38 protein-coding genes and 12 pseudogenes are annotated in these 57,671 nt (G+C 58.8%); 28 read left to right on the top strand and 22 right to left on the bottom strand.

Annotation, left to right across the window (positions count from 1 at the left end):
• Positions 1 to 765: 765 nt before the first annotated feature.
• Positions 766 to 1,065, top strand: coding sequence for a transposase (locus ACM42_RS38605; RefSeq protein WP_063710717.1), 300 nt, complete (start codon positions 766 to 768; stop codon positions 1,063 to 1,065).
• Positions 1,066 to 1,185: 120 nt separating this feature from the next.
• Positions 1,186 to 1,344: an IS66 family insertion sequence element accessory protein TnpB gene (gene tnpB, locus ACM42_RS05240; protein WP_202948395.1), complete on the top strand. Its 159-nt coding sequence runs from the start codon at positions 1,186 to 1,188 to the stop codon at positions 1,342 to 1,344.
• Positions 1,345 to 1,578: 234 nt separating this feature from the next.
• Here the strand turns inward: tnpB (ACM42_RS05240) and ACM42_RS05245 are convergent.
• From ACM42_RS05245 to tnpB (ACM42_RS38620), 6 genes and pseudogenes are all read right to left on the bottom strand, one after another.
• Positions 1,579 to 2,858, bottom strand: a pseudogene (locus ACM42_RS05245) (ISNCY family transposase).
• A 1,200-nt stretch (positions 2,859 to 4,058) separates the two neighbouring features.
• Entirely contained in the window at positions 4,059 to 4,658 is a 600-nt protein-coding gene (locus ACM42_RS05250) for an Hsp20/alpha crystallin family protein (RefSeq protein ID WP_225154082.1), read from the bottom strand.
• 670 nt (positions 4,659 to 5,328) lie between these two features.
• Positions 5,329 to 5,544 (bottom strand): cold-shock protein, encoded by a 216-nt coding sequence (locus ACM42_RS05255; protein ID WP_081493998.1) that lies wholly within the window; start codon positions 5,542 to 5,544, stop codon positions 5,329 to 5,331.
• Between the two features lie 741 nt (positions 5,545 to 6,285).
• Positions 6,286 to 6,585 carry a hypothetical protein gene (locus ACM42_RS38610; protein WP_100213408.1) on the bottom strand — a complete coding sequence of 100 codons (300 nt, stop codon included), beginning with the start codon at positions 6,583 to 6,585 and terminating at the stop codon, positions 6,286 to 6,288.
• Positions 6,586 to 6,657: 72 nt separating this feature from the next.
• Positions 6,658 to 7,035: a hypothetical protein gene (locus tag ACM42_RS38615; protein WP_157785325.1), complete on the bottom strand. Its 378-nt coding sequence runs from the start codon at positions 7,033 to 7,035 to the stop codon at positions 6,658 to 6,660.
• Between the two features lie 620 nt (positions 7,036 to 7,655).
• Entirely contained in the window at positions 7,656 to 7,808 is a 153-nt protein-coding gene (gene tnpB / locus ACM42_RS38620; RefSeq protein ID WP_157785328.1) for an IS66 family insertion sequence element accessory protein TnpB, read from the bottom strand.
• 110 nt (positions 7,809 to 7,918) lie between these two features.
• On the opposite strand from tnpB (ACM42_RS38620), the gene ACM42_RS05265 reads away from it, so the two are divergent.
• From ACM42_RS05265 to ACM42_RS05290, 6 genes are all read left to right on the top strand, one after another.
• Positions 7,919 to 8,227, top strand: a complete 309-nt coding sequence (locus ACM42_RS05265) for a hypothetical protein (protein ID WP_036046636.1) — start codon at positions 7,919 to 7,921, stop codon at positions 8,225 to 8,227.
• 296 nt (positions 8,228 to 8,523) lie between these two features.
• Positions 8,524 to 9,360 carry a hypothetical protein gene (locus ACM42_RS05270; RefSeq protein ID WP_271526983.1) on the top strand — a complete coding sequence of 279 codons (837 nt, stop codon included), beginning with the start codon at positions 8,524 to 8,526 and terminating at the stop codon, positions 9,358 to 9,360.
• A gap of 71 nt (positions 9,361 to 9,431) precedes the next feature.
• Positions 9,432 to 9,950 carry a GGDEF domain-containing protein gene (locus tag ACM42_RS05275; RefSeq protein ID WP_202948393.1) on the top strand — a complete coding sequence of 173 codons (519 nt, stop codon included), beginning with the start codon at positions 9,432 to 9,434 and terminating at the stop codon, positions 9,948 to 9,950.
• A gap of 639 nt (positions 9,951 to 10,589) precedes the next feature.
• Positions 10,590 to 11,792 (top strand): putative bifunctional diguanylate cyclase/phosphodiesterase, encoded by a 1,203-nt coding sequence (locus tag ACM42_RS05280; RefSeq protein WP_225154083.1) that lies wholly within the window; start codon positions 10,590 to 10,592, stop codon positions 11,790 to 11,792.
• A 1,732-nt stretch (positions 11,793 to 13,524) separates the two neighbouring features.
• Positions 13,525 to 14,424: an HlyD family secretion protein gene (locus ACM42_RS05285; protein ID WP_157785322.1), complete on the top strand. Its 900-nt coding sequence runs from the start codon at positions 13,525 to 13,527 to the stop codon at positions 14,422 to 14,424.
• A 603-nt stretch (positions 14,425 to 15,027) separates the two neighbouring features.
• On the top strand, positions 15,028 to 15,318 hold the full coding sequence (locus ACM42_RS05290; protein ID WP_157785319.1) for a hypothetical protein: 291 nt from the start codon (positions 15,028 to 15,030) through the stop codon (positions 15,316 to 15,318).
• 1,639 nt (positions 15,319 to 16,957) lie between these two features.
• Here ACM42_RS05290 and ACM42_RS05295 read toward each other — a convergent pair.
• A complete protein-coding gene (locus ACM42_RS05295) occupies positions 16,958 to 17,239 on the bottom strand; it encodes a DUF3892 domain-containing protein (protein WP_370057846.1) in 282 nt (93 codons plus the stop codon).
• Positions 17,240 to 18,007: 768 nt separating this feature from the next.
• On the opposite strand from ACM42_RS05295, the pseudogene ACM42_RS05300 reads away from it, so the two are divergent.
• Positions 18,008 to 18,304 (top strand): annotated as a pseudogene (locus ACM42_RS05300) (integrase core domain-containing protein); the annotation flags it as partial.
• Positions 18,305 to 19,020: 716 nt separating this feature from the next.
• Here the strand turns inward: ACM42_RS05300 and ACM42_RS05305 are convergent.
• A pseudogene (locus ACM42_RS05305) lies at positions 19,021 to 19,155 on the bottom strand (transposase); the annotation flags it as partial.
• A 526-nt stretch (positions 19,156 to 19,681) separates the two neighbouring features.
• Between ACM42_RS05305 and ACM42_RS05310 the strand changes: the two are divergent.
• The 5 genes and pseudogenes from ACM42_RS05310 (at position 19,682) to ACM42_RS05330 (ending at position 26,221) form a co-directional block, all read left to right on the top strand.
• The gene (locus ACM42_RS05310; RefSeq protein ID WP_100213412.1) at positions 19,682 to 19,891 is read left to right on the top strand and encodes a hypothetical protein; all 210 of its coding nucleotides are present in this window, start codon (positions 19,682 to 19,684) and stop codon (positions 19,889 to 19,891) included.
• Positions 19,892 to 19,899: 8 nt separating this feature from the next.
• Positions 19,900 to 20,004, top strand: a pseudogene (locus ACM42_RS38625) (hypothetical protein); the annotation flags it as partial.
• A gap of 217 nt (positions 20,005 to 20,221) precedes the next feature.
• Positions 20,222 to 20,479, top strand: a pseudogene (locus ACM42_RS05320) (transposase); the annotation flags it as partial.
• 3,574 nt (positions 20,480 to 24,053) lie between these two features.
• Entirely contained in the window at positions 24,054 to 24,305 is a 252-nt protein-coding gene (locus ACM42_RS05325; RefSeq protein ID WP_014490241.1) for a DUF7662 domain-containing protein, read from the top strand.
• 1,142 nt (positions 24,306 to 25,447) lie between these two features.
• Positions 25,448 to 26,221, top strand: coding sequence for an outer membrane protein (locus ACM42_RS05330; protein ID WP_225145055.1), 774 nt, complete (start codon positions 25,448 to 25,450; stop codon positions 26,219 to 26,221).
• Positions 26,222 to 27,399: 1,178 nt separating this feature from the next.
• On the opposite strand, the gene ACM42_RS05335 is transcribed toward ACM42_RS05330, so the two are convergent.
• From ACM42_RS05335 to ACM42_RS38630, 5 genes and pseudogenes are all read right to left on the bottom strand, one after another.
• Positions 27,400 to 28,473 (bottom strand): ribonucleotide-diphosphate reductase subunit beta, encoded by a 1,074-nt coding sequence (locus tag ACM42_RS05335; RefSeq protein ID WP_225154084.1) that lies wholly within the window; start codon positions 28,471 to 28,473, stop codon positions 27,400 to 27,402.
• Entirely contained in the window at positions 28,464 to 30,389 is a 1,926-nt protein-coding gene (locus tag ACM42_RS05340; RefSeq protein ID WP_225154085.1) for a ribonucleoside-diphosphate reductase subunit alpha, read from the bottom strand. The genes ACM42_RS05335 and ACM42_RS05340 overlap by 10 nt, the downstream gene beginning before the upstream one ends.
• A gap of 383 nt (positions 30,390 to 30,772) precedes the next feature.
• A pseudogene (locus ACM42_RS05345) lies at positions 30,773 to 30,919 on the bottom strand (IS5/IS1182 family transposase); the annotation flags it as partial.
• 430 nt (positions 30,920 to 31,349) lie between these two features.
• A complete protein-coding gene (locus ACM42_RS05350; RefSeq protein WP_225154091.1) occupies positions 31,350 to 31,991 on the bottom strand; it encodes a GNAT family N-acetyltransferase in 642 nt (213 codons plus the stop codon).
• A 1,195-nt stretch (positions 31,992 to 33,186) separates the two neighbouring features.
• A pseudogene (locus tag ACM42_RS38630) lies at positions 33,187 to 33,869 on the bottom strand (ATP-binding protein).
• A gap of 231 nt (positions 33,870 to 34,100) precedes the next feature.
• On the opposite strand from ACM42_RS38630, the gene ACM42_RS05360 reads away from it, so the two are divergent.
• From ACM42_RS05360 to ACM42_RS38470, 3 genes and pseudogenes are all read left to right on the top strand, one after another.
• Positions 34,101 to 34,274 (top strand): hypothetical protein, encoded by a 174-nt coding sequence (locus ACM42_RS05360; protein WP_157785360.1) that lies wholly within the window; start codon positions 34,101 to 34,103, stop codon positions 34,272 to 34,274.
• 107 nt (positions 34,275 to 34,381) lie between these two features.
• Positions 34,382 to 34,669: a recombinase family protein gene (locus tag ACM42_RS05365; RefSeq protein WP_225129194.1), complete on the top strand. Its 288-nt coding sequence runs from the start codon at positions 34,382 to 34,384 to the stop codon at positions 34,667 to 34,669.
• A 303-nt stretch (positions 34,670 to 34,972) separates the two neighbouring features.
• A pseudogene (locus ACM42_RS38470) lies at positions 34,973 to 35,131 on the top strand (recombinase family protein); the annotation flags it as partial.
• 669 nt (positions 35,132 to 35,800) lie between these two features.
• Here the strand turns inward: ACM42_RS38470 and istA are convergent.
• A pseudogene (istA, locus tag ACM42_RS38635) lies at positions 35,801 to 36,891 on the bottom strand (IS21 family transposase); the annotation flags it as partial.
• 136 nt (positions 36,892 to 37,027) lie between these two features.
• On the opposite strand from istA, the gene ACM42_RS05385 reads away from it, so the two are divergent.
• Positions 37,028 to 38,560, top strand: coding sequence for an integrase catalytic domain-containing protein (locus ACM42_RS05385; RefSeq protein ID WP_050992081.1), 1,533 nt, complete (start codon positions 37,028 to 37,030; stop codon positions 38,558 to 38,560).
• Between the two features lie 1,230 nt (positions 38,561 to 39,790).
• On the opposite strand, the gene ACM42_RS05390 is transcribed toward ACM42_RS05385, so the two are convergent.
• The 3 genes and pseudogenes from ACM42_RS05390 to ACM42_RS05400 all read right to left on the bottom strand — a co-directional run.
• Complete coding sequence (locus tag ACM42_RS05390) at positions 39,791 to 41,023, bottom strand: cytochrome P450 (RefSeq protein ID WP_225129187.1); 1,233 nt, start codon at positions 41,021 to 41,023, stop codon at positions 39,791 to 39,793.
• A gap of 126 nt (positions 41,024 to 41,149) precedes the next feature.
• Positions 41,150 to 43,150, bottom strand: a complete 2,001-nt coding sequence (locus ACM42_RS05395; protein WP_225153779.1) for a c-type cytochrome — start codon at positions 43,148 to 43,150, stop codon at positions 41,150 to 41,152.
• 2,073 nt (positions 43,151 to 45,223) lie between these two features.
• Positions 45,224 to 45,448 (bottom strand): annotated as a pseudogene (locus tag ACM42_RS05400) (ATP-binding protein); the annotation flags it as partial.
• A 318-nt stretch (positions 45,449 to 45,766) separates the two neighbouring features.
• Here ACM42_RS05400 and ACM42_RS05405 point away from each other — a divergent pair.
• Positions 45,767 to 46,108, top strand: a complete 342-nt coding sequence (locus tag ACM42_RS05405) for a hypothetical protein (protein ID WP_271526996.1) — start codon at positions 45,767 to 45,769, stop codon at positions 46,106 to 46,108.
• 83 nt (positions 46,109 to 46,191) lie between these two features.
• Here the strand turns inward: ACM42_RS05405 and ACM42_RS05410 are convergent, their stop codons facing one another.
• Entirely contained in the window at positions 46,192 to 47,952 is a 1,761-nt protein-coding gene (locus ACM42_RS05410) for an oleate hydratase (protein WP_225153782.1), read from the bottom strand.
• Positions 47,953 to 47,997: 45 nt separating this feature from the next.
• Positions 47,998 to 48,756, bottom strand: a complete 759-nt coding sequence (locus ACM42_RS05415; protein ID WP_225153783.1) for a glucose 1-dehydrogenase — start codon at positions 48,754 to 48,756, stop codon at positions 47,998 to 48,000.
• 1,200 nt (positions 48,757 to 49,956) lie between these two features.
• Here ACM42_RS05415 and ACM42_RS05420 point away from each other — a divergent pair.
• From ACM42_RS05420 to ACM42_RS05445, 6 genes and pseudogenes are all read left to right on the top strand, one after another.
• Positions 49,957 to 50,787, top strand: a complete 831-nt coding sequence (locus ACM42_RS05420; RefSeq protein ID WP_225129179.1) for an acetoacetate decarboxylase family protein — start codon at positions 49,957 to 49,959, stop codon at positions 50,785 to 50,787.
• A 9-nt stretch (positions 50,788 to 50,796) separates the two neighbouring features.
• A complete protein-coding gene (locus tag ACM42_RS05425; protein WP_225129178.1) occupies positions 50,797 to 51,120 on the top strand; it encodes a hypothetical protein in 324 nt (107 codons plus the stop codon).
• A 246-nt stretch (positions 51,121 to 51,366) separates the two neighbouring features.
• Positions 51,367 to 51,501: pseudogene (locus ACM42_RS05430) on the top strand (transposase); the annotation flags it as partial.
• Positions 51,502 to 51,743: 242 nt separating this feature from the next.
• Complete coding sequence (locus ACM42_RS05435; protein WP_271527475.1) at positions 51,744 to 52,193, top strand: hypothetical protein; 450 nt, start codon at positions 51,744 to 51,746, stop codon at positions 52,191 to 52,193.
• Positions 52,141 to 52,539: a transposase gene (locus ACM42_RS05440; protein WP_225153789.1), complete on the top strand. Its 399-nt coding sequence runs from the start codon at positions 52,141 to 52,143 to the stop codon at positions 52,537 to 52,539. Before ACM42_RS05435 ends, ACM42_RS05440 begins: the two co-directional genes overlap by 53 nt.
• A gap of 334 nt (positions 52,540 to 52,873) precedes the next feature.
• Positions 52,874 to 53,382: pseudogene (locus ACM42_RS05445) on the top strand (recombinase family protein); the annotation flags it as partial.
• Positions 53,383 to 53,511: 129 nt separating this feature from the next.
• Here ACM42_RS05445 and ACM42_RS05450 read toward each other — a convergent pair.
• Positions 53,512 to 53,736 (bottom strand): hypothetical protein, encoded by a 225-nt coding sequence (locus tag ACM42_RS05450; RefSeq protein WP_157785281.1) that lies wholly within the window; start codon positions 53,734 to 53,736, stop codon positions 53,512 to 53,514.
• An 899-nt stretch (positions 53,737 to 54,635) separates the two neighbouring features.
• Between ACM42_RS05450 and ACM42_RS05455 the strand changes: the two genes are divergently transcribed.
• From ACM42_RS05455 to ACM42_RS05465, 3 genes are all read left to right on the top strand, one after another.
• A complete protein-coding gene (locus tag ACM42_RS05455) occupies positions 54,636 to 54,965 on the top strand; it encodes a hypothetical protein (RefSeq protein WP_050992060.1) in 330 nt (109 codons plus the stop codon).
• Positions 54,966 to 55,119: 154 nt separating this feature from the next.
• Entirely contained in the window at positions 55,120 to 55,320 is a 201-nt protein-coding gene (locus ACM42_RS05460; RefSeq protein ID WP_370091125.1) for a hypothetical protein, read from the top strand.
• Positions 55,321 to 55,770: 450 nt separating this feature from the next.
• Positions 55,771 to 56,370, top strand: a complete 600-nt coding sequence (locus ACM42_RS05465; protein ID WP_050992059.1) for a hypothetical protein — start codon at positions 55,771 to 55,773, stop codon at positions 56,368 to 56,370.
• Positions 56,371 to 57,045: 675 nt separating this feature from the next.
• On the opposite strand, the gene ACM42_RS05470 is transcribed toward ACM42_RS05465, so the two are convergent.
• Positions 57,046 to 57,219, bottom strand: a complete 174-nt coding sequence (locus ACM42_RS05470) for a hypothetical protein (RefSeq protein WP_157785279.1) — start codon at positions 57,217 to 57,219, stop codon at positions 57,046 to 57,048.
• 83 nt (positions 57,220 to 57,302) lie between these two features.
• Positions 57,303 to 57,647 (bottom strand): hypothetical protein, encoded by a 345-nt coding sequence (locus ACM42_RS05475; protein WP_157785278.1) that lies wholly within the window; start codon positions 57,645 to 57,647, stop codon positions 57,303 to 57,305.
• Positions 57,648 to 57,671 lie beyond the last annotated feature (24 nt).

Here is a 57,671-nt window from a genome sequence, read left to right on the forward strand (position 1 = left end):
CGTCGCGCAATGCGCGCCTCGCCCGCGATCTCGACACTCGTGCGCCAGAGCGCGTCGTGAGGTCGATCTGGTCTGCCACATCCTCGAGCTGCTCCTGGAATCTCGCCGTGATGACCAGCAAGTCCTGCGATAGATCCACAAGCGTTTCATAATCCATTGGGTAATTCTCCGTTAGTTACTGACGCAGATTGGTTGGCGAGTGTGGTCTGTTCGGAGTCGCACTCTGGGTTCCCCGGGGGCGAGCTCGTGTCCCCGGTTCAGCTCACCACTGGGTTGGTAAGGTGACAATCGCCTGAGCGCTGGATCCAGGCTGGAAGGTGCCGTGCAAACAGCAATACTTCAACTACCTTATCTCGTAGGCTTATTCGCTCGGTTAGGGATAGATAATTGCGAGGTACTTACGATGGCGCTCTAATCACGGCATGCCCGCCTCCGGCGGCCAGCGCTCGCGATCGAGCCGCGGTTCGTCACCGCGCGCGCACTGAAGCCGATGGCCGGCCGTTCAAGATCACGTTCGGCGAGATGCGCGAGATGGGATTGCGCCGCATTCTAGTCCACTGCCATTGCGGTGATCACATCGCTCTGAGCGCCGATCGCTCGCCAGACGATATTCGCTTGTGTGATGTCAGCCCCTCGGGGCGGCAACAGGGGAGCTGAAGTCAGGCCGGATTTCGAGAGGTACGCATCCGAAGGGGGCCGTCTTGCGTGACGGATGGTAATTCGCGAAGCGTGTGACCTTAAGTCTAGCTTTAAGGTCGTCAGGCGATGCGGGTCGAGGTTTTGGGCGGGCGGAAGCGGCGGCGGCGCTGGTCGCAGGACAACAAGGCGCGGATTGTCGAGACGTTAGCGCCGGGCGCGAAGGTGACTGAGGTTGCGCGTCGCAACGGAGTAGCGGCCAGCCTGGTGTTTACTTGGCATCGACAAGCACGGACGTCGGAACAAGTTGTACCATCTTTTACGCCGGTGCAGATCGCCGCCGTGGCGGATCGGCTGAGGAAACTCCGAAGCTTTTGCCTGCGGTTGAGGGCGGAGTTCGCTCCGTGGCAGCCGCGCGTACTGGATTGATAGAGATCGATCTCGGCAACCGATGGTGCATCTGGGGGGATGCGCACGTCGATCCGAAGGCGCTGGCGCAGGTCCTCGATTGCTTGGATGCCGATGATTGCTATACTGGGGAATGTGCGAATGTGGCTCGCGACAGGCTACACGGATATGCGCAGAAGCTTTCCGTCGCGAACACTCCAAGCGCAGGAGGTGCTGCACAAAGACCCGCTCAGCGGTCATCTGTTCGTCTTCCGCGGTCGCCGCAGCGACCTTGTGAAGGCGATCTGGAACGATGGCTAGGGAGCCTGCTTGTTCACAAAAATACTCGAGAGAGGGAAGCTCATCTAGCCATCGGTTGCCGGTTATAGCGCGACAATCGGGATGAGAACGCGCGTATTGCCTCACATATCGATGCTCCCGGGCGCGATTGGTTGCCTCATTTATTTTGCTCCTGGCCTGAGTTGAGGAGGAGGCCGGGTGCGGAGATGGCGGGGTTTCGGAGCGTCCGGCCTCCCTCCGCAGGCACCTCGCACGTCATTGGGGCGTTGTCACCTCATACCCTGGCGGCATTTTCTCACTTGAAGCGAACAGAGCGCATTCGCTTGCTCGCTGCGCCAGGATTTCCGCCGATGTTGAAGGGTTCGAAGCTTGATCCGGATAGGCTCCAGGATACTCCACCTGCAGGCGCGAGAGCAGTTCGCTGCCACTCCGCCAAGGCTCGGCTTCAAACCATTTTCGCAAATCTGGCGTTGCCCGGATGAGCGGGTCGGGACGACGCCGGCCTCTTCTCGCCTTCACGAGTAGCCGATCCGTTGGTCGCATGGCTCCGTCCTTCCAAGCTGTGCGTAGACTTGCCAGGAAACGATCGATCGAGTGCGATGCCGCAGCAGGGCTGCCGATTGGTTGGGTATCCGCGAGGGCCGCGAGGCGTTCCTGCCCGTCGCGAATGTCGCGCAACAACGCGACCGGATCGAGAACGGCATAGATTTCTTGAGATGATGGCGGACAGCATCAGGCGTGCGGGCGTCTGCTGCCAGGTGTTGGTGAGGCGTTGCTGACGCGCGGTATGTCTTGCGTACACGAGCACCGTCGCAAGACGTTCACGAACAGCCGCGCTGATCGATACAGTTCGGCCAGCAGCTCGGCCGCTTCCAGGCCTTCGAACCTACGATAGCCGACCATCCTGCGCACGACGGCGCCGTTCTTTTGCTCGACGAACGCCTGGTTATTCTTCCGGTAGGGACGACAACGCGGGGAGACAATGTCGGCCGCTTCGCAGTAGGCCTTCAGCGTCTCGTTCACGAACACGGTATCATGGAACACTGCGACGCAGGGAATGTGCTGTGTGCCGCCGGCGCTTGCGACCTAATTTTTCTCGGACCTGCACCAATGCGCGATCGATCGTCGCAGCGCTCATCGCCAAAAGTTTGGCACGCATCTCAGGGGCAAGGTCGAGGTGCCCGTGGCGTTCCATCGCCTCGATCAGCGCAGGCATTAACGCCCTCAGTCGCTTCCCGCAGATCCGGTCTTATGCTCCCAAAGCAGCACAAAGCGCGGTGTGTTCTGCTTCATTGTAGATCCGACGTCGCCCCCGTCGGCCTTGGCGTGCGTCTTCCTTGTTTCGAAGTAGACGCATCGCATGCTTGCGATGGGATCCGGTGATGTCGACGAACTCGTCCAATATCCGTGCCTTCTTCGCGATCCGAACGCCGGTAGCGCACGCCTGCCGCCGCCGTCATGAGGTTGCGGGCGCGGGCCATCAGATCGACCGGTCTTTGCAGACGCACACCTTCAACGTCGTTACCCGACAGCATATCAGTGAGCCGTTCGATGGCCCAATGAGCGGCTGCGCTGAAATCCCGAACGTTGAAAAACGATTCTGTTTCGGGAGCGAACGTCTGGCCCGGTACGAAGAGCCTTCATCATGCCCGTACAATCTGTCCATGGTCGTCGCGCCCCTCTAGGCTAATGTTCGCTGTCGCCGGACCCCACGCTTTGCAGCTCGGCAGGTGTTCTCAGTCATCTGTTATTGAGTTGTTGGAACGACGGAAGCATCAGGACCGGCGAGCATTCGGAAAGCCCTGTCATTAGAGGGGCCTAAATAGCCGGGCGCGTTGTTGTACATCGTGGAGCAAACGACGTGCCAGAGCAGTATATCTTTCTAAACAACGCGCACCTCCGAATCGCCGCGTTCCATGTCCGACTCGTCGAACATCCGACAACGGGTGTAATCTAATGGACGTCTGAGTGTATTCAAATCGCGCGTATATGACGCTTCATCAAATGGCGCGTGCGTGAGCCGCCAGTTTTTGCGCAACGTCTCGGCTTGCGCATCAGGAGTTTCCATTCCGTCATGCGCTTCACGATGAACCGGACCGTCTCCGGTCGACCCGCAGTAGCGGATAAGGCCAAGGAAGACATCTGGCTCTGCTCCTGCGTTGCCCTTGCCGATGCACTCCACCTCCGGAGCCTGGAACGAACAATACTTTAAGCAGATGGCCTAATGGCTGAGCTCCGCTCTAGGCCTGCCTCTTAATATCCCGGAGCCGTCACTGCCGACTTCCGTCTTCTGCACGCCTGCTTTGCGACTTGGTGCGATACACGACGATAAGCGCCATTGCTCTCGAATCTCTGAGACTCAGCGGTTGATCAAGTTGACGATGCCATGCGGCTTACTTGAACCGGTGCGCCAATCTCAAAAGTCACTGTTCGAAACAGTTTCAAAAGTCACTTTTTGAAGCAGTTTCAACGTCGTTGACGAGAGGCCGGCGCGCTGACATGAATCCAGAGCAGGATATTGGCTGCTCTTTGGATTGTGGTGTGTGGCGTCACGAGAGGAGGTCTTTGCTCGCGATAAGATGTGTACGCATGAAAGGCCGCCTCACCGATGCTGGGGACTTGCAGGATGAGCGAGGCTGGGGGCACAGCCTCGCCCCAGCGAAGCCTTAGGCCGCCTTGACGTTGATGGTCTTGGCTGCCTTCTTGCGCCTCTTCGGTCTTCGGTAGAACGACATTCAGTACACCGTACTTAAAAGTGGGCTCGATCTTGTCGGAGTTGACGCCGTCCGGTAGGGCGAAGAGGTTTCATCTCGCTTGTCGCCCCTGATACTAAGACCACCATGAGTAAGCTTGACTGCGATATTCTTCTGGTCGAGGTTAGGTAGTTCGACCGTTATCTCGTACGCATTGTCGCTTTTGGTCACGTCGACCGCCGGGGCCGAAAGCTTCTTGCAAAGATCGCGTTTGAGGCGCGCGAGCGAGCGGACTGGCTGGTTCCAAAAGCGGCCACCGAGATCGTCGAAAATCCGATCGATCTCGCTTCTGAATGCCGAAAATGGTTGCCATATCTCGCCCGCGACGGCGGGATCGTTGGTCGAACTTCGCGACAGGTCTTTGGTTTCAGTTGCCGTGATCAATTCTCCATGGAAGTTTGACGCTTTCGGTCGCAAGAGAATTAGTCGTGGCCGCCGGCCGCCAGTTGATTTCGTCCAATAGGTGACGACGTTGCTGACTTCCTGGGCAGTCCGCGACGTGCAGCGCGCCGATAGTCCGTATAAGAATAATCGGCCTGCCAAAAGCTCTTTCACCTCGGAGGGAATAGCGCGCGATTTCACGTCGGCGAATTGCTCACCTTTGCCGCAGATGACGGGCCCGCTTTACATATTATCTGTCACTTTCGTTAAACGATTTCGACCAGAGCCGCTCCGCGAAATCCAGATGGCACTTCATTACGTCCGAGAGAGTTTTGGAATTGGCAAGATTCTTCAGAAGATTGGCCTGAGCGTGCAGAGAGGAAGCAGCCAGCTTTGACCCGTGTTTCAATGCCGCACCGAACAGGTCTGTTGTCTCCGGCTGATGCCCGGGCGGCCCGTTCGGGCTCTGGATCTGACTTCCGTTCGCGTTTCTCGTACTCGGGACTTCTCGCGGGCATTCAACGTCTCCCCGTCTGAACAGGATCGCAGCGCGCTGCGTGGTCTAGATGCGACCAAGAGGCTTCGGAAAGTACCACAACCGGCAACATGGCGAACCTATCTCATTTGGTAGCGCTTGCTCAATCGGGATCGCTTAAGCGGATATGCGCGGGCGAGCTTGGCTGTCTGCTCGGCATTGACAATGAAGACAATTCCTATCGATTAGCTTAGCGTCGCGCTTCCGAGCGCGAGCGTCGCAAACGTCCATGACTAGGTGTCTGGTTCCCGCAAATGAACTCATGCACGATCCATTGTTGCTTTTGCGCTATGGATGTTATGTAACGCGCACGCCTGCAGCAGGATGCGCGATATTTCAATCGATCAGCCTGACCTCGACGGCTCTGTATTTCGAGCGCTGTTTATTGAAACGAATACCGAAAGTCACGCGCGTGCCGGACACCAGATCAGCTCCTGCGCAGTCGCGAAGGTCCGATATGTGCACGAACAAATCCTTGCCGTCGCCATAGTCAGGCCGAATGAACCCCCAGCCCTTTTCAACGCTGTACGACACTACTGTTCCGGTGCGCATGTTTGTTCCAAGGTCTTTGCGGCTCGATATCGCCGCCTACTACTCCGGAGCTGCGGGTGCACTTTCCGTTCCTAACTCGACGGCGACGAGCGCGAGCGAAGATGAGCGCCGCCACTTGAACATCCTGACTCACCTCGCCTCACAGCAAACCGGCGGGGCGGACCAGGCGCTACAAGCGACGAGCCCGCCGGTAACATTACCGCATCTGGAGACCCGGTGATGCTGCCCAGGACCGAGCAAGGGTCGTGCCGAATCGAGAATTGGAGATTCTGCAGGCGCTTCGTGGCGGGCTACAGGGTCAAGGTGTTCGCTTTGGTCTGAAAACTGATGGCCGACGGGGGCACTGTCCGTCCCAGTTGGTCCCGCCGAACTTCGGACTGCAGGCTCACGCTCGCGTGTCCGATCCCGGGGGCACCGACACGTCCGGACCGGCCCGCAAGATCACTGTCATCCTCCACTGTATCTGGGTCGACGGCACATCATTCGACGGGGGCAACATGCCAGCCCGACTTTTTTTGCAGGTTCCTGGCCCGGTCCGCCGGGCTGGCGATGCCCGCTGGGACGGTGGTCGTAATGACCTCGGTCAATCGGCTGGTAGCGGCTCGTCCGCACCCCGTTGCAAACGAGGAGGCACCCGATCCGGACATCATCATGAGGCGCTTACGACCTCGGAAAGGACCATCGGGCAACTGATCACATTGAAACCAGGTGACAGCAAATCAGCTTATTACTACGAGCTCGCTATAGATCCACCAGCCGCGCTCGCCCCGTCTGCGCAACCCCGACCTGCTCCGTCGGGCCGAGCGCGACTACTTTGCCATATGGCTTCAAAAAAAGTTGACAACAACCCGCAATTAAAGAGCCGTTGGCGATAGCCCTCATACTGGGGCGCTCGGCGGCTGTCAGCAGATTGGGACCAATCGCAGTCGCACCGATGACGACGCGGATCTGACGCATCGATTTGCGGACGGCCTTGAGGAAGGCTCGGCTCGCGTTCTCCATTAGATGCCAGCGATCCGCGACCTGCACCGCCTGCGGCAAGGCTTTGGCCGCCGCCTCACAATATTCTCCACCACGGTCTCGGGCGACGATCGCGATCGTGGGATGAGCACGTCAGGCTTGGGCGGTCGTGGGTTCACGATCCGGCAGTAGGGTGACGATCCGGCGTCGTTCCAGATTGCAGATGATGCTGGCGCATCGGTGATTGCGCCGCCAGGCCCAATCATCAATGCCGATAACCCTGAGCGGGCCAGCCAGGGAACGGCGACGGCGTCGGACCACGCGCAGGAGCGTATCTTTACTTACCGGCAACATCAGCTGTTTTGCGAAGGTTGCCGCCGGACGACCGCCAAGCGCCAGACCAAGGTGATGGACGATAGAGCCCAGCCTCGCCGTGCGTCGCGCCGACGGAGCCAGTATCCCTTGCGAAGCGCTCAGCGAATATATAGCACCGCACAGGACGGCGTCGCAGCGGAAGCGACGGGCGATCACCAGGAGCTCCTACGATCCGCCCCAAGAGCGGCAGATCGGTCACGCGTCGTCGATTCCGGCTATCGACACGTCGGGAAACCGTTCTCTACGACGGACATACGCCAACGCTTCTGGATGCTCGGACCGTAATGACAACTTTGTCACCCTCGTAGCACGCGCTCTCTTCAACGAACCCACGCGGCACCAGACTGGAGCGGTGGAGTGCTTGCTGCATGGCGCTGATTTTCCCCAATCAAAGCGCAAGACATCCTCCAAACTGCATCAAAAGTGAGTGGAACGCGTGCTCAAGCCCGCCCGCACCAACATGCACGATGATGAAATTGCTAATCGCTGCCATATTGACGACCTAGCAACATCGGTCGCCAAATTGCCCCGACAACGTGCTGCCCATCACGGCCCAGCGCATTCTCTTGCACGCCCGGCCTGTACGCGATGGCGGCATTCATCCGACCTGCTAAGCACACAGAAATTTCGCTGGCGTATTGAACAGCAGGCAAGCGGGCCTTTTAATCGATCGCATCCCTTCGGACGCGCACCCGTTCTCCAACACGCCGTGCGCGATGGAGGCTCGAAAACTACGCAATCACGAGCTCGACCATCTCCATCTCAGAATCACAGCCTCACGAGGAGGAGCATTCGCATGGGTAGTCGAGCATGTAGCGAAGCTGGACTGGGGTGATTGTCACCACGTCCGCCGCCGACGGCCACAAAAAGCGGCCGCGCTCCAGCCGCTTGGCATAAAGTGACCTGCCCAGTCCTGGCAGGCTCCAAATGTCGGCCGCCTACAAGATCTGGCAGGGGCTTAGCTTAACCAGTTAATGTATATAGCGGAACCTCTGTCCCGCATTTTGCCGCGGGGACACGGGCACGACGGAGGTCACAGATGGTATACAAGAAACTCATCAATCAAAGCGGGCTGACACTTACGGTGTTGCTCATCACGCTCGTCGGCTCCGAGCCGAACCAGTCCGGACCGACCGTCACAGCGGCGCTACCAGTGGGTGACAAGCAGACGATTGAGTACGGTAATGCGCAGAATCCCTTCCTCAATGGCCTCGTGATTTCCTCCTCCTCCGGCGCGTTTTCGACCGGGTCGCAGATCGTGACGACTCGGGGCAGCAGCTGGGATACTGTACTGAACACGCACGATACCCTTGCGGGTGGGCTGAACGTAGTGGGCTCGAACACATAACCCGCCACGGCACCGACGATCCCGCAGTGGCGAACTTGGCCGCTCCTGGATGGCAAGCCAATCCTGGCGGCGTCGCAGCCCCGTCCGGATGAGTGCAGCCGATGGACGGAAACGTAAATCTTGTGACTTCCGCGCCCGTTCAGCGGGATCACCGTGCCGGGTGTTGGATGAGCTACGGCGGAGACGAGCCATGATGCCTTCACTTTGCTTGTCTAGCACGACAAGATGCTTGAAGAAGGGCCCCACGAGTTCATGAAAGGACCGCGTGCGATCATCATGGAATGACGGTATAGCATATGAGTACCAATCTTATGTTGCAGGAGCCGCCCAGCGCGCTGCGGCTGATCACACAGGCGTATACGAGCCTTCTCATTATCGGCTTCGCCCTGCTACCCACTCAGTTCATCGCTTACCTCTATTTCCAGCAAGCTCCCGCGCTGAAGTTTGAAGACCACCTGTTCCACGAATTCGCCATCGCCGTCGCTACCCTCGAGGGGCTGTTCGTCACATATGTGACGTGGCGTTGCTATCAGTCTTCAGGCGAGCCTCTGTTGCGGTGGTTGACGCTTGGTTTTCTGGCCTTCGTGCTGATCTATACGCTGCACGGCGCCTTCACGGGGATGGCACATCGCAACATTTGGCTGTTTCTGCTCTATGGGCCAGCGTCGCGTCTGGCGATGTCGATTTTGCTCTTCGTCGGGCTACTCAGCTACAACCGGCCGTCAGACGGACTTGAGAAGCGCTCGGACACGCGCGCATGGCTGACGTGGATTGGCCTGTTCCTTACGATGGACCTAGCTGTCGCATACGATGGACCTAGCTGTCGCACTGGTCGCCTATTCACCCTATGCTGGGCACCCGGTGGTCCGCCTGTCCATGGAGGGCGGCGCATTGCTCTTCAGTGCGCTGAACGTCGCGGTCTTGCTCATGCGACGGATTCACTCGCCGCTCATGCTTGTTTTCGGCGTTTCTGTCGCATGGTTTGCGCTATCGTCGCTCGCATTCATTTTGGCCGCGCCGTGGAATCATATGTGGTGGCTGGCTCACGCAATCTTTGCTGGCGGATTTTTTTTGCTCAGCTATGGCGTCGTCCAGGCTTTCCGAACAACGCAATCGTTCGCCACCATCTATAGCCAGGAAGAAATGACCGCCCGCCTGGCCAAATCGATGGCCGACACTCAAAAAGGCACTTCAGCAAGTGAAATTGAGCAATCAACGGCTGGAGCGGCTCGCCGCCACTGATCCACTAACCGGTGCCGGGAACCGGCGCCACTTTATCGAGCATATCGGCGCGGAGATCGCACGAGCCAAGAGGACCGGGGCGCCCTTGTCTCTGCTGTCCCTCGATCTAGACCATTTCAAGGATACAAACGACTCACGTGGTCACAGCGTCGGCGATGAGGTCCTGCGCGTATTCGTGCGAAAGTGTCTGGAGGCAATCCGGCCTTACGAATCTGTCGCGCGCGTGGGCGGTGAAGAATTCATGGTACTGCTACCGGGGGCGACGCTCGACGCGGCTGGCGCGGTCGCCGAGCGCCTTCGATCGGCCATCGAACGCACTGCATTCGACGTCGGAGCCGAACCGTCGGTCGGCGTCACCATCAGCGTTGGAGTGTCGGAGTTCAGGCGTGATGGAGACACGCTCGACGGGTTCGTGAACGTCGCCGACCAGCGACTCTATCGCGCAAAATTTGAGGGCCGCAACCGTGTGGTTGTCGCCTAGGATATCGTTCATCGTTCACTCCGTCTCCGGTGCTCTTGACCCGGACGCCCGTTCTCGCTGTTCTCCGAGCCAAAGCCGCCTCTATTAACAACTATTCGGTCATGGTCCATCCATTGCAGTTTGCAGGCAGGTTCGCACCGCAATAGGCTGCGGTCACTAGCTGCCGGGAGCTGTTATGTCGTTGCTTGCTACGACGGCGTCGCGTGACAGCCGTCGTCAAAGTCTTGAAGCGGCATATTCAGGATATAGCTCGTTGCTTCGGTGCGCGAACTTGCCTGTCGCTCGAACACAACGTTTGCGGGAGGCCGCTATCGCGCCCCGATGGCTCATTGCTGCTTTCGAAGCAGCTACTGAAGTTCGGCATCGGCGCAACATCTGGTTCTCAACAAACATGCTGCGGCCAAGAACCTCACTGGGCCACCCCGCGCTGCGGAGTGTTTGAATGAGATGAGAATGTCAACTCCACGATTGCGCGTATTGCACTTCGATTGGCGCAGTTCTGCCACGAGGGACTTCATTGCTCTCTTCGGCGGCGTCGTTCTCACTTCACTTTTAGCGCGTCTCTATGGGCTCAGCCCTCGTTTAGCGCAGCTGGGACAGCGCTATGTGTAGTCGGTACTCGACGACATTATATTCATCGTGTTCGTTGCATTCTTGCTGAGCATTGGGCTCACAATCTTTGGTGTTCGGCGCTACCGAGAACTCGCCGACGGAACTGAAGCACGAACCATCACAGAAAGAGAAGTCCGCGATTTGGCGCGACACGATCCATTGACTGGCCTGCCAAACCGCCGCCTGTTTGATGACGAACTTGATCTGTGCGTTGGCCTCGCCACCGACACGCATCAAGTCGCTGTTCTGATGCTCGGCCTCGACGGCTTAAAGCGAATCAAGGATACGCACGGCCATGCAGCGGTGGACAAGGCACTCTGCGAACTTGCCACTAGGCTTGCCGACATCTTGTGCAAGGACGGCTTCCTGGCGAGGATCGGAGGCGACGAATTCGGGATCGTCCTGCCCAACATTAGCTCCCTCGAGGATCCCGCCAATCTGGCGCGCCGTATCGTGGCGTCTGCCGCCGACAGTTTCGCGATTGAGGCTGGCGCAGCCGAGCTTAGTCTTGGAATTGGCATCGCCATCGCTCCGCTTGATGGCGTCACTCCCCACGAATTGGTTAGGCGCGCAGAACGCGCACTTTATCGCGCGCAAGGCGACGGCAGGTCGCGTGTTCGCTTTTTTGAACCTGACATGGACGTGCATGTCGAGCGGCGCATCAATATTGAGCGTGAGCTTCGGAGCGCTATCGCAACGGATATTATCGAGCCCCATTACCAGCCGGTGGTTTCACTTGTAAGTAATCGCATCGTCGGGTTCGAGGCGCTGCCCCGTTGGGAGAACAAGACATCGGGGCATATTCCGCCTGACGTGTTTATTCCGATTGCAGAGGAAACAGGCCTCATCAACGCTCTTGGAGATCAGCTGTTTCGCCGGGCGTGTCTTGATGCCACTGCGTGGCCAAAGACGTTTTCGCTTGCCTTCAACATTTCGCCTGTTCAGTTGCGGGATTCCGCGCTTGGAGAGCGCATTATATCGCTCCTTGAGCAAACCGGCTTTAGTCCGCGCCGTCTGGAAATTGAAATTACAGAGAGCGCGTTCGTGGAAAGAAACGGGGCTGCGAAGACCGTGATTGACGAACTTCGTCAAGCCGGCGTCCGCATCGCGCTCGATGATTTCGGAACAGGTTATGCTACGCTTAGCCAGCTGCTTTCGTTTCGTCTGACAAGATCAAGATCGATCGCAGCTTCGTGTCGCATCTCCACGACAGCACTGACAGCCGGGTGATCGTTCGTGCTATAATCGGCCTTGCTGAAGGGTTTGGTTTGACGACCACGGCCGGGAGTCGAAGACGAACGCCAGCTCGTCTATCTGGTGTTCAATGGTTGCACAGAAGGACAAGGCTACCTGTTCAGTGGTCCCGTTCCAGCCGCCGGTATCCCCGCGCTGCTCGATCGCGAAGCCAGCCGCGGACCGGTCACTGAAGATGGAGCAAGAAACCCACATGCGTGAGCCGACGCGCTGAGTTCAAGCGTGCTCGGGAGACGCTTGATCAGAATAAAGCGTCTAGAGTTGCCGCGATACATTCGACACATCACCCTGCATTGTTGCTCAGGGCGGGCGCATTCACTTGGACAGGGCGCAGACTCTAAGAGATCACCTTGGCTCGATTACGCGATTGCGGGCGGCGGCCTGTCGTGCATCACTGTTTTGACCGACTCCAGCGTCAACGCACAGGGGCCGCGAACGGCCCTATGCGCTCAGAGTGCGCGAGCGGCCAAGCGCCTGATCTTCGACTACTCCTCTTCGCTCTGGCGGCGTGCAGATGCACGATGAGCTGAATTAACGGCGATCAGATACCCGAAGTCTGGATATTGTCTCGAAGAGCCGTTATCCAAATCCCCTAATGCCCCTCCGACTGAAGCGCCGGAGCTGTCTCCTAACGACTCCTGATTACTCCAGGGAGGGCCGGACGCACACGATCCGAATCACACTTCCACGGACATCCGCGGCTCCCCGTCAGGTGGGAGCCCTCCTGATCAGGCCGTTTATGATCAGCCAAACCTCCCAGGCCGCATTGCTCAGCACCAAACGATCCCCCAAGGCTTCCAAAACGAGACTTAGTCCGATTTGCGACATTACGTTCGAACATGACCTTGACTGTCCGATTTCTGACATGCAGTCGGTCTGGTACACTTCCTTGAAAAATTTTCCCTTACTGATCAAGCTGTCGCAGTTGGCACAGGGTTTGAACAGAGAGGCGCATCCACCGCAGCCGACCACGAAGCGGCGGCTACGCTAACGCTTCTTCGGCTGTGGCCTTTTGACGCAATGACACGAGCTGCCACATGGAGTCGGTCTCAATAGCACGTCACAAAAACTGCCCTCAATGTGGCTCTGCATTGGTCCACCTCGAGTGGCATGAACGCATCGGTGCGCGGGGGGTCCAAGATCTCTGGCGCTGCTGGAACTGCAGGAATGAATTCATGACCGTTTGCACTTCTGACGATACGGATCCTCCTGCCGCTGAGATCACGAAGCTCTTCTTTACCAGCCTGTTAGTCTGATCATGACGCCTGACCCGCTAACACTTGCATCCGAGCGGACTTGGCAATCCAAAGCAAGGCGGAGGGTCGCTTAGGCGAAAACGATTGGGCCGTAGCTGCTCAGTAATACGCTGCGCGACCCTCCCGTCATAAATGCAGTTGGGAGCTATGAGGCTCGTACGTGCAATCGTCGGCTTGGCCCTGTTGGCAGTGGGATTGTACGTTATTATCGGTGAGCACCACGCTGGAACATCGGCGGATGCTACACTCAATGCGCGGCTCTACATCGTTCGCGCCCCGATCGAAGGAAAGGTAACCCTTGCCGTAAAGAGCATCGGCGCGCGCATTAGTCCCGGCGAGCTCATAGCAGAAATCAACGACCAACGCTTCGATACCGCGAGGCTTCTTGAGCTTGACGCGATCGCACGAACCAGCAGATCGAGATCAACCGTCTCGTTAGCCAGCAAGAGGCCTTGTCCGCATCCAGGTCTCGCTTCGATGTTCAATCAACTGATTACCAGCGCGGAAGGGTTCGGCAGATTGAGGCTCGAATTGCCGAAACGAAAGCAGCTCAGGACGCTGCGGCCACACGCCTTCGTCAAGCGGACGCAGAATTCAAGCGAGCAAACGAACTAAGCACGCGTGGTGTACAGACGGCGGCGAATTTGGATCGCGCTCGTGCAACTTATGACGTCGCGCAGCAAGAGCTGGAGAGTACGCAGCAGCGGGTGAAATATTTGGAGACGGAACTTACGTCCGCTCGCGAGGGCGTCTTCATCGGGGAGTCCTATAACGACGCTCCCTCCTCGGCCCAACGTATCCGAGAGCTCGAGCAGCGGTTGGCCGAGCTGAATGTCGACAAGGAGCAGGTGAAAGCACGTATTGTACAGCTCGACCGGCAAGTCGATGCCGAGCGTCTTCGTGTCAATAATTTGAGCTTCGCTACCCTTAATGCCAGCGTCGTTGGTCTGGTCTGGGACATACTAATAGACGATGGCCAATACGCCCGGCGCGGCCAGGATCTCGTCAAGATCGTTGACTGCCGTACCCTGATCGTCACCGCGGGCGTCAGCGAATCTCTCTACGACGGTCTCTCGGTGGGAACGGCCGCGCAATTTCGGTTGTTTCGAGATGATCGTATTTTCAATGGAACCATAACCCGCCTTGGCGGATCCGGTGCGGCCTCGCTCTACACCAATTTTGCTGTGGGTCCAAGTGCGCAACATCTCCAGCGCTTTGATGTCACAGTGACAGTTCCAGACCTTGCAGGAGAGGCAGATCTCGGCTGCGCGATTGGACGTACTGGACGCGTTATCTTCACAGCCGGCCCGATCGCACAATTCCGTCGCTTTATAACGCGGCACGGGCTCTGATGCTTCTGGTGTCGCCACTCGTTGCTGCCTTCGCAGGCGTCGCCCTCATAATTGGGCTTTGGCTTACCGTCTTTCCGTTTCTCAATCCGATGAAGTGGTATTGGCGCGCTCTTCTCCTGGCGACAGCTGCCCTACTGTCTTGGCGTTATATGGCTTGGCGCTTCACCGAAACGTTGGCGCCGCTCGACTGGACTGCGGACGCGCTGTTCAGTTGGGATTCGCCATCCTCGAAGCTCTGACGATGCTTTCTGTCGTAGCGGGCTTTTGCAGAAGGCCGCCGCGCCAGAAGCTAAATCGGAGAAAAAGCCGTGAAGCAAGCCGCTTGCTCGCTACGGCGCTATGGGGGCGCGCTCCGCGAGCGGCTTGCTCCACATCCGCCAAAACAAACAAGGGGTCACTTCTTCATGTCGCTACGGGGTTAAATCCGGACGTCGCTTGACAACCTAAGTAGCTGGTCGGCTTCCGAAGCCTGATGTCAAGCACGGTATCCGACCAGAAAGCCTGATCGAATGAGCAAGGTGGGATCAAAGGTTCAGAGCGGGCGCGGCGCCCTTCGGCGGCCGACCAATTCTGGTAGTTGCCAGCCGGAACTTAGAGCGTAAAATGGCCCGCCATTTTTCTCAGCCGGAGAGCAGCACAATGGGCGCATTACCCCGCATCCAAGTCCTCCGGGATCTTATCGAAAAACAGATTGAAGTCGTCGCGGCGGCTATCTGCGACGGCAAATGCGCGTTGGAGGCCGAGCTGCGTTTAGAGTGGCTTACTCGCGAGCTGGTGATCGAAGAGAGCGGGGAACGCGTCTTCACGCACCAGAGCATAGCTCAACGGCTTTGGGACCAATATAGATGGGCCTCCCGCACGCGCCGTCGCCCCTACACTCTCAAACAACACTAAGAACCTTCTAGGCCGAACAAATCGGTTGGTCGGGCGGGCGAGTCTATTTGGTCGAAGAGACGTGGGAGCCGCGAGTGCCTGAAATCGTGACGCCAATCAGCCGTAAGCGTGCAATAGATTGGCTGAGCGCCAATCCGACCCGCCGTCGTGATGCGGCTGCCGCTGATCGTAAGCGGGCCGAACGCCTTTTGTCTGCGGCCTGATCGATCTGCAAAAGACCGAAGCTGAATACTGGCAGGCTGAGCGCGTTAAGTCGCTCAGTCTGGCCTATCAATTTAGGTAGGCCACGCACGGCGGCTTTCTCGCTAAACCGCACTTCAGCTCCCAGCGGGTAAAGGTTCACGGGAAAGCAGGGTGTGGGTTAGCCTTTATGATCCGAGGGGCTAACTTCACGGGGCAGTGCGGATGCGGCAGGGATAGCGCCTCTATCTAAGCCCCCCAGCCGATAAAGGCGCCGAGTCGCATCCGCGCGGCTTTTGAGCCGACGAGGAAATCATGGCACCAAAGGCTAAGCCTTTAAGGCATTTGCGCGCGCGGGACATTGCTGAAGCGGTCCATTTCGCGACGCGAGTATCCTACAAAAGGTGGCCGACGGGCGTGTGGTTTGAGCTAAGAGATCGGATGGTCAGAACAGCCGACGGGCAATTCTATCTTATCGAAGATCACCCCATTAAGCTTGACGGCCATGAAGTCGCACGGCCTTACAGTCTAGCGAGCGTCTTTGCGTGGCTGCATGATTGCCCACAACAGATTGAGCTTTGAACGGCCCAAGCGGGCCGCTTTTCGTTTGTAAATTTTCCGCGCGGATCTTTGTCAGCTTTTGGAAAGCTAGCCCGAATACTCAGCCATTGAGCTTAGCGGCGCGTGGCAGGGACAGTGCGTGCCCCGGTGTACGCGAGGGGGCTAGAGCGCCGAGTCACGTCACCGCTAATCTCAATTGCAGCGCGGGCGCGGTAGGGACAACGCCCGATTCTTATCCTGACCTGGCGCCGAGCCGTGCCCGCGTTGCTTCCGGTCGCTGAGACTGATCGCCCAAGCGCCTGGCGGCAACCAGTCCTGGTAGTTGCGCCACGGGCTTTCCCGGACGATACTTTCCGCCGTCAGCTTCAGTCGCTTGACGCTGGCCATGTTGAAGTTGGCGGGGCGTGGTAGGGACAGCGCCTCTAATTCCAGCTCGGGCGCGGAGTCACGTTGCCGCTAACTTCTACCATAGGTCCAAATGGACGGTGATCATCAGCGTGACAGACCTTCGCCCGCAGAGCTGAGACGTTCGGAGCGGATACTACGCGCCGATCAGATCGCACCTCGGGGCCTCACTAAGGCCAACGCAGCCGCCTATTGCGGGTGCTCCAAGGACGCGTTCAACACGTGGATTAAGAAGGGCTTGGTACCGGAGGCTATCCCCGGCACTCAGCGTTGGGATCGCAAGGCGATTGATTGGTATCTGGACCGGGCGTCCGGTCTGCCTACCGGGGAGACCGCATCGAGCGATCCGCTCCCAGACTGGCTGACCTCAGAACGGAAGGCTGGCAGATAGGAGCGTACACGTCCAACCTTTTCAAGTGACTCTCGGGAGGCGCTCTATCAAAATTATACTACTGATCAGCCGGATCGCCAATGAACTTTATCCTTGCGACAATTAGGGGCACTCAGGGAGTGAAAGCAAATTGTCCGGTTGAATGCCGTCGGCCTTCGTCTTGATGTACTTGTGCCCGTTGTGGACGGCCACAATCACATCGGCCGTGCGCTTTTCCTCGACATAGAACTCCCATACACCGTTTTCGATTTCTTTGATCGTGTGATCGACGGATTGCTTCCACCTAGACCCGTCCGGGTTTACTCCGCCAACGTTTTTGATTCGCTCGTGAGGGTTCTGCCTGTCAGTCTTGTTGATGCATTGAATTCGTATGCGGCTGGTCACTCGGGTCTCTCCCATCTGCAAGAAAAAAGAGCCTCAGTGTGGACCTCGGCCGTGGGTTAGTGTGCCGACCAATCCCAGTAGGTTGCCTTGCATCCTTCTCGGCGCCGAGTCGCGCCCCCATTGCCAGGCGACCGTGACTGTGATGCGGCAACCAGTTCTGGTAGTTGTGCCACGGCTTTTTGCGGTGGATGTATCCTACCGACAGCCTTCTTCCCTCCCCGAAGCTGGCGGTGGAGTTAGCGGCGCGCGTGGTAGGGACAGCGCTTCTTCTTCTCTCAGATTGAGCGCCGAGCCACGTGGCCGCTAACTCCCAACCATGGGGCCAAAGGATGCATATATTCGAGCGGCACATCACGGCCCTACGGTCGCAAGCGCTTGAGGTGCTTGCAGCCAATCAGGCCCGGGCGGCCGATCAGTCTTTGAGCCTGGCAGATCGCCAAGTCGCGACATTTGATGCCGAGGAGGCTCGGGCAGTGTTAGGCATCCTCGACAGCGTGAAGCCCAATCTTAGGCCGAACGACGCGCGACGGATCGCTGCACGCATACGCGCGCTTCTAGAGTGGGAGGGTTGAGTGCCGCACGACTCTCTCGGGGACAAAGGCGGTCAGCCCCGGTCTTCGGCGACGGTCTGGTCAACAAGGCCTACTTAAACTCGTGAACATCAGCGGCGAAGGAGTTCGACTAGGCAGCTCTCCGGCAATTCATGTCCTGTAGGGTAGCCAAGGTCATTTCGATGAAACGTCAGCTTTCTTGACCAGCACTTTAACGTACGTATCCATCAAGTACACCGAGCGCCTGGCTGAGGCTGGCGTCGAGCCGTCTGTCAGCAGCGTCGGAGATTCCTATGACAACGCTCTTGCCGAAACCATCAACGGTCTCTACAAGGCCGAGGTGATCCATCGGCGCGGGCCATGGCGCAGCTTCGAGGCCGTCGAGTTCGCCACTCTCGAATGGGTCGACTGGTTCAACAACCGGCGGCTCCTGGAGCCCATCGGAAACATCCCGCCGGCCGAAGCCGAGCAACGCTACTACGCCATGCTGGAACAACCAGCCAAGGCGGCATAACTTAAACCAAATGGCCTCCGGCAAACCCGGGGCCGTTGACTATGATTGCCGGAAAGAGCTTCAGCGAGCCTGCGAACAAACCCCTTCGCCTTTTCCTTGGGGATCGTCGTGACGACGGACATGCGCCCGTGCGACTCTTGCTTGCGGGTGCTCAACTTGGGCGCCGCTCGAGCAGGATAGCGCCGATGAGACGCAACCTTCGCTTGCAGCATCGAGTGCAGGCCGCTTAAACTCTAGCCCCTGAGGAGCCCGACGCTCCTTTCGCCAGCCGCCTAATCAGCCTCAAATCATTTGACAACGGACAACGGTTGCCCCGCTTGTGCGGTGCCATCAACCGGTCGGCCCTCTGCTGAGATGTTTCGTTGTCGTGCAGAACTTCGAGACTACAGACGCGAGCGATCGCCACGACGCGGCGCGAGATTCGCTGATGGTTCATGGATTTTGCTTTTAGCTCTGATGCCGGTAGCGGACTGGCTGCCGGGGTTCAGAAACCGTAATCGTGACCGGCCAATGTGCTTTTGGGGTGCCCTTGGACACGGGCGCACCGTCCCCGCCGAACGGGGCTGTTAGCACGCTGGCCCATTGATGGCCACTGATGCTGTCTTCGGTTTCTGAGACCCAAGCCTATGGTCGCACACAACCTAGACGGTTGCAATGTTAATATTCTACTCTAGGCGCGACGAAACCGCGCGCTTCCGCAAGGCTCGACGCTGAAAGAACTTGGCCTTCCATTTGTAGATGCTGGCGTCGCTGACGCCGTGCTTGCGGCATAGATCGGCGACCGACACGCCGACCTCATGCTCCTTCAAAATCCCGATGATCTGCTCGTCCGAAAAGCGGCTGCGCTTCATGCTCTGGTCCTTGTCATGGGCCAGAGCGAACTTCAAACTGGATTAAGCCCGTGGGGCAAGGTCAACGATACAACCGAGTTCAGCTATCAACGCGAGAAGTCAGAAGCGATCGGCATCACCAAAAGCATAAACAGTGGACGGGATAAGGCAGGTCGCCTCAGATCGCACACGGTTTGCGGCATCCTGATGCATTCGAGCCTCGCGGTTACAATTGAAGGAGTGCCGCTGGGGTTGGCGGCCGTTAAGTTCTGGGCCCGGAAGAAATTCAAGGGGACGGCAGCGCTTAAAAAGAAGATCAATCCGACCTGGATTCCCATCGAGAAAAAGGAAAGCGTCCGGTGGTTGGAAAATCTCAAGCAATCTACACAACTCTTGGGTCATCCGGGACGATGCATCCATATTGGTGATCGCGAAAGTGACATCTACGAGCTTTTCTGCGCAGCACAGGAGATCGGAACTCATTTCCTGATCAGGACCTGCATCGACCAGCTTGGCTGGAGATGGGGATCACACGATCGCCGACGAAATGGACGAGGTCGCCGTCAAAGGCCTCCATCGCATCGAAGTCAGAGACAGCAACGACGATCCCGACCAGGCCATTCTTGAGGTTAGGTATCGCAAGATTCGCGTCCTGCCGCCGATCGGAAAGCAGAAGCGCTATCCCGCTCTGACCTTGACGGTGATCCGTGCCGAAGAGCGCGGGACGCCGAAAAACAGAAAGATCGATGGAAACTGATCACCTACCTGCCTGTTGGTTCCCGCACCGACGCCATTGAGAAGCTGGAATGGTATGGTTTGAGATGGAAGATCGAGGTGTTCCACAAGATCCTCAAATCGGGCTGCAAAGCTGAGGAGTCGAAGCTTAGGACCGCCCAGCGTCTGACCAACCTGATCTCGCTCTTTTGCATCCTGAGTTGGCCGGCCTTCTGGATGACGATGCTCAACCGTTCCGCCCCAGACGCGCCACCAACCCTCGCGTTGACTGTGATCTGCGGCTGGCAAACTGGACCATTTTGGCTAGAGTTCTCGCTGCGTAAATCCCCTCGGCTGGGAGGAGCGACGGACCATGAAGGCCTCAAACGTTTCGGACGCCCAGAAGGCGTTCATCCTGAAACAGGGCAACGACGGGGTTGCGGTGGCGAAGATCTGCCGCAAGGCCGGGATCAGCCAGGCGACCTATTACAACTGGAAGATGAAGTATGACGGTCTGCTGCCAACCGAGATCCGCCGGCTGAAGCAGCTCGAGGAGGAGAACGGCAAGCTGAAGAAGCTGGTCGCGGACCTGTCGCTCGACAAGGAGATGCTGCAGGACGTGATCTGCCGAAATGTATGGTCTGCCCCGCCTGTGCAAGGCTCTTGGGCGATCCGACTTCGACAGTCTGCGTAAATGTATCCGGCCTCTCGCGAGTGGGCTGCGGTTGCAGCCAGGCCATAATGAGATCAGCACGCCGCGTTCCCAGATAGCTAATCGGGCACTGGCCCGTTTTCGGCGAAGGGCTTATAAGAGCGAGGATTGCGCAAACTAAGCGCCTTAGTTCGCGCGGGACGGATAGCTCGCAATCTTGCGAGTGAGCTGCCAAAGCTCGACCCTGTTGGTCTCGGCTGATTGCTGTGCTCGCTGCTTAGCCGCTTCCTCATCCGCGCAAATCAGCCTTACGCAGTGCACTATATTCCCGTCGGGCTCGAACAAGTAGACCATGAACTCCTCGATCGAAGGACTTCCAGTCACGCGCCGGCCGTGACTTCGAAGGTTATTGCTTGGTCTGATGGCGCTGCGTGCATGTCTTTGGGTGTGGTCGTCTTCGCTCATGCTTATTTGATCGCGACACCGGCCGGCGTATTGCCCAGTTGCAACGTTCCCTGCATGGACATCGCTCGGATCTTATTCCCCGCTGGTTGCGCTCGACGATAGCTAGAATCAATTCTTCGGCGGCGATCAGAGCCAGCTCCATTTTTTCCTCAACAATGGTCGACGTATCTCGACCGATACTGTCTAGGTGGTTCAGGGCCATCACTTTGAAACTATGGGCTAGGCGCTCCTCGGTATCGTCGCGTGCATAGTCTATAGTAGTATCCAGGTGAGGGACGATTTCAGCCCGTTGCTCGGTCGGTTTTGGTCCGCCAAGCAACGTTATCGCTCGAATAAAGGACTCCTCAATAGGGATCATATCAGGTTTCCTTTGACTGTGATAGGAAGCAGTGATTCCAGCTCGCACCGTTGGTGAAGATTCAGCGGATTGAAAGGCGCGGAACTTCAAGCGGCTTGCCGCTCCTCTTTAAGAAGTACTAGGCAGAGGGTATCTGTAGATTTCTTCGAATTTTCCGTCGACCACATGCCCCACGGCCGATCGTGAACACCGCGTCATCTAAAGCCACCTTTTCGGCTTTGCCCGTATCGATGTTGAAGTATTCACGGTGACGCCGATCTTGTTGACCTGCGACGAACGCCTTGTTCCCCACGCAGACCAAGGGCACGCCCGCTGCAGAACCTGGCACGGCAGCGCTCGACAGGGCCGGCCTCAGAAGCGCGGTCGGAAAGTGGATAAGTGTTCGGTGTGAGATTCCGCCCTGCTGATGCCACGCGCTTTGGTGTTGCGGGGCGGGCGTGGCGGGAAAGGTCGGCGCCGATCTCATGTGGTCAGCGATTAGCTGGCTGGTGGGGGTATGGGTCGTGGCCATATGTCCACTCGATTCTAAATTGGTGGTTTCCCTTTGAACGAGAACCTGAGCGACATGCCCTGCCGCGGCGTCGACGGCGACGCGGTCGCCTCTTCCTCAGTGGCGTAGGGGCCGGAGTACTCAAAATTGAGCGCAACCTTCCACCGGCCTTTATGGCGCGACACGAAGTATTGAACGCCAGCCATAAAGCTTGCTCCGGCCTCGCCCCTGTGATCGACAGATGGCCTTACTCTGCAAATCTGCCGCGGTCGCCTCAACTACCGAATTTGGTGGGCTCGGAAGGAGCAGCGCCTTGTAGTGATAGGGCTGAACTGTTGCTGTGACCGGGGAGACCAACTGCCGGGCCTTGGTCGCTTCCCTTATTCACGAGCGATCGCGGCTGCAATCGGCGAGATCGAGTGTCGAGAGCGAGATGTCGCCTAGCTGCTAGCCAGTCTTTTCTCTCTCGTTAGAGTCAAAGGCTGGATTGATGACGGATTGGGAGACGATCCACTTTTCCATTATGACCGTGATCCCAAGCTCTTGTTCCGTCTCAGCCCTCGGGAAAACATGCGTTCGATCGTCAAACTCGTCAGGGTCCCTCACGGTAGCAGCACGATTTGAGCCGAACCGCGTTGCCGCGCCCTTTCTATTGCCCCCCTGCACGCCCTGGGGAACGTCATTGGGATCTCCGTTCTTAATTCATAGTCTTTGACTGCAATACTGGGCGATATGATCCGGAAGCGCCGATAGCGGCGCCCGCTTGGCTTCTTCCCGTACTCGCGCTCCCACGTCGAAGTGTCAATCCGCACATCCGTCATGTTCGCTGATCGCCTCAAAGATTACAACCTTGCCCTAGCGACCGTGCTTCAGAGCGTCAATTCCTTCGAGCTGGTCGGGGTTGGGCTCGTCCTTGATGTTCCAACGGATATCGCAAGCCGCCGAATCTTCTCCAATCGAACAAGCGCCTCTTGGAGTAACGAGGCTCGGAATTTGCAAGTCGTCGGCGCGGGGTGGCGCTGCTCAGCCGTCCTTCGGAAATCCCTCCGTTCAATGCAGAAACACCATAGCGGCGGCACGCCTGACAGCTCTTTATTTCCGTCAGCTACAAATTCTTGTAGTTGACCCGCGCGGTGTCCTCCGGGCTGAATCGCGATCAACCCCACAGGAGAGCAAAGCTATGTCTCCACTAGAAGCAATCACGCGTTGGCTGGACTCACAAGATTTGGGCATGCAACTTGAGATCGCCGGTTTCGCGACATTCTTGGTTTTCGGGGATGATGACACTTTCACGCTCGGCGACTCGGAGCAGCTCGAGTCTCTTTACCGATGGTTGAACGAGCCAAGCTTGGCATCGGGCATCGCCGCCGAACGTGCCCTGACCTTTCGAGTGTACTTCGCTTCCTTGGCCGAGGATAGATCGACGGGCGCCGGATGGAAGCGAACCGAAGTGTTGGTGCGGAGAATTCTGAAAGACGCTACGCGAGACGGGAGGTTTGCCGCTGCCCGCAAGGCGCAAAGGATGCTTGAGCTCTTGCCCGCCCGAAAAGAGAGCTGGAATCAGGTCGTGAGATCCTGGAATGAATTGGCCGCGACGTATCTAACACACGAGGCTCTCAGTAGTTGGAGCGCCGCCGAGAAGCTCCGAGGCCTGAGGGCGATTTCAAGCACCAGCGTTCCTGTTGCTGGGCTTGGGTCGCCTCATCGAGGCGCTGCTTAATTCTGGTAAAGCCGCAATTCCCCTGTGCTGCGGGGCGAGCGTCTGCATGCACCTGTCGGATCCATGGCGGCCACGCTAGCCGCTTAAAAGCATGACAGCGCATTGAAACTGACCGTCAGGGCCACCGGAGGATATCTCCACCCGACCGGCGGCCCACTTGCGATGCTGTAGCACAAGAGCCGAAACCGGCATCTCAATGGCAGGCACGGCTTCGCGCTTTTCTTCGAACATATGCCAATGCCAGCGGGCCTAACACATCGAGATGAACGAAAGTCTCCGGATAGGCTATATCGTTTCGGTAGCTTCATTGCTCGAGAGCCGCTCAGGCCGATGTTCAGGGCCGTAAAAGGTGGTACGTCCGCCTGCCTTCGGCGCAGACGTGGCTGCTGCTCGACATGATGTCGCGGCGGCGTCAGTGCCGCTGCGAACGAAAACCGACAAATATCGGACAAAATCCGCAATTGGTGACGAAAAGTCCGGATTGGCTATATAATATGAGATCGTTGGATGGGGGAGCCCGATGTCGATCTATAACCCTTTGAGAGACAAGCTGGTCGCAAACAGCTCTGCCTCGCTCAAGATGACCTTTGCCGACATCGAGATGCTTATCGGTCGCTCCCTCCCGAAATCAGCGTATGAATATGATGCGTGGTGGGCCAACGAAGACCCCGTCAAAACAAATCACAGTCACAGCCTTGCGTGGACAGTTCCGGGGTATCAAGCCGAACCAAATCGATTGCAGCGGACAGTAACATTTCGGCGCAGGGGGTAGCATTTTCCGCAAAAGCGAATGCCTTGAACCTGGTTCGCTAATTCGACAATCGAGGATGCGTCGTGAATGAAAATGATCACGCGACACGACTAAGCCCGTATCGACAAGACATGATATTTCTTATCGCAGTAGCCTCTCCCTCCGTTGGCAGCAAGCAAGGGGCGGCCGGGCGCCGATACGCGTGCCGAGCTCGATCTTGGCGTCCCTCATCTCCGCCAGCAGGGCCACGGGATCGAGCGTGCGATAGCTCTCGAAGGCGCCGTTCGTTTGACGCCTTTGCTCAGCTTCGGATGCGCGAGAGCGCACTCAGGGATCATCGCCGCTTCGAGTTTGGGACGGAGCGGATCGGCGACCTTGCCGAACTGCGCCGTTGCAGCTTCTGCATCGAACTCGGTGACGATGAAGGCGAAGACGACACGGCGCCCGGTCTTCCAGCAACCGGCTCACGTGGCTGTTGGAGATGGGTGCCGTAGTCGGCCGCTCCGAGCGCGGTCGTTCAATCCCGAACTCGGCTGGGAGTTCTGTGAGAGCTCCTGGAATAGCCAGTTCTCGGGATGTCGCTCGGCCCGTTTCGCGGCTCAAATTTTATGTATCGACGAGGGTACAGCCCGTGATCGAGAAGGCCAGCCGCAGCAAGAAATTCTGGACTCTTAACTCGATGCGGCGCCGCCGAGCCTTATCGCTGGCCCCTACACACGCCTCCGTCTTACTGCGGATGCATCGTCCGCCCGGAACGAAGTGGAGGAATGCGGCTCGTCCGTCGAAGCTTCGCCGTAAGCGGGAACACTTGCATCCAATGGCCGACGAACGGTCGATACGGCCGGAACGAGGACACGCGGAGCAGCTGCAATCAGGAAACTGACTCGCTGTCGAGGCTGACTCTTGTCATGCTGATGTGCTCGAAGGGCGCGCAGGAGGGGTAACCGCGATTAGACATTTTCGGGTCATGCCACTTAATCAACAGTCGGCGGACAGCATCCGCGACCGACCCGACATGCACTTTGCCCATCGACCGGCCGCTCAGGCGGCGCTTGCGACCCCGTCAACTACCAACCCTTGCAGTTGATGGAGGTGGCGGAAACGTGCCAATCGTCGTCAATACCCCGCCGGGGGCGTCGAATTCGAAACTGGGGTTCAGAAGAATGAAAAAATTGCTGGCGGGCACGGTAGCCCTCATCGCGCTGGCCGCGCCTGCCGCAGCCGCTGATCTGGCTGCGCGCTCCTACGTCAAAGCGCCTCCGGTGGTCATTCCGATCTATGATTGGAGCGGCTTCTACGTCGGCATCAATGGCGGTGGCGGCTCTGCGCATCAGTGCTGGGACGTGGTCAACGCCGGCGGCGTGGTCGTCGCTCCGCCCGTTGGCATGGGGTGCCATCATGCGACGGGAAGCACGGTCGGCGGTCAAATCGGCTACCGCTGGCAAATAGCGAACTCGGTGTTCGGTCTGGAGGCGCAGGGCAATTGGGCCGATTTCAAGGGCTCCAACGCGAACCTTGCTTTCGCAGGCGTCCGGGATGACTCCACGCTTGATGCATTCGGCCTGTTCACGGGCCAAGTCGGCTATGCCTGGAATAACGTGCTGCTCTATGTAAGAGGTGGGGCTGCAGTCGTCCGTGACAAATACCGGGTCTCCGATTTTGCGACCGGGCTCACTATCGACAACGGCAGCGAAACTCGTTGGGGCGGCACGGTAGGGGCGGGCCTTGAATTTGGCTTTGCTCCGAACTGGTCCATCGGCGTTGAATACGACCACCTGTTCATGGGGCGTCGGGATGTGGATTTCTTTTTTTCACCCGGACTCGTGGGTGTTCCGGTGGGCACTTTTGCAGGGACTGCCCGTATCGGTCAGGACGTCGATATCGGCTTGGTCCGTGTGAACTACCGGTGGGGTGGCGTGATCGCCACGACCTATTGATCGATCTTCGCCAAAATGGCGCGGGTTCGCACCAATATCTGAGCCGCATCGCGGCATAGAAACCTTGGCAACAGGGACTCGCATCAATGGCGCTATCGGCTTCTTGTCGGTACATCGGCTCGAGCTGGTTAGGCGTGGTTCAAAGGAATCTGGCTGATCTGGTTATGACGCAGCGCCACGGCGAAGATCGCGGCGAACTCAAGCGTGCTGCCGTGGTCGAACGCCAGCCGCTTAGTGGCTGGCTGCGCCGATTTCCCGGCCCCGTGCCTCCACCTGCATCACCGTCGGCTTTCCGGCCGTCGGAGAATGATGAGGCAAAAAATAGTTTTGTCGACCGTCGTAGTTAACCCGGCCCTCGCTTAGGGAGACACAGGTCATCGATTACAATCGTTCCGGTCGGCCGCACTGGCCACCTCGGACGAAAGGCCGACGAGCGGTCGAAGCGGCGCTCGTGCGAGGGTGGGACATAACGTCGACGACGTGATGGCTTGCGTCATCGTCGCTGCCGATCTCTGCGCCCGATCAGCCTGCCGAACCCCCGCTGGCGCGGATCAATTGGGAGCGCCTCGGAGAGCGGATGCAAAATCTCCAGAGGTGGATCGGCAGCGCTGAAGCGGAACTCTTGTGCTAGGACAGAAACGCGGCTGTCATCCGAGCCGCATTGCCAGCGTCTGCTCGTAGTAGATCACCTCCGCGAAGCCACGGCCGAGGAAGACCGTCAGTGGGTCGGCGACGAAATCAAGCGCGAAGGGGGATGAAGAACAAATCGGTTTGCCTGATCCGACCGGGCTGCAATGAAGATGCCCCCCTTTGACAGGGTTGCCCTCTTTACAACTTCCGATTGCGTGATAGTAATCCCCTCTAGCCCTACGAGGGGGGCGGCCGTGGCGATCATCGAGAACATTCGTCTGCTCAAGGGCGTAGCCGTGTTGCGCTGATTTACTTCATGAGACCCACCTCACCGACCTGCGGAAATACTGTAAACCCTAGCCGCCATCAGCAATGGAGCGCATGTACCGGCTTAACCCAACAAACCATCTGTGTGTCCGGTTTTGTCGCGCTGCAATCAAGACGCCACGATGAGGAGGTCCGGTTCTATGCCTTTGTCATGCTGGCGGGTGACGGCGACGACTACCGGCGCCTGCCGCTGTCAATGCCGCTAGCATGAATAAAATGGGCTAGATACGGCCGAAAGTCGCCCACACCCCGTCTTCGCCGTCCCAGCTGCCGCGGCTCGCCGCCTTGGAGTACTCCGTGGCGCGCTGCTCGAAGAAATTGGCGTGCTCGACGCCATTGAGAATCTCGACGAGCCACGGCAGCGGATGCGCCTTGAGCTGGGTGAACCCGCCCTCCTTCGCCTCGAAGAAGCCGAAGACCGGGGCAATCCGGAGTTGGGCCAGTCGCCAGTCGGCGACGTAGCGGACGTAGGCGTGGATATGCTCAGGCAGCATGCCCTCGATCTTGCCAAGGCCGAAGGCGAGCTCGACGAAGTTCTCCTCCAGCTTCACCATGGTCTTGGCTACGTCGACAATGTCGTCGCGGACGGGGCGCGTCACCGCGCCGGTTTCGCGGTGCCATTCGTGAAATAGCTTGATGATGCCCTCGCAGTGGAGACTCTCGTCGCGCACTGACCAGCTTACGATCTGTCCCATGCCGTTCATCTTGTTGTGGCGTGGGAAGTTCAGCAGCATGGCGAAGCTGGCGAACAAGGCCATGCCTTCGGTGAAGGCGCCGAACATCGCCAGGGTACGGGCGACATCCGCCACGCTGTCGACGCCGAACTCGTGCATGTAGTCCGCCTTGGCGCGCATCTGCGCATAGCCGCGGAATGCCTCGAACTCGGTCTTAGGCATACCGAGCGTCTTGAGCAGCAGGGCATAGGCGTCGATATGAACCGTCTCCATGTTAGTGAAAGCGGCCATCATCATCTGGACGGTGAGTGGCTGGAAGAGCGGAATGTACCGCTTGAAATAGTTGTCGCCGACCTCGATGTCCGACTGAGTGAAGAAACGGAAGATCTGGGTGAGCAGCGCGCGCTCGCTGTCGGTGACGCGGTCCGAAGCCCAGTCGTTGAGGTCGGCGCCGAGCGGCACCTCCTCGCCCATCCAGTGGGTCTGCTGCTGGCGCTTCCAGAACTCGTAAGCCCAGGCATAGCGATCGACGTCGTAGCTGCCGGTCGAGTCAAGGAGGCCGACGCGTCCCTTGCCGATCAACGTGCGCGGATCGGCGCGCGATAGATCGATCACTGACATGCGAGGCACTCCTCATAGTCGGTGCGCTGCCGCGCCGGCTGCTGCGTCGGCGTTGCATCCCCGGCAATCTTGCCGGCGAACGCCGCGCGCGAGATCGACTTTGATCGACAGTAGTAGAGGCTCTTCACCCCACGCTTCCACGCCGTCCAGTGCAGCATGTGGAGGTCCCACTTATCGACGTCGGCCGGCAGATAGAGGTTGATCGACTGGCTCTGGCAAATCAACGCGGCGCGGTCGGCGGCAAGCTCGACGATCCAGCGCTGGTCGATCTCGAAGGCGGTGCGAAAGATCGCTTTCTCGTGCTCCGACAGGACGTCGAGATGGGCGACCGATCCGTCGTGCGCGATGATCGACTCCCAGGTCGCCGAGGTGTCGGCGCCTTTCGCGGCCAGCACCTTAGCGAGGTGCGGATTGCGCACCGAGATGGCGCCGGATAGCGTCTTGTGGGTGTAGATGTTGGCCGGGATCGGCTCAGTGCAGGCGCTGGTGCCGCCGCAGATGATGCTGATCGAGGCGGTCGGCGCGATTGCGATCTTGTGGCTGAAGCGCGCCATCACGCCGCGTTCCAGGGCATCCGGGCACGGGCCACGCTCGCGAGCGAGCGCCACGGATGCCGCATCGGCTTCGCGACGAAGTTTTCGGAACATGTTCAGATTGAATGACTTGGCCAGGGTACCCTGCATTGGAATGCCCTTGGCCTGGAGAAACGAGTGGAAGCCCATGACGCCGAGGCCAACGGAGCGCTCGCGCAGGGCGGCGTAGCGGGCACGCTTCATTCCGTCCGGCGCCACCGTGATGAAGTGCGTGAGCACGTTGTCTAGGAAGCGCATGACGTCCTCGATGAAGCCGGGCTCCTCATTCCACTGGTCCCAGGTCTCGAGGTTGAGCGACGACAGGCAGCACACCGCGGTGCGCTCCTCGCCGCGATGATCGATGCCGGTCGACAGGGTAATCTCGCTGCACAGGTTGGAGGTCGAGACCTTGAGGCCGAGCTCGCGCTGGTGCTTGGGGAGCGCACGGTTCACGGTGTCGATGAACAAGAGATAAGGCTCGCCGGTCTGCAGCCGGTTCTCAAGGATGCGTTGCCACAGCTGGCGGGCATCGATCTCGCGGACGACCTCGTTAGTCTTCGGGCTGCGCAGAGCGAATGCGGTGCCGGCGCCCACGGCACACATGAACTCGTCGGTGACGTTGATGCCGTGATGTAGGTTGAGGCTCTTGCGGTTGAAGTCACCAGACGCCTTGCGGATCTCGAGGAACTCCTCGATCTCGGGATGGTGGATATCGAGATAGACCGCCGCCGAGCCGCGCCGCAACGAGCCCTGGCTGATCGCCAGCGTGAGGCCGTCCGTGACGTGGATGAACGGGATGATGCCCGAGGTGACGCCGCCCCTCGCCTTCTCGCCGATTGAGCGAACATTACCCCAGTAGGTGCCGATGCCGCCGCCATTGGAAGCAAGCCAGACGTTCTCGTTCCAGGTGCCGACGATGCCTTCGAGCGAGTCCGACACTGAGTTAAGGAAGCACGAGATCGGAAGGCCGCGCGTCGTGCCGCCGTTGGAGAGCACCGGTGTGGCCGGCATGAACCACAGCCGAGACATCGCATCATATAGACGTTGGGCATGCGCAACATTGTCCGCGAAGGCGCAAGACACTCGGGCGAACATGTCCTGGAGGCCTTCGCCGGCGAGCAGATAGCGGTCGGTCAGCGTCAGCCTACCAAACGAGGTCAGCAGGTCGTCGCGCGACCGATCGAGCGAAAGGTCAGACGGAGTTGGCGATCGCGCGGGGGGCCTCGGCAGGGGAGCCGGCAATGCTGGGGGGCTGCACAAGACCTTTGCCTGCGCTGAGGGCTGCCGCACACTCGGCAGCTCAATGAGATGACCATACTGATCGAAATCGTAAGACGCCGACATCGGCAACCCCGTGATATTTGGGGGCTGGGACCGTGCGGACGACTTGCGAGGAGACCCGGCCAATGTCCCCGGCTGCAAGCGACCCACCGGGCACCCCGCCCGAGGACATGGGTTCTGTCGCGGTAGGTTTCCTGGCTCGCGGGTCTTCCCAGCGCTGTCGCGCTAATGCCTCGGAATAGCCGCTGCCGGCACAATGGGTTCCCCTTAACTCCGTGCCACCATATAGGCGAATTGAAAACCACGACGACACCACATATAGAAGCCGTTGCCCAGACTCGTCAAGACGGCACAGTCAAGTTAACCAGTTGGAGCAGCCCCGAGGTCGAGGTTCGAAATTCGCCGAGCGCCTGTCCTGAGAGCCTCACTCAAAAAGCATAGATGTCTCAAGGCCTGGCCAATCGGCGAGTTAGGAGCCTCAGATGGGCGACGAGCGGCCAGGCGAGCTCGGTAGCGGCGGAACCTTCGAAGTCTTTGCAGAGATGCCGACATCTGCCGAGCCACGCAAAGGTGCGCTCGACGACCGAGCGCCTGCGATCGGCCAAGATGTGCTCAAGCCTTTGGAAGTGGCGTCGCAAATTCTCCAACAGGGGAACAGCAACCCTGGACATCCTGAATGTTGGCATCGATCGGTTCGCGGTCCGCGAATTGAGTTGGGCCGGATCGGGTTTCGGTAGCCATACGCGTCTCGCCATTCATCGCTTTCTGTGGCCCTTAGATCAAAAATTGTCTGGAGCCCGACCGCAATCGATGCAGCCGCCCGTGGCAATGTCCCACGCTTAGTGGATTTGACCCCGCCAGCTCTCACATCAGACGTGCCAACTTTGCCGAAGAGGCGATTCGTATGCTTTTCGCAGGCCGGGCGAGCCGCCTCACGTGCTCAGTTGTCTGGCCGCGAACATAAGCCGTCCTGACCGAACGCGGTCATGTCAGGTTATTGGCAATCAATCCTAACGGGATGAGCTATGCTTGAGTCTGGGTGACGAGCCGATCCGGCGGCGCGGCCTTGCTGGGTGGGAATGAAGCCGTTCGCAACATTGGCGTGAGCGGCGGCGAAGAACCGTGTTGTATCTCACCAACGACCTTGAAGCCGTGACGTTGGTAAAAGGGAATGTTTTCAGGGTTCGAGCTTTCGAGGTAGGCAACAATGCCGTCCTCATCGCATCGTTGAAGGGCGTAGTTCATCAGCAACGTGCCAAGCCCTTTTCCGACCCAGTTCGGATCGACGGCAATGAGTGGCAGATACCAATGTGGCTCGTGGGGACGATGTTCGGCCATTCTCCGCCGCAAGTGTGCCATATCCTCGGTAATCTCCGGGCGCAGGGATAGCGCCATGATTGCATCCAATGCCTCCTCATCTTGCTGCACGTTGGGAGGCAGCCACAGGGCCGCGCCACGAATCTCTCCCGCGACGTAGGCTGTGCCATGTGCAAATGCTCGGCCCCCACAGGCGTCAATGAACTGAGGCATGCTCCTAAGGTATTGCCCTGGGTCAGGCCAACTCCAACGCATCAACGGATCCGCGGCAAAGCCGAGCACAATGGTCCAGACAGTGCTTGCACGAATGTTTGCGTTCGCAGATCTGATATCTGATTCCTCTGTCATGATGCCGTTTTCGGGGCTCTGTTTTGGCATTGGCCTTCCAAGGAGGAGCATGGCATCGACGCGTCTGACGGTGAGCGGAATGGATGCACCGACGGGGACCCGCCGGGTGCATTTGGTTTCCCTTCCGAGATCTCCGCCTGTCTCAGACGGCTGACGTTGACGGCCACTTCGGACGAAGGCTCCTTGGTCGGCAATGCTTGGATCTACATATTCCTGGCGAGCTTCTGCGCTTCCACGCCCTATCTGGAACCCGCCCCGCCCTTCCCAAAGGAAGCTCCGACGTTCTCAAGGTCGACACGGTTCGGCAGCCTGCAACCGTCCGCGAAGGGAATGACATGAGGACGCCTTTGAGATTGCAAGTGCGAAGAAGTCAGGGCATGGCGAACATCGGGCGATGGCTGCCTGAACCGGGCTCCGGCACGAGCAAACAGCTAGCCAAGTGTCGCGCGTCGAGGTCCAGACTAGGCAGGGAATCATCACCTCGTCTCGTATTGAGCGGTTCTCGTAAGTTTCTTGGTCAAAACACATGCTAAGTGCGAAACCTCCATTGCCAACGTCGTGTCCGCGGTCACCGGCAGAGAGAGCTTTCGTCTGCGAGACTCATATGCGTAGTACAGCGGCTTTCCAATTATCGCATGCTGTCCGCGCTCCTTGATGTTCTTGTGTCCAACAACTCTCGGCGCATCATCGCCGCGATTCGCGATTGTCGGATCAAGGCAACGCGACTGGATACCACGACGCTGCCGCCGTCGACCTACTAAACAACGCAACTTGGGATCGCGCGAGAGCTTTCGTGCCTTGATTGATCGTCAGGCGTGTCGATCGCTCGCACAACGGCGTTAGCTCTATCGAGCGAAAACGTTGCTGTCGTGCCGTCGTCGAACTTGACGCCCAGGTCAGTTGTATCCGCCGCGATCCTTGCCATAGTGGGAAAGACAGCAGGCTGGCGTAGTTGCGCGAGTAATTCTCGTAAAAGAGGTTTTTGGCCACAAGCGTTGATGGCTTCATAGGTCTTGTTCCAACTCACTCCCTGATCGGAACGGTTTGGAAGATTTCTTGGCGCTGGTATGCTTGCCACACCAGGTCCGAGATCCACGTGGTGAGTCATGTTGTTTCGTTCTGTCTTGGAAAACTGTAGTCGGGGCAGCATATCAGAAGGCAATGTAGCGAAGACCTCCCCAGAATGGGTAGGGATCTATCCGCCCTTGATGCTGAGTTGGCCCGGGTTCAACCTTGAGCATAGTCTGTCGAACGCCATCCGGAACTGCCCCCTTTTCGTCATGAAGAACTGCCCCACCATCGGACGTTTGATGGTCGCTTCCGCCGGTGACGGGACGGAGGGAGGCGGAGCCGACCGGACGGCCGTCACCGGCGGTCGGCGGTTTGATGAGCTCTTGGCGCGGAGTCGGTAGCTGTCGCCGCGGATCGTCAGCACGTGGCTGTGGTGCAGGAGCCGGTCGAGGATCGCGGTGGCTACCACGGGATCGGCAAACACGGTGCCCCATTCGGCAACGCTGCGGTTCGACGTGATCAGCATGGCGCCGGTTTCGTAACGGCGACTGACCAGCCGGAAGAACAGATGCGCAGCGTCGGGTTCAGGGGCAGGTAGTCGAGTTCGTCGACGATTAGTAGCTTTGGCTTCGACAGCGCGAGCACTTTTTCGTCCAGATGCCGCTCGCCGTGCGCCTTGGCGAGGCCCGCGACCAGCGTCTTTGCCGTGGTGAACTGCACCGTGTACCCGGCCAGGATCGCCTCTCGCCCGAGAGCAATCGACAGGTGCGTCTTGCCGACGCCTGGCGGACCAGCGTCATAATGCCGGGTGTCTGGGATCTGAGCTGGAGATCCTTTACCCGTTCCATCCGCGATGCGGAGCGTCAGTCGTCATTGTCTCCTGCAAGCGGCTTGGGGGTGAGACGCATTTTGTTATCAGACAACCTGACGCCACCTTAACGCTGCTGCCGGCATGGATGGCGGCTCCCGCCGCCGCTTCCTTCCATCTCAAAGCTGATCCGCAGCTTCCGGTGGATCGTCTACTGGAGGCGCGTCTTCTTGTCGAGGCGCTCTTAGCCTCCTCTTCCAGGGAATCGTCCAACTCGCGAGGAGGCCGTCATGGCGGACGCATCACGTCGTCAGGGGGATCTGCTTGAGAGCCATCCGACATACAGCAGCATTCCAATCGAAGCCCAACAGCAAATGCTCGAGCTGTTAAAGGAGATTCTGAGCGAAGCGCTCACCGACAGCGCAGTCGAGGCACATGACGTGAAACCGGGAGGACGGCGGTGAGCAATATCACGCCTGAGCACCTTGCTCGCCGGGCCGTCGTCTACGTTCACCAGTCGACGGCAGACCAGGTCATCAACAACCGCGAGAGCGAGCGCCGCTAGTACGGCTTGGCCGACCTTGCCCGGCAGCTGGGCTGGAGCGAGGTGGCCGTAATCGACGACGAACTCGGTCGCTCTGGTGGCGGCACCGCGCGTCCCGGTTTCGAGAAGCTGCTCGCCGCCATTTGCGAAGGGCAAGTTGGCGCTGTGGTCTCGAGTGAGGCCTCTCGGCTGGCGCGCAACGGCAGGGATTGGCATACGCTCCTGGAGTTCTACGGGCTCGTTGGAACACTGATCGTCGATGAGGATGGCGTCGACGATCCTCGCCATCCCAACGATCGCCTTCTGCTGGCATGAAAGGCACGCTGAGCGAGATGGAGCTGTCTATCGTTCGGCAACGCTCGCTTGAAGCCTTGGAGCAGAAGGCACGCAGGGGTGAGCTTTTCCTCAACGTCGCCATCGGCTATCTCAAGGTCTCCAACGATCGGATCGACAAGGACCCTGATCGGCGCATTCAGGAGGCGCTCGCACTCGTGTTCACCAAGTTTGCCGAGATGCAGACACCGCGCCAGGTCCACCTCTGCTTACGGCAGGAGCGAATCACTTTGCCCGGGGGGCGGCCATGGCCCCGAGGGCCGCCACGTCGAATGGAAGTTGCCAGTGTACAATACGATCTACCACATCCTGACCAATCCCGCCTATGCTGGCGCCTATGTCTTCGGGCGCTCGGGCAGTCGGGTGACGATCGAGGCCGGCCGCAAGAGGATCGTGCGGGGCTTCCGGCGCGAGCGCAACGACTGGGAGGTTTTGATCAAGGACCACCATGAGGGCTACATTACGTGGGCGGAGTTCGAGAAGAATCAGGGCCTGATCACCGACAACGCCAACGGAAAAAGCTTCATGAGTCGAGGCTCGGTTCGCAGCGGCGAAGGCCTGCTCGCGGGTTCTTCGTTGCGGCCACTGCGGCCGCAAACTTCACGTTACCTACAGCGGTACGCACAGTACTGTCGGGCGGTATCATTGCCGCGGTAGCCAGATCAACCATGGTGGAGACCCGTGCATCTCATTAGGCGGTCTGCGCGCGGATCGCGCGATCAGCGCGGAGGTCATCGCGCGGCTGCAGCCGCTGGGTATACAGGCGGCGCTGGCGGCCATGGAAGCGCGCGGCCGTGAACACGCCGACAAGCTGCGTCAGCTCGAGTTGACTCTGGAGCAGGCACGCTACGAGGCAACTCGCGCTCGTCGGCGATACGAGGCTGTCGATTCGGACAATCGTCTTGTTGCCGGCGAGCTGGAGCGGCGCTGGAACGAACGCCTGGTCGCTGTCCGCGAGCTTGAGGGCGAGCGCGACACGTTGTTGGCTACGCCGGAGATGACGTTGAGCGACATCGATCGCGATCGGTTACTTGCGCTTGATTCCGAACTCAAGAGAGCTTGGGAAAGTCCGGGTGCAACAGCTGCGACGCGCAACAGGATCGTAGCTTCGTATTCGGCAAGAGGACGTAACAACGAGGCAGTGGTGAAGGCGCCGGCACTGTCGGTGTCGCGCTTGCTGGTTGGCAGACCGCGCCATCGCGACAGGCAACCCCGTCGAGGTGGGCGAACTCGACGATCCGCGGCCGGCGATCCTCCGATTGCTTGTGACTGCAACCTCGCGCATGCCATGGCGGATGCGCACCTCGCCAGCCGCGACCGTCACGGTGTACCTCGTCACACGCAAAGCGAGTGATCGGCGCCACGCCCGTCGTGCCGTGGATACGTACGTTCGCCACCCCGCCCTCCCACTCGGCGAGATGCGTCTCGAATGCCTCGCAGCTCGCGAAGGAATGCCCCGCGATCACGTTCTTCTTCACGTAGCGGACGCCATTCTCCGTCTTGCCCTTTGTGCGCGCCCGATACGGTGCGCAGGCGCGAGGACGGAAGCCCCAATGCTTCGCGAACGTGATGAGCTTGTCGTTAAACTGAACCGACCGGCTCATCTGCCGTGGCGCACCACGAGCGCGCGTGGATTGTCCTTCAGCACTTCCTCCGGCACGCCATCGAAGGTCGTGAATGGCTCTCGAGCCCAGCGAACCAGTGCTCTTGCTTTTCGGCGCGGGTCGCCACGAACACAAATGCTTTGACCTTCGCCCCGCCGATATCGACCAGACGCTCGCCGAAGTCGATCTGTAGCTGCCGCCCCGGGGGCGTCTCGAACCGGGTCGTCGCCAGCGCTTCGGCCTTCAGTGCCTGGCGGTAGGGTTGCACGGCGCGTCGCAGCGTTCGCCGGCTGACCGCCAAGCCGTTTTCGGCCAACAGGTCGTGACGGACCGCATCCGCATTGCCGCGATGTCGAATGAACCTCTCGCGCAGCCAGCCTTCAAGGCCATGACCCGCTTCGCCCGCTCAGGCGACTTGAACGGCTACACCCACCCGCGCCACGTAGTCCTTCACCGTCTGCAGCCCAGCTGGCGCGCAATCCGCTTTAGACCTCACCCACACACCCTCAGATGCAACATCTCCGCCACGTCATCTGGCGTATTCATCACCTGCCCCCGTGGATTACTCCACGACAAGCCTTTGATTCGTTCCTCGTTCATTCGCTCTCTCCTCGGCTATCCAAGGAGGGGGCAATTCCTCGTGACGTCGAGGGCCGCATTGCCTGGCTAAAAATGTTACCGGACAACTTCCCTGTCGTGTCTGGGGCGGAGCTGCCGAATCAGATCGGTGGCGGCTATGGCAGGGAAGATCAGCATGCGCGCAAAGCGCGAGATCACATCAGCGCTGGCCGAGCGTTATCGGGCAAGCGGGCGGCTCGAGAAGGGACGGATCCTAGACGAGCTGTGCGCCGTTGCGGGATGGCATCGCAAGCACGCGATCCGAGCGCTGTCAGCGGACGGGGCATCGGGGTCGGCCGTGCCGCGGCGGCGGGGCCGGACCTACGGAGCTTCCATTCGTATGGCACTGATTGTGCTATGGGACTCGTCTGACCGGCTCTGCAGTAAGCGGCTCGTCGCGATGATCCCGTTCTTGCTTCCGGCTCTTGAACGGCACGGCAGATTGAAGCTTTCTGCTGATGAGCGGTCTAAGGTTTTGAGGGTGAGCGCGGCGACGATCGATCGCCTGCTGAGCGACGTAAGGATCGCAGCAGCCGGAGGACGCCGACGGCGGGCGGGCTTTTCCAGTGCCGTACGGCGGCAAGTCCCGGTGCGTACATTCAATGACTGGGGATCACCTCCGCCGGGGTACTGCGAAGCGGATCTGGTTGCGCACGGCGGCATGTCCGTATCCGGGGCCTTCATTCAGACGCTAACAATGGTGGATGTCGCAACGGGGTGGACCGAATGCTTTCCGCTTGTTGTGCGTGAAGCAGCGCTTGTGGTCGAGGCCCTCGAGCGCGCCCAGAACCTATTTCCCTGGCCCGTTTGCGGGCTCGATTTTGACAACGACAGCGCCTTCATGAACGACACGGTCGTCTCGTGGTGCCGTTCTCACGATGTCGAAGTCACTCGTTCCAGGGCCTACAAGAAGAACGATCAAGCGTTCGTTGAACAGAAGAATGGAGCTATCGTTCGACGTCTGGTGGGCTACGGGCGCTTTGAAGGCATTGATGCCGCTCGCTCATTAGCTCGCCTGTTTGCCGCGGCACGGCTGCACATCAATTTCTTCCAGCCCTCGTTTAAGCTGAAGGAGAAGCACCGCGAAGGTGCCAAGGTGATCAAGCGTTATCTTCCTCCCGCTACACCGTACGAAAGAGCATTGGTCCACCCGCATCTCAACGAGGCATTCAAACGTCGGCTGCGTGAGATTTACCGCACGCTTGATCCGGTGGCATTGCTGGCACAGATGAGGGACGCTCAAAATGAGCTGGGCAAGCGTGTTGATCAGCGGGCCGGAAAGCCAGCCATGACCGTCGCGCCGGTGCAAAGCGACTTGACCGCCTTTGCCCGAGAGCTCGGCGACGGTTGGAAGCAGGGTGAGCAGCGCGGCATTCATCGGCGCCGCTATGTGCGGCGCAAACCTGCGCCACGTCGGCCATCGATGCTCGACCCATACATTCCCATGATCGAGGAATGGCTCGCCGCGGCTCCGCACTTGTCCGCCGTCGATCTCCTCTCCCGGCTGGCAGCGCATGCGCCGGGTCAGTTCAGTGGCCATCAGCGGCGTACGGTGCAGCGGTTGGTGAAGAATTGGCGATCAAAGGTCGCTCGACAGCTCATCAGCAGCACCGAAACCATACTATCGTTCCAAGCTTCCCTCGCTGTCTAAATCCCACGTGTTGCTTTGCCGAATCACCGCAAGCCGCTCTCTCGCTACGGCGCTCTGGAGGGCGCGCTTCGCGAGCGGCTTGCTCGGACCCGCGGGGTCCAATTCGCGCGACAGCTGGGGCGCTCGGTAACATTGTCATCTGAGGCAATATGAGGGGGCAGTTTTCCATGGCGCGCGCGACAGCGAGCCGACTTTGTCTTATCAGTCTGGCTCTGGCCTTTGGCAGAGCCAGAAAGCCAAACAAGCTCGGCCGAAGCTGTCTCGATGGGAGAACTCCAGCCATCTTGGGACGTCAAACACCACGCACCATGTTCGATGCGGAGCGCGTTTTCGTGCGATCGCCGTCGCTACTGTCGATCAGGTTGGCAGCAGCCATGTGCACTCCACGACAACATACTCCGGAATGCTGTCCAGCGAGGACTTGCCGACGGCCCGAATTTGACGCGTTTGAATGCCAACGGGCGATCGAAGCGCTTACCCCTTCTGGGAGTAAAGAGTCGGAATTCGGTGGAGGAACTCGCCCGGACCTGAACAGCGAAAATCAATGGGGCCGCGAGACGATGCAGTCCCGCGGCCTCGCCACCGGAATTTAGTGAAAAGACAGTTTAAGTATAAAATCCCTCAGCCGGTGTTCTTTCAGTAGAACACCGTGTTCCCGTGTTCCCGTGCTCCAACACTTGCCAATCCGGGCGGCTACGGGGAAACGCGTGCAACCGCAGACCAATGCGGCCGCGAGATCGATGAAAGAAGCCGGTAAAATTGACGGTTCGCCTGTCCTATTCGCCTGTCATAACGGGTGCCAAGCGTCGAAAGAGTGTATCAGCGAGCAGAAGCAGCGCTCGATGCTATGCGCTGTTTGTAGTCGTCGGCGTCGCGCGTAATGGTGATCCTGCAGGTGCCGTTTGAGCGCATCATTGCTGTTGCGCTGATTGCGCGATGTTCGTGCATAACTGCCGGTTGCCGAGGCCCGCTTCAGCGTACGGCTTCCGTTCGCTTAAACCATTTCCTCGGTAAGCCAATGTAGTAGCCGCGCATGCGAAGCTCTGCCTCTCATCTCTTGATGTGTTTCGCAAGCGGAACACACCACCGACACGATTGATTATTGCCTCACGCATCTCACGCGCATCGCGTGACGGAGACTTCGCGACGAACGACCTAGTGCTGACGCCAGAGGCCGCCACGCCAGCGGCCGGATCGGTACTCGCGGCTCGTTGCTGGGAAGTCCGGCCTTCAGACGGGCGTGTCGTAGGTGATGGGATAACGCTCTGGAAACGGCCCTCCTGCGTAGTCAATCTCCGCGGCGGGACGGACGCCCCGGATTTGCAGGATGCGGCGAACGATTTCCGGAACTTGGATGCGGCTGATCTGGTCGCCGAGGCAGGTGTGCATCCCGTAGCCCAGATGCATGTAGACCGACTCCGGCCGGTCGATCGCGAAGTTGGACGGCGCCGGCAGTTGCAAGCCATCGCGCATCGCCGACCGGGTCGAGATCAGCACCGTGCTGCCGGCCTTGATTGTCGTCGCGCGCAGCGAGCCCTTGGCTATCCGGTAATCGGTCCGGCAGTGGCGCACCACGAACGGATTGATCGGGTTGAAGCGCAGCGCTTCCCAGCAATAGCGATACATCAGATGGTCGTTGTTGCTGCTGGCGACGTCGATGGCCTCCTTCAGGATCCTCGGGCGCTTGAACAACTCGTCGAGCAGCTGCACGATGGCCGCCGATGTGGTCTCAATCCCGCCGACCAGTGTGCCCATCATATTGGTAATAATGCGTTCGTCGGCGAAGCCGATCGAATCGTCAAAATGGCTATTCAGCAGGCGGCTGAACACGTCCTCGAGCGGCGCCCCATTTTTCAGCTGCTCGCGCCGCTGCGGGAGCAGTTGTGTCAGATAGGCGCGCATCTCCTGCCCAGCGTCAATGTTGTCCTGGTGCACCTTCGGATCTTTGTCCAGGTTGTGAAACATGTCATATTGCGTCGCGCGCGACCAGCGGAACATCGAGGCCAGATCGGGGCCGGGAAAGCCGAAATATTCTCGGGTCAGCTGAATGGGCACCAGGCGCGACAACGTGCTGACCACGTCGATCTGGTTCTGGGTATAGATCTGCTTTTCGACAGACGCATTGGCGAGGCTGCGCACCTTCTGGCGAATTGCCGGCAGATCCTCCATGCGCATGAAGGCGCGCATGATACCCTTGTCGCGCTGGTTTATTTCGGTGCAGTCGCGGCCGAGCATGAAGGGGCCGACCGAAGGGTCCATCATCGGCGCATAGGTGACGTTGAAGATGTCGGGGCGGCTCAGCGCTTCCTGCACGTCGGGGAAGCGGGTGATGAACACCGGCCCCGCGGCGCCCAACGCCAGGTTGGGCCTGACGCGCCGGATGAATGCGAACAATGCATCCGGATGTTTGGCGATCATCCATTTCAGGAACTTCGCCGCCGGCCCCTGTTTCTGTTCCGCCATTGCTGCCGCACCCTAACTCAAGAAAAGCTTCGCCTGGTCGGTCGATCCGGGCTTTCGTCCACCTTTCCCCCTGCGGGAGCGAGATGGTCTTCGCTACTGCTCCAGTTGGAGCTGACCCAATCAATTTCAGATCGACTTGAGGAACTCGATGATTGCGTTGCGCTCCTCCGGAGACAGCGCAGGGCCAATGACGCCCTCATGCTTCTCGTTCGAGAATTCGTGGCCGGTATTGCGATTGGCGGGCCTCGACGTATCGATGATGAAGTAGCCCTTGCTGTCGTAGGTCCTGCCTTCAGGAGCGACCGTCCGTGTCACGATACCGACGCGGACAGGATCGAAGCTGGGCTCACCGAGCAGGAAGACTTGTGGGCGCTCCGCAACCGGGCTGAGCAGATCGTAGATCGTCGGCACCGAGCCGTTGTGCAGGAACGGGGCAGTCGCCCATACGCCGTTCAGCGGACGCGCCTTATAGCCGAAACCTGCCGCGAGACAGTTCGGCCGATCGCCTTCGATCTCCGCTTGGACCGTCCCGGTCGACCGAAGCCATTCGTCGATGCCGGATTGGACCACGGCGCCGAGCGCAAGCGCGTAGAGTTGCATCGCATGGTCCGAGAGGTGGATCGTATCCAGCGTGTTGTCAGCCTTCCGTTGGCAGACATCGATGTCGAGGCCGAGTCCTGGGCTGCTCTGGCCCGCCCTGGCCAGTTCGCTGCCGGCGGTGTCCACGGTGCGATTGCGCAGCACGTCGCCCTGGGCCGGATCGGTGCCGATATGGCTTTGCTTGATGATCTTGACGTTGAGTACGGATTCCCTCGTCTGCTTCTCCTGCCCATCGCGACCGCGCCAGCGGATAGGGCCGAAGTTCTTCCAGAACTCCGCGTCCGGGGCCTTGCCGTGCACGATGTCCGGCGTCAGCGCTGGAAGATGGCAGCCGCTGCAATGTTTGTCGTAGAGTTGGGCTCCCACGGCGGCCTTGGCTTTGTCGATCGCAGGAAAGCTGTCGGGCCAGGCTGGCGCATTCAGTCCGGTGAAGGCTTTCGCCACCAGCGGCTGGTCCTTTCCAGCGAGCTGTTGTTCGATCCAGTGCAGATTATCGAAGGGGATGCTGCTGGCAAAACGTCCCCCCTTGGGCGGGGCGGTGAGGTTGAGCTCCGCCGAAACCCCCATCGCCTCGCCGGCATTGCGCACCAATGGCTGCATAATCGAGCCGTCGTACTGCACCCAATCGAACCATGACGATGTCCAGATGTGCGGGTAGCTGACAGGGGCGTTGAGGTTGACGTAGTTGCCGTAGCGCTTGGGGTCGAGTGCGAACACCTGGTTGCCGATGCGATTGAGCGCATCGAGGCGGGTAAACCCTTCCGTGACGTCGATCCCAGCGGGCTGATCGATCAGAGCACCAAGTATTCCATCGAGCTCCTTGGACAGTTGGACGCGTGTAAGATCGCTGTACTCGGTTCCTAAAACGCGCTTCGCGAACCGCCCGAAGCGACCGTCGAAGAAGGGTAGCTTTGCCGACAAAGCGGTCTGTGCGAGCGCAGCGCGGAGCGCATTTGTCAATTGACCGAGATCGGTCACGGCGGGGCCGCCTTCAATGACATAGCGCTTCTCTTTGAAGATCAGTTGGCCGGTATGGCACGCGGCACAGGTCAATCCAACGGCAGTCTCCTTACGCGAAAGCCCGCGGATCGACTGAAACGGCGAATATGCAAAGCCGATCGGCAAACCGTACTCATTGTTCTCGCTTTCGGCAGACTCTATGAATCCAAACCGCAGTAAATAGCGGTTGTCAGAAAACCGTTCTCGTTTGAAAAAGGGGATAGCGAAAGGCGAGTTCAGCGGCGCTTCCAGGGCGAGAAACCATGACAGCGGGATCGGTAAGGTCTGCGTGCCCTGGGCTTTATGATGGAATCGATCGGCGTCTTCGGCGTTCCAGCCCTGATCGAGCGAAACCTGCTCGCTCGCGGAAACCGGTTCAGGGAGACCAGGCGGCGTCAGAGCTTCGATTGTCGCGCCAAGCTGGGAGCTGGTCATGACTGCGATCAAAGCAATGATCACGATGATCGCCAGAAGAGCAAGAAAGCGTCGCCACCAAAGGCGCCGAATTGCGCTGGCAACTGTCGACATGGCTCCCCCGTGTCAGCGAACGGCCTCCAGCAGAGAGCCGTGCAAACAGTAATACTACAACTACATGATCTTGTAGGCTTACCCCCGCTGTTGACGTCCTTGAGACGCGATCACTATTCTTTCTGACGTCACAATCGGTGGTCTGTGGAATGGGCGAACTTGACCGCATAACAAGAACATCTAGAGCGTTCGGACGAGCTCTTGTTCGAGCCGCCATCCCATCCTCGCGATCGAATTTGCAGTGACGTTGGGTCCGCTGTGGGAGATCGGGGGCTGTAATCCGCGGGAACGCGAGCGAACGGAATCGGCCGGGCGCCTGAGGGCAATAGGCTCGCACTCGGAGATCAGGCCTCCGTAGGGCGCAATGACCATGAGCATACATCCGGCCACGCCGATCACGATGATGCAGACGGCGAATTCGAGCCAAGCAACGCGGCTACCATTTAACGGCTTCGTTTTGCAAGCACGATGACGGCGTGGCTGACCTGAATTAGCAGCATCGGCGTCAGGCTGTAGCCCGCGACAATGCTCCACATCGTGAGCGTCGGTGGCAGACGTGGAAGACCTCTGTCATCGGCGGCCAGTAGAGAGGGACTGCGAGCAGAGGGCCGTACAGGCCGAGCGCAGCCAGACCCATGGATTGCGCGTGAACTCGTTGAAAACGGTACCGGAGCGGCTGCTGCGCATGGCGACGACGCGCCAGAGTTGTGCGAATGCGACGGCGAGGAATGTGGTGGTGACTATGGCCTCGCCCGTCCAGCCGGGCCGAAACCGCCAGTGTCCCCGCGGTTCTCGCGCTTACGAAGGAAGGCCTCATATCCCTCCGGGTCAACCTCCTTCAGGCGGTTCAGCGCGCGCTTAGCTTCCAGATCGGCGGACTTGCTATGACGCTGTTTGATCTTTTTACTTTTGCTTCCATCTCTGCGAGCTGTCCCGTTGCTGTTGGTACACTCTCGGGTATTGTCTCGAGCTTCGCGCTTGGTCGCGTCTCTTCGAGGCCTTCGACGCACCGATTGGGATGACGAGATGCTGCGGCTCGAATTGAACGACCTTCTCGAAGGTGGGTTTGAGCCCCGCTCGACGATCTGCACGAGGCCGTCCAGGCGCTGCTCGACCATCCGCGGCGGCGGCGGCGGCGGCTCCGGCGGCCTGCTGCCCGCAGGGCTGATCCAAGCGACCAAGTTTGCATCGTCGCTGTTGAAATGGTTGAAGTCGAGTCGACGTCAGCATCGTCACCTCCGGAGACGTCGGCGTCGCGGCACCGGAAGCTCTGGCAGTATTCCGAGAACGGCACGATCCCCGGCACCGACGACACCTAGCAAGGGATCGACTGCATGGCCCATCCTTCCGCGCAAACGCTCGGGTACCCACGCTAGTAGCCGTGTGCGAGCAGTAACGCCGTCGTGGTCTAGCTGCTGTTGTTAGTTGGTAAACTCACCGCCGTTTGTCGTGCTGGTGATTGCAACGCCGTTAACGCATGTTGTCAACAGCCGTTAACGTAAGCGGATCAACTTTCCGGACACGATGCAACCGCAGGCATAAATACACGTTCGTCTGCCTATTTTATAAGGCAGGCCGATCGTCGCAGCCAAAAACCTTTCCGAACATCGAATAGCGGCGAACAAGCGTAAACATCGACACGCACTGCTTTTGGCGACAATCAAAACGACCATCGACTCGTGCTCGTGACGATGACGAACGATGGTCAATCAAGCCACATCGGCATGGGATTCTGAGGAGGTGTCGCTTCTGCAATGCATGTGGAGCGCGGGCCACTCGGGGTCTGCGAGGGGTGGCGATGCGTATCTCGCAACGCCATCATCGGCAAGGTCAAGCGCATGAGAGCTCGCCGAGGCCAAGCAACGCAACAGGGACAAACGACGGCAAAGTCAGCAGCAGTCGCTATCGACTTTGATCCGGCGCTCGTGCAGGAGATGCTCGCCAAGATCGATGGCTATCACGCCGATCTCGCATCCGAACGCGGTTCGTCGATGGCGCGGTGTCGCAACATCCGCGATGTCGATCAGCAACGTCTACAAGGAAGTCAAAGCGCGGAGCTCATCGGCAACCCAACCATCGGCCGTCGCCCCGCGCGAGGGCAAGCGCCTCGAACACCCGCGGCAGCCGCTGACAGAGCACGGAGCGGTTGTCGCGGCAGGCCTTGTGGCCCAAGGCGCAAGCAATCCAGCTCTTGCCGACGCCGGTCGGGCCGATGATGAGCAGGTTCTGATGCCGGTCGATCCACTCGCCGGCGACGAGCTTTTGGAACAGCGGCTTGTCGAGCCCGCGCGGCGCCTTCATGTCGATAGTCGATCCAGTCCCAATTGATCTTGCCGGCGTGCTGAACCAGTTCGTGCTCCATGTTGATGACCTGCTTGAGCCTGGCCCGGAACAGATCACCTTCGTCCGTCGCCTTCGGCTTCTTCGGTCGCATCGGCTCCTCCCGATACGAGCGCCGAATCATGCCGTGCGATTCGAGGGAATCTCAAACTGCAAATTGCAGGTTCCGAGCTACCGCACTGTCAAAGCCTGCAATCACAAAATCGCCGCAGCCGAAAAACAACGACTCCAGATCAGCCCCTTACCTGTTCTTCACGGACGACTAAGGAGGCACGGATGAATCGCTCCATGAGTCAAAAACCAGGCGCACGCTTTACCGAGAAGCAGGGCCATTATCTGGCGTTCATCTATACCTATTCGCACATGTCCGGACGGCCACCCGCCGAATCCTGCATCCCCAGAAGCATCGAAGTCCTTGTGCCGCCAGAAAACTTGCCGATCCTAAGCTGGCCGGTATCAAACCATCAAGATCACTGTGACGAGCCACTAGCTAGTTTCGCCCTCACCTCGTGGCAAGAGGTTAATCGGATGCGTGTGGCGAGAATAACATCAAGCCGAAAGAACACCGAATTCAGAGTACGCCTAAAGGTTGCCTGGAAGATCGGCGCGAACGTTTGATCCGCGCCTTGGCGAGTCCGAGCCGTCACGGCGCAGGACAGCGCTTCTCTATCCGAGCGAAGCCGCAGCGTCCGCTGCCTTAATCAACTCAGGTGATATTTATTGAGTAGTTCGCCAAGCTCAGTCGCTTCAATCTTTTTTAGAATGAGCTCGCGCAGGAACGCAGGTCCCGGGATCTCAATTTCATTGCCGTCGCGCAGTCTACCCATTGCTGCAAGCAGCTTGCGAATATCATAGGTCGAGTTGAATACCTCGGGCACGCCACGTTCAATCTTGAGGAGGATATACACGGCTTCCATCGCGGTCCGAACGGAGTATTCCGTCGTGAAGATACAATCCCGTTCACCCGACTCCGCGAACTGGCCGATGAAGGCGAAATTGACCGCATCTTTCGGCACAACATCTGGCCGGTCGCCCGCCTGCCGCGGCATGAAGAAGGAAGTGACGTAGGGCATCATCACCGGGACCGTCTTGGCGGCCCCAGCGGCGAGTTCCGGTATACTCGCAACCGGCACACCGAGGTGATAAAGCCATTCTTGCGTGATTTCCTCGCCCGTACAATCTTGCATCGGTTTCCTCACGTAGTCGCCGGCTTTATCGACGAATAGCGAATAGAGCCAGACGACGACTTGATCGCTGGGCTGGCGCTTGAAATGCGGCTGGCGATTTGTGGTCCAACTGAGCAACCAGCTCGAATCTTTCACCGTAACGATGCCTCCTGTGACAACCCTGCCGCTGAACGGATCGCGTTTGGCGATCTTGCGGATGTATGCTGGAATGCGTTTGTCCAGGGTCGTGATCGTCGCCGATTCCCATTTGCTTGCAGGAATATTGCCGCAAAAGACATTTGGGCGTCCAAAGGCCGCATCTTTGGCCGCAATACGCCGCCACAGATCCCAGGCGGGCGCCGGTCCTTCGTTGAGCCTGGCGGCCGTGTGATGGTCCCCCATGTCCGAGTTTTCGGTCAGCGACCCGATCGTCATGAAAACAAGATCGTCGGCGCCAATAATGAGACTGCCCTCAATGCCATTCTCCAGCCAGCGGATGGCTGTGGCTTGCTTGCGGCCACGCTTTATGTCGAAATCGATATCGGTGACTACGACCCCGTAGCGAAAGTTGACGCCTTGCGCCAACAGCCATTTGGATAACGGCAGAACGAGCGATTCATATTGATTGTATTTGGTAAACTTCAGCGTACTGAAATCCGGCAGGCCGCCGATATGGTGGATGAATCGATGCAGATAAAGTTTCATCTCGAGGGCTGAATGCCATTCTTCAAAGGCGAACATGGTCCGCCAATAGAGCCAGAAATTGCTGTTGAAGAAATCTCTCCCGAACACTTCGTCGATGCGCTTGGTCTCCATCTGCTTACGAGTGGCAAGAAAAAGGGCAATCAGCTCTTTCTGGGCCTGTTCGCTCAGTGTGAAGAGGCCATCGGTATGGGCATCCTGCCCCTGCTTCACCGTCGCCCGCCGTAGTGTGTAGTTCGGATCATCCTTGTTCAGCCAGTAAAACTCATCGAGCACGCTGGCGCCTTCAAGTTCGAGCGATGGGATCGAACGAAACAGATCCCAGAGACACTCGAAATGATCCTCCATCTCTCTACCACCTCGAATCACGAATCCCCTTTCCGGATCCTGACAACCGTCCAACGCGCCCCCCGGAACCGTCTGTCGTTCGAGGATGGTGATACGGTCGCCACGCATCTGCCCGTCGCGGATCAAGAAGGCCGCGCCGGAGAGCGCAGCCAACCCCGAACCAACGAACCATGCTGTCTTGCTATCCACGCCGGCGGGTTTGCGGGGCCGAGCAAAAGCTTCGTAATTTCCACTGGTGTAATACATCGCGACATTCCATCTCGTTTGATGTGACAATCCGTCCGCTGATAGTCAGAAGATGTTTTCGACCGCCTGACACTTCTGCGGGACGCCGATCGTCAGACCGCCATCGACGACGATTTCGGAGCCGGTAAGATAAGAGGACTCGTCGCTAAGCAGGAACAAGACTGCCTGTGACACTTCCTGCGGCTCGGCTGGCCGCCCGAGCGGAATTGGAAAACCGGAAAGATCGATGTTCTCTGTCATCCGAGTGTTGATGAAGCCCGGATGGATAGAGTTTATGCGAACGCCGGACGCGGCGGCCTCCAAGGCAGCGGACTTCGTTATGCCCCGCACGCCGAACTTGGAAGCAACATAGGCGTGAAGCCCAGCACTACCCCTCAGCCCCTCAACCGACGAGATGTTGACGATCGAGCCTCCGCCCGCGCGGCGCATGGCAGGTAGGGCAGTCTGCATTCCCAAGAATACACCGGTGAGATTGACAGCCAGGGTCTTCTCCCACTGCTCGAGCGGGAACCGCTCGATGGGAGCCATACTCGCGATGCCTGCATTGTTGACGAGGCCGTGCAGCGCGCCGAACTTGCCCTCCGCAGCTGCGATCGCCTGGGACCATTCCCCTGGCTGGGCGACGTCTTGACGCACATAGATCGCGGATGGGCCAAGTTCGGCCGCGAAAGTCGCTCCTTCATTGTCAAGAATATCGGTGATCACGACTTTCGCGCCCTCGGCTACCAGCAGGCGCGCATGAGCGGCCCCCATCCCTCGAGCCCCGCCGGTTACCAAAATGACTTTTTCGCTCACACGTCCCATAACTCTTGGTTCCCTCGATCAGTGGCGGTGCAGGGGTTTTCAGCATCAAAAAGGATGACGGGCGTGTTGATCAAAATGGTTGAGAACGAGCATTGAAAGTCGGGCAAGCCAAGAGTTGCGGTCTGCACCACGCCCCGGACTCTTGGCGATCTGCCCTCTGCTACGTATCATCTTTGATTCCTAAAGCCTGTGCGCAGTACCCGTGTAAATTGGCGCTAAAGCACTTCGATAACGATTTCACGTCGCGAACATGCTTCCGCCGCTCAGGCGTTAGCCATCCTTTGGATTGTTGCATTGGCTTTGCCGAACTACCCCACCTTCTAGACGCCGACAATTTGCGACCGAATTTCCTCCGGTTTCGGAGATAGGATCGGTACCCGCGAGCGGAGCGATACCGGTGCCGAACGGTGCTGAGCTCCTTGTGGATCGAAAAGTGGGGCGCAGAACGCATGAGGTTCTCCTAAGTCTTGCGAATTGGAGTATCCATTCCGTGCAATCGCCGCGCCGAGACTCTGATGGGAAGTCAGCCTCACGTGACTCTTGCACAGGCGCTGGAGGTCTTCCGACTCACCACCGAGACGGCGATGTCAGGGCCTGCGTTTTCGACCATGCGAGCGATAATGTTGCGCTGATCTGGTTTAATCGAGACACAATGGCGATAGCCATGCTGTTGCGAAAACTCGTGAGAGAGCCTCATCGACTTTCTGTCCGGATACTTGATCATGTCGGGCTTTCGACATCGCGTCGTCAATCGGACAAGCGAGGAAGGCAACAGAACAATAGTCGAAAGTTGTCGGGTCACTCGTACCCAATTTGATGTCAGCCAATGAGCCGTATAAACCGCACGAGGTGCCTGGCATCGACGTTGCATAACGACTGATAGACAAATAGGAATCACCCACTCGCCTTGACGTCATCATCGGTGAGCACGCTCCGCCGGAATGGATGCACAATCAGGCGCATCCGGCAGCACAGGACAGCTGCCGGCTTCTAGAATGGAGAAGGTCAAGCGTGTCGGATGTTTTCGGATCGTTTAATCCGGCGGATTGAGGTGCAAGGCGCAGAAACGGCACTGCGGCCTCGCGTAGCGAAGATCGCTATCACCGGATCGATGTGCCGTACGGACTACCGAACCCACATCGCTGCCAGCGCAGTACAGTCGCTTCAGGGGCGCTTCAACAACCGGAGAGGCGCGGTGAGATGAATAGCTCAATCTCCAACCGCGCGAATTATTCTGAGATCAAGGAGGATGCGATGCCCGACGTCAAAGGCATTCCGCTTGATGCGCCTCTTTACCATGGGGGCAAAAATCGTGGCACTGCGTTTCTCGGCTGCCAAGCCATAAACCTTATGTTCAGCGTGGGGCACGAGGCGAATTGTTTATTGCCGAAGGAGCTAGCACCTGCAGCAAACCCTGCAATCGCCATTGTGGGGGTCGCGAGCTATCGCTCAAGCACTGTCGGGCCATACTTGGAGTGCTATTCAGGAATTCAAGTTCGTGATCCCGACGGTGAGACTGGCTACTACATCCCTTACATTTACGTGACGGTAAATGATGCAGCTCTCGCCTCGGGACGAGAGGTTCTTGGTGCTCCAAAAAAGCTGGCGCACATTAGACTGATCAGAGAAGGCGGTCTAATTCAGGGTACGCTCGAGCGTCCGAAAGGCAAGCGCCTGCTGACCCTTACCGCTCAACCAGACGAGCGCATGAGCTCGGATTCGCGGCAGATGTATTCTGCGCGGACGAATTTCTACTCGGTTCGGCAGCTGCCGTCCATCATTGAGTCCGGGAAGGGAGAGGTCACGCAACTCGTCAAATGGTGTACGGACCGAACGTTGCGACGCGACGAGCGTGGCGAAGAAGTTCTATTTACTGGACCAACCTCCCTAACTTACGACTCCCCCTCGATTATCGATCCCGTGCACAACTTGACAGTTGGCCAAGCCCTGCTCGGCACATACGAGGAGTATGACGCAAGGCTCGAGGCCATTGATATCCTTTCGGAGGAATCAAACCCGGTAAACAGATGATCGACGAGCTTGAAGAATTCATCCAATCCTAAATTGCTGCCAGGGCTGTCGGTTTGCCAGCTGACGGGCGGTATGTGGGGTTCACCTCCTCCCGGCGACTCATTCTGGAAGATGGTCGACAAGGCCGGCTTCAAGACCCACGTCTACAACAAGAATAGCGGCAATAAGGAGAAGAAGGCCGACGTGGCGATCGCCACAGCCATGATGGATGGGCGTTCAACATCATCGACAAGGACAACGACGATATCCTGCTGGTTGCCTCGTCAGAAGCAGACGAAAGAGCTGCGCCGGACATGTCGGCTACGGGCCGATTTTGTTGCAGAACTACCTTGAGGAGCGGTGCGAACCGTGATTCCGTCGAAGTGAAGCGGCTATCGACGGAGAGAATCGATGATGGGGCGGCGCAAGGGCGAGCAGGGTCATCTGTTCTATGCGTTCGACCTCGAGGCCGTAGTGCCGGACGACCATCAGGTTCGGCAAATTGCGGCAGTTCTCAATCTGTCGTGGGTGCGCGTCGAGCTTGCGCCGCATTACTCCAACACTGGCCGACCATCGGTCGATCCGGAGCTGATGATCCGGATGCTCATCCTTGGCTACGTATTCGCGATCCGCTCGGAGCGCGCACTATGCCGCGAGGTTCAGCTCAATTTCGCCTATCGCTGGTTCTGCGGCCTTGGCATAGAAGACAGGATCCCGGATCACTCGGCATTCACGCGCGCCCGCAACGAGAGATTTCGCGATCATGATGTCTTTCGTCACGTCTTCGAGCGCGTCGTCGCTTCGTGCATCAAGGCTGGCCTTGTCGGCGGCAATGGTTTCGCCGTCGATGCCAGCTTGATCGCGGCGGACGCCAATAAGTGCCGCTCGACGCCGGGCGATAAATGGAGCCACGACATCGACCCGATGGGGGCTAGGCGCGCCGTTCAGGACTATCTCGCCAATCTCGACGATCCAGCATGGGGTGTGCCACCGACGTCGTGCCGAAGTTTGTCGCGCCGTCCGACCCAGCCGCGCAGTGGACTGGCGCACTGCGCAACGCCGCGTTCTTCGCCTACGCCGACAATTACCTCATCGACATCAAGTTCGGTATTATCATGGATGTCGAAGCGTCCCGGGCGATCCGCCAATCCGAGGTTGGCGCATCCCAAACGATGATCGAAAGGACTGAGAAGACGTTCGGCATCAAACCCGACTGGCTCGTCGCGGATACGGCCTACGGCGCGGCCCAAAATCTCCACTTCCTGGTCGATGTGAAGGGGATCGCGCCCCACATCCCGGTGATCGACAAGTCACAGCGCGACGACGGCACGTTCAGCCGCGACGATTTCATCTATGACGAGGCGCGCGATCAATATGTCTGCCGCAGCGGCAAGATCCTGCCGCGCACGCGGACCACGCGGAGATGACGCTATCTCGTATTTCTCGCGCGTCGCCGATTGCCGCGACTGCCCGCTCCAAATCCAAGTGCTGTCCAAACTCGCCGAGCCGGAAGCCGCCACGTGCACGAGGCAGCGCGCGATGTCGCCCGGGCTATCGAAGACACCTGCCTACGATCAGACCCGACGAGATCGCAAGAAGGTTGAGATGCTGTTTGCGCACCTCAAGCGGATCCTGCGGTTCGACCGCCTAAGACTGCGTGGACCGGCCGGCGCGCGGTTCGAATTTACGCTTGCAGCAATAGCTCAGAACCTTCGTCGCTTTGCCAAGCTGGCGCTCCATCCACCCAACACGGCCGCACTATGCGTTGCGTAAGTGCGTCCGTCGCGTTGTTGCGTCAGGCATCAGTGCCCGGCCGTCTCCGCAGCCCATGCCGGGCAGGCGGCCAAGAGATCGCGAGCCCAAATTTTCAGATCTCAGCCCGGCTGAGAGCGTCGATCCTACCGACTTCTGCAACAAAATCGGCCCAAAAGCGCAAACCCGCATTTCTCTGCAGCTCGCTTCGCCCGCCGCAACGTGCTTTCAAGAAAAACGACATAGCAGTTGACTCTTTCTGAATACACTCTCCGATGGCGCGGACTTGATGATGCGCCTAAATGGTTTGCGATGCGCAATACAGCGCGACGCGATATAGCCGCGGGGAGGCAACATGGGGAACACCCTTGTTGTACACGCGAAACGTCTGCCTCAGTCTCAGAAAGCGCGACGGGCGGCGCAGTATGTCCGCATGTCGACGGATTACCAGCAATACTCGATTGAGAATCAGGCAGTGGTCATCGCGACCTACGCCGAACTTCACAAGCTAACCATGGTCCACACCTATCGTGACGAGGGAGAAAGCGGCCTCAGAATCGAAAACCGGGGGGCCTTACCGAACTGGTTGAAGACGTGCAATCGGGACGCGCTGACTTCGCTCATCTGCTTGTCTTCGACGTGAGCCGATGGGGACGCTTTCAGGACGTTGACGAGAGCGCGCACTACGAGTTCATCTGCCGCAAGGCGGGCGTCCAGGTTGCTTATTGCGCGGAGCAATTCGACAATGACGGAAGCCTTCTCGCTAGCATCATGAAGAATATTAAGAGAGTGATGGCAGCTGAGTTCAGTCGGGAACTCTCCGCCAAAGTTTTCGCAGGGGCAGTCCGACTGACGAATCGCGGCGATGATCAGGTCTCGCACGGATTATTACCACCTTTTAGGAGCGTGCCGGGGCCCTCAGATGCCGGCTTTTGCCGGCCGCGTTGCTCAAATGCATAGAGCGCTCCCTACGGGGCGCTCTAAGATCGTCAGTTACGCCTTCGGCAAACTGCCGGCGCGCAAGATGGCTTCGCATCTTGCTCGGACGCTTTGATGCTCGGTGCGCATGTGCATCGAGTAGATTTCCTCAAGCCCAAGGAAGACGTCTTCAACCGCTCCGGAGCCGCGTGCATTTTCGAGATCCTTTTCGACCCGTGCCAAAATCTTCAACTCTTTGGCGCAAGCTCTGTCTGCCTTTTGTTTTGTTACCGTTTTCACTGTCGTTTTCTCCGTCGATCTTTCTGAGATCGAGATAGTCGTCCGGAGCCAGAAATAAGCAACGACAGGCGCTCCCTCGCGCCTTTAGGCTTGCGCCACTGGACATACGCGCGAGGACGCAGGACTCTGAGGAAAACGATTACGCCTGCCGCACGAGGTTTTCTGGACCTCATCGCGACAATAGGAAATGCGATTCGGCCCTGTCAACGTTTAAGTTGTATTGTTTTTTATAACACGTATTGAACCATTAATTATATCGACACGCAAAGGTGCACCGTGTTTGAATCGCGCGATGAAGCGCAGCTCAAACCAAACTCGCAGATGTGGACGGAAAGCGAAGCTTTTCAACTGCTGCGTTGCTCGACGAGCCACGTGAGACATCTGCGGCTCACTCGTCAGCTCGGGTGTTATCCAGGCCGCCCCGGCCTCTCACAAGCCGATCTGGAAGTATACGTCGCGGCAGTGAAGATCATCAGAGTTCGAATGCCCGGAACAGCCAAGGGGTACGCCGTCGTACCGTCGCTTCGGCAAGGTGGCGGACCCACGCGATACGGTCGCCTTCCATTCGATCCGCCTGCCGACAGAGCCAAAGTCAGGCTTCAACATCGGCACCCACCGGAGGGCCGCTGCTTCCGGATCGGCGCTTGGACGTTCTGCGGTATGCTTCATGCGACGGTTAGCCGGGTGGGCACTTTAATCGGCGGCCGTCGCGCGACCGCCAGCTCCTCCCAGGCGGCCTGGACGCGGGCGCGGGCCGCGTCGAATATCTCGGCAGTGCCGCTCCGCGATCCTCCTCTGGCGAGCTGCTAGGCGACGATCGGTCGGGCCGAGGAATAGTGATTGTGGACCGCGGGCAAAGCCTGTAGCACCATGGTAGCGACGCGGCTACGTTGGGACGCATGACGGGCGGGCGCGTACAAGAGGAACTGATTGGCTGCTCCGACTGCGGCGGCAATGTCTCGTTTTCGGCCGTCGCCTGCCCGCACTGCGGCTCGCGTGAGCCAGCCGGTCATTATGTGCAAAGCTCCGAAGAGCAACGCCTACACCCGATCGAAGAGCTGAACGATCAGGCACTGATCGGCATGATTGTCTTGTGTACAGGTATCGGCTTCTTCTACGGCGCGGTGATGATCGGTCCCGGTGGCGCCGCCGGCTATGGCCTAGTCGGCGCTATCATCGGCGCATCGGCCGGTTTCATCATCAATGTCAGCCCCCGGCTGTTTGGATGATCCTGCACCGGTCACGCCGCCGACACAAACACCGGGAAATATCCCGGTGTCACAACCAATGATCGCGGGGAAGCCAATGCCGCCTCTCCTCAATCCAGTTCTCGCCAATCTAGCGCCCTCTGGGTCCGACCTTACCGTGTACGATGAAGAGCACATGACCACGTATTGGCGCCTGCTCGACGCCAATGCCGAGGGCGCTGACTGGCGCGAGGTATCGCGGATCGTCCTTGGTATCGACCCAGACCGCGAGCCCAAGCGGGCCCGGCAGGCATTTGAAACCCATCTTGAGCGCGCGCTCTGGATGGCCAACAGCGGATACCGTCAACTGCGAGGCGGGCCTTCGAAGGCTCCGTAACGGCAGCGAGCGCGGACAGTCTCTCGAGCAAAACGGCCGGCGGAGGTCATCCACCGCCGGCCATCTTACGCTGCCTTGGGCTGGGGGGCTGATTAGGCAGCGATAACCGTGGCTGCAAGCCTGCCGAACGGCGGTTAATAACCCACTAACCGATTCGGGCGGGCTCCGGATCATTCGAAGGCCGCATATGGGCGGACTTGCGTCTTCAGGCGAGCCCCCTTGTAATCGGCATTCAGCGCAGCATGGACCTGGGGCGGCCAAAATGTTCGGATGGGGACGATCAAAGAAGTCGGTTCTGGCCTCTGCCGAAAAGGCTATAGGCGATCTCTTCGAACCTCTGACGCTCCTGTCAGCCCTCGACAGGCTGCTTCCGCTGTACCTCAAGGAAACCGATGAAGGCCGGTTGGTTTACCCTGCCTGCAAGCGTGGACTGGGCGACACCGACGGAATGTGCGTGCCATCTGGGAGCACACGCGGCTCGAAGCCTGCCGCTACGTGATGATGGTGCCGCGGCGCGACGTAGATCTTTTGGTCAGCGCCGTCCGCCAGGCCGAAATGATGGATGCCTTTCTCAGGCAGGCTCCGCACGAAGAAACCGTCGCCGACTTCAAGGGCGTTCCTGTTGTCGATTATCCAGTTGCGATCATGGCGGGCCTGAATTGGCTCGATCATTGCGCCTTCATCGGCGGCGTCGACCCTGACAAGTTCAGCCGAACGAGACGAGACTTTCGACGGCTCGTGGTGCTCGCGCAGCAATGGTGGGCGATCGAAAACGCTGAACCGCGCTGCTATGAGATGCTTGCGAACTGTCAGGTCCCGCCGCTGATGTTCTATCTCATGTGGCAGAGCTTCACGCGCTTGGCCAAGGAGATCGCGATTGCGGCGATATACGGCTCCTCGCTCGATCGCGCCATCGAGCTTGACCGGCAGCATCTTCAAACGACACTCGGTTCGCAGCCCGACAAAATGCAAGCTGCGCTCTCTGCTCTGAGCGAAACCGCAGCCAGATTAAAAGACGCTTCTGATCCAGACGACTTGGGCCGTCGATAATAGCGCCGCGGCTCGCGCGCTTAGATCAAGGGCGAAACGAGCTCGACTGGGCAGTCAAATCTGAGGCGGTGCAGGCGTGATCGGCAAGCCCTTAGTCGCGCTTCAGCTACCAGATATGCCCCATCGCCAGACGAGGATGACGCGCGGCGCAGAAAGCTGGGCCTCAATCTACGTCGCCTTGGGCTTCACGCTTTCAATTGACGGGACGGCGATATCGATGATCCCTCTGTTTCCTTGGAAGCTTGCAGTTGACGTCGTGGTGCGTCGCTCACGGTTCTTCTTTTTCTCAATAGCGGACGGTTTCAGAACAAGCTCTTGGGCTGGAAGGCCAAGTAAGAACAGAAGGCTCGCTAAGTTTGCTCTGGGATTACTTGTGGCTTTGCCGCATATGTGGGCTCGGGCTTGGTGGGTGAGCCACTCCTTCGATCGGCTTCTCGCCTACGGCGGCCTTCGCCGCCGGTAATCTCCAATTTATCGAAACCACGAATTGCTTGGCAGGAGGACGGCTATTTTGAGATCCCGCACTCGTGCTTGGCGACCCAAGTCCTTGGTGTCGGCAGCGAGCTCATCAAGCTGCGCAAATGTTGGCTTAACGCTTGCTGCGGCCTTCTCCCAATGCGACTGGTCATCGGTTGCCAAGGCCGTCCATACATGCATCCGAGTTTCAAATACGCGCTATTCGATGCGCTCGTCTTCGACCACGTGATCTTTTTGGCGGACCACGGTCGCCAACGATCCGCTCGCGCTTCGGGAGGCATGGATCGTGTAGCCGCCAATTGCTGCGGTCATCAGAAGGAGAAATCCGAAACCAACCATCAGCCGACCGGCGATTTTGACATTTGCAAGCACTTGCTATGGCTCTCTGCTAGCGGAAGGTTGCCGTGCTTAGAATGCTCGCGTGCAGCGACCTGATCGCCCGGTGAAAACGTCAGCTATAGACAGGACGATTTCAGTTTGGCGAGTTCGAGGTTGCGCTCAATCAGATCGAGACTGGTTTCAAGGTTGGCCCTAGCTGAAGCGTCGCCAATCTTTTGTATGGCAGCTCGTATCTGACGATGAGTCTGCTCCAGCGTGGCGATGGCATGATCAATCGTGAGCTTGGCGTTCGCTTGAATGGATTTAAGCCGTGGATTTGGATTTGCACATCGACCGGAATCACACGCCATCGGGAACGGCACCACCGGCGTGTCACACTTGCCAAGGACGGTCGTTTCTGCTGCTTCACGAGTGGCCCGCACCGGCGCACTCGGTCGACGAAACTCCACAACATTGGGCATTTCGAACCTCGATCAAAGCGCATC

Origin of the sequence: Bradyrhizobium sp. CCBAU 25338 (assembly GCF_028128965.1) — a bacterium.
Taxonomy (GTDB): Bacteria; Pseudomonadota; Alphaproteobacteria; order Rhizobiales; family Xanthobacteraceae; genus Bradyrhizobium; species Bradyrhizobium liaoningense.

Bases quoted from the DNA above. Each gene is read 5' to 3' on its own strand.
- ACM42_RS38605 (WP_063710717.1), top strand. From the start codon at position 766: ATGCGGGTCGAGGTTTTGGGCGGGCGGAAGCGGCGGCGGCGCTGGTCG.
- tnpB (WP_202948395.1), top strand. From the start codon at position 1,186: ATGTGGCTCGCGACAGGCTACACGGATATGCGCAGAAGCTTTCCGTCG.
- ACM42_RS05255 (WP_081493998.1), bottom strand. From the start codon at position 5,544: ATGCGCACCGGAACAGTAGTGTCGTACAGCGTTGAAAAGGGCTGGGGG.
- ACM42_RS05265 (WP_036046636.1), top strand. From the start codon at position 7,919: ATGGTATACAAGAAACTCATCAATCAAAGCGGGCTGACACTTACGGTG.
- ACM42_RS05270 (WP_271526983.1), top strand. From the start codon at position 8,524: ATGAGTACCAATCTTATGTTGCAGGAGCCGCCCAGCGCGCTGCGGCTG.
- ACM42_RS05290 (WP_157785319.1), top strand. From the start codon at position 15,028: ATGGCCCGCCATTTTTCTCAGCCGGAGAGCAGCACAATGGGCGCATTA.
- ACM42_RS05310 (WP_100213412.1), top strand. From the start codon at position 19,682: ATGGACGAGGTCGCCGTCAAAGGCCTCCATCGCATCGAAGTCAGAGAC.
- ACM42_RS05325 (WP_014490241.1), top strand. From the start codon at position 24,054: ATGTCGATCTATAACCCTTTGAGAGACAAGCTGGTCGCAAACAGCTCT.
- ACM42_RS05330 (WP_225145055.1), top strand. From the start codon at position 25,448: ATGAAAAAATTGCTGGCGGGCACGGTAGCCCTCATCGCGCTGGCCGCG.
- ACM42_RS05335 (WP_225154084.1), bottom strand. From the start codon at position 28,473: ATGTCAGTGATCGATCTATCGCGCGCCGATCCGCGCACGTTGATCGGC.
- ACM42_RS05340 (WP_225154085.1), bottom strand. From the start codon at position 30,389: ATGTCGGCGTCTTACGATTTCGATCAGTATGGTCATCTCATTGAGCTG.
- ACM42_RS05350 (WP_225154091.1), bottom strand. From the start codon at position 31,991: ATGACAGAGGAATCAGATATCAGATCTGCGAACGCAAACATTCGTGCA.
- ACM42_RS05360 (WP_157785360.1), top strand. From the start codon at position 34,101: ATGGCGGACGCATCACGTCGTCAGGGGGATCTGCTTGAGAGCCATCCG.
- ACM42_RS05385 (WP_050992081.1), top strand. From the start codon at position 37,028: ATGGCAGGGAAGATCAGCATGCGCGCAAAGCGCGAGATCACATCAGCG.
- ACM42_RS05390 (WP_225129187.1), bottom strand. From the start codon at position 41,023: ATGGCGGAACAGAAACAGGGGCCGGCGGCGAAGTTCCTGAAATGGATG.
- ACM42_RS05395 (WP_225153779.1), bottom strand. From the start codon at position 43,150: ATGTCGACAGTTGCCAGCGCAATTCGGCGCCTTTGGTGGCGACGCTTT.
- ACM42_RS05405 (WP_271526996.1), top strand. From the start codon at position 45,767: ATGAATCGCTCCATGAGTCAAAAACCAGGCGCACGCTTTACCGAGAAG.
- ACM42_RS05410 (WP_225153782.1), bottom strand. From the start codon at position 47,952: ATGTATTACACCAGTGGAAATTACGAAGCTTTTGCTCGGCCCCGCAAA.
- ACM42_RS05415 (WP_225153783.1), bottom strand. From the start codon at position 48,756: ATGGGACGTGTGAGCGAAAAAGTCATTTTGGTAACCGGCGGGGCTCGA.
- ACM42_RS05420 (WP_225129179.1), top strand. From the start codon at position 49,957: ATGAATAGCTCAATCTCCAACCGCGCGAATTATTCTGAGATCAAGGAG.
- ACM42_RS05435 (WP_271527475.1), top strand. From the start codon at position 51,744: ATGGGGTGTGCCACCGACGTCGTGCCGAAGTTTGTCGCGCCGTCCGAC.
- ACM42_RS05440 (WP_225153789.1), top strand. From the start codon at position 52,141: ATGTCTGCCGCAGCGGCAAGATCCTGCCGCGCACGCGGACCACGCGGA.
- ACM42_RS05455 (WP_050992060.1), top strand. From the start codon at position 54,636: ATGACGGGCGGGCGCGTACAAGAGGAACTGATTGGCTGCTCCGACTGC.
- ACM42_RS05460 (WP_370091125.1), top strand. From the start codon at position 55,120: ATGACCACGTATTGGCGCCTGCTCGACGCCAATGCCGAGGGCGCTGAC.
- ACM42_RS05475 (WP_157785278.1), bottom strand. From the start codon at position 57,647: ATGCCCAATGTTGTGGAGTTTCGTCGACCGAGTGCGCCGGTGCGGGCC.